At 39.1% G+C, this 57,671-nt stretch carries 61 protein-coding genes and 4 tRNA genes (2 of these 65 only partly in view); 51 read left to right on the top strand and 14 right to left on the bottom strand.

Annotated features, from left to right (window positions below; translation table 11 throughout):
* The 6 genes from AAC073_RS09705 to AAC073_RS09680 form a co-directional block, all read right to left on the bottom strand.
* A protein-coding gene (locus tag AAC073_RS09705) for a HAMP domain-containing sensor histidine kinase (protein ID WP_339923631.1) crosses the window boundary here: on the bottom strand, positions 1–798 show its 5' portion. It extends 507 nt beyond the left edge of the window; the window shows 798 of its 1,305 coding nt (coding positions 1–798); its start codon is at positions 796–798; its stop codon lies beyond the left edge, outside the window.
* Entirely contained in the window at positions 767–1,444 is a 678-nt protein-coding gene (locus AAC073_RS09700; protein WP_339923630.1) for a response regulator transcription factor, read from the bottom strand. Before AAC073_RS09700 ends, AAC073_RS09705 begins: the two co-directional genes overlap by 32 nt.
* A 267-nt stretch (positions 1,445–1,711) precedes the next feature.
* Positions 1,712–3,019, bottom strand: coding sequence for a UDP-N-acetylglucosamine 1-carboxyvinyltransferase (murA, locus tag AAC073_RS09695; protein WP_339923629.1), 1,308 nt, complete (start codon positions 3,017–3,019; stop codon positions 1,712–1,714).
* Complete coding sequence (locus AAC073_RS09690) at positions 3,019–3,696, bottom strand: DUF4290 domain-containing protein (protein WP_339923628.1); 678 nt, start codon at positions 3,694–3,696, stop codon at positions 3,019–3,021. The genes murA and AAC073_RS09690 overlap by 1 nt, the downstream gene beginning before the upstream one ends.
* 107 nt (positions 3,697–3,803) lie before the next feature.
* A complete protein-coding gene (locus AAC073_RS09685; RefSeq protein WP_339923627.1) occupies positions 3,804–6,050 on the bottom strand; it encodes a UvrD-helicase domain-containing protein in 2,247 nt (748 codons plus the stop codon).
* Between the two features lie 298 nt (positions 6,051–6,348).
* Positions 6,349–7,200, bottom strand: a complete 852-nt coding sequence (locus tag AAC073_RS09680; protein ID WP_339923626.1) for a lysophospholipid acyltransferase family protein — start codon at positions 7,198–7,200, stop codon at positions 6,349–6,351.
* 115 nt (positions 7,201–7,315) lie between these two features.
* Here AAC073_RS09680 and AAC073_RS09675 point away from each other — a divergent pair, with 115 nt between their 5' ends.
* From AAC073_RS09675 to nadD, 4 genes are read left to right on the top strand one after another with little or no spacing between them, the layout of a single operon-like run.
* Positions 7,316–7,906 (top strand): sigma-70 family RNA polymerase sigma factor, encoded by a 591-nt coding sequence (locus tag AAC073_RS09675; protein WP_020888676.1) that lies wholly within the window; start codon positions 7,316–7,318, stop codon positions 7,904–7,906.
* Positions 7,907–7,929: 23 nt separating this feature from the next.
* Entirely contained in the window at positions 7,930–8,202 is a 273-nt protein-coding gene (locus AAC073_RS09670) for an anti-sigma factor (protein WP_339923625.1), read from the top strand.
* A 5-nt stretch (positions 8,203–8,207) separates the two neighbouring features.
* Positions 8,208–8,780, top strand: coding sequence for a guanylate kinase (gmk, locus tag AAC073_RS09665; protein ID WP_339923624.1), 573 nt, complete (start codon positions 8,208–8,210; stop codon positions 8,778–8,780).
* 5 nt (positions 8,781–8,785) lie between these two features.
* Entirely contained in the window at positions 8,786–9,352 is a 567-nt protein-coding gene (gene nadD / locus AAC073_RS09660) for a nicotinate (nicotinamide) nucleotide adenylyltransferase (RefSeq protein ID WP_339923623.1), read from the top strand.
* Between the two features lie 71 nt (positions 9,353–9,423).
* Here the strand turns inward: nadD and AAC073_RS09655 are convergent, their stop codons facing one another.
* The 8 genes from AAC073_RS09655 to AAC073_RS09620 all read right to left on the bottom strand — a co-directional run bounded on the left by AAC073_RS09655 (position 9,424) and on the right by AAC073_RS09620 (position 23,889).
* Positions 9,424–10,779 (bottom strand): vanadium-dependent haloperoxidase, encoded by a 1,356-nt coding sequence (locus AAC073_RS09655; RefSeq protein ID WP_339923622.1) that lies wholly within the window; start codon positions 10,777–10,779, stop codon positions 9,424–9,426.
* A 37-nt stretch (positions 10,780–10,816) separates the two neighbouring features.
* The gene (locus AAC073_RS09650; RefSeq protein WP_339923621.1) at positions 10,817–12,178 is read right to left on the bottom strand and encodes a vanadium-dependent haloperoxidase; all 1,362 of its coding nucleotides are present in this window, start codon (positions 12,176–12,178) and stop codon (positions 10,817–10,819) included.
* Positions 12,175–15,507 (bottom strand): VCBS repeat-containing protein, encoded by a 3,333-nt coding sequence (locus AAC073_RS09645; protein ID WP_339923620.1) that lies wholly within the window; start codon positions 15,505–15,507, stop codon positions 12,175–12,177. Before AAC073_RS09645 ends, AAC073_RS09650 begins: the two co-directional genes overlap by 4 nt.
* A gap of 303 nt (positions 15,508–15,810) precedes the next feature.
* A complete protein-coding gene (locus AAC073_RS09640; protein ID WP_339923708.1) occupies positions 15,811–17,670 on the bottom strand; it encodes a RagB/SusD family nutrient uptake outer membrane protein in 1,860 nt (619 codons plus the stop codon).
* 20 nt (positions 17,671–17,690) lie between these two features.
* A complete protein-coding gene (locus AAC073_RS09635; RefSeq protein ID WP_339923619.1) occupies positions 17,691–20,867 on the bottom strand; it encodes a TonB-dependent receptor in 3,177 nt (1,058 codons plus the stop codon).
* Between the two features lie 939 nt (positions 20,868–21,806).
* Complete coding sequence (gene frr, locus AAC073_RS09630) at positions 21,807–22,367, bottom strand: ribosome recycling factor (protein WP_339923618.1); 561 nt, start codon at positions 22,365–22,367, stop codon at positions 21,807–21,809.
* Positions 22,368–22,375: 8 nt separating this feature from the next.
* Positions 22,376–23,086, bottom strand: a complete 711-nt coding sequence (gene pyrH, locus AAC073_RS09625; protein WP_339923617.1) for a UMP kinase — start codon at positions 23,084–23,086, stop codon at positions 22,376–22,378.
* A 386-nt stretch (positions 23,087–23,472) separates the two neighbouring features.
* Positions 23,473–23,889: a hypothetical protein gene (locus tag AAC073_RS09620; RefSeq protein WP_339923616.1), complete on the bottom strand. Its 417-nt coding sequence runs from the start codon at positions 23,887–23,889 to the stop codon at positions 23,473–23,475.
* Between the two features lie 269 nt (positions 23,890–24,158).
* On the opposite strand from AAC073_RS09620, the gene AAC073_RS09615 reads away from it, so the two are divergent.
* From AAC073_RS09615 to AAC073_RS09385, 47 genes are all read left to right on the top strand, one after another.
* A complete protein-coding gene (locus tag AAC073_RS09615; RefSeq protein WP_339923615.1) occupies positions 24,159–26,768 on the top strand; it encodes a M1 family metallopeptidase in 2,610 nt (869 codons plus the stop codon).
* A gap of 160 nt (positions 26,769–26,928) precedes the next feature.
* Positions 26,929–27,014: transfer RNA gene (locus tag AAC073_RS09610), tRNA-Tyr, on the top strand.
* A gap of 150 nt (positions 27,015–27,164) precedes the next feature.
* Positions 27,165–27,237: transfer RNA gene (locus AAC073_RS09605), tRNA-Gly, on the top strand.
* A gap of 34 nt (positions 27,238–27,271) precedes the next feature.
* A tRNA-Thr gene (locus AAC073_RS09600) sits at positions 27,272–27,343 on the top strand.
* Positions 27,344–27,402: 59 nt separating this feature from the next.
* Positions 27,403–28,590: an elongation factor Tu gene (gene tuf / locus AAC073_RS09595; RefSeq protein WP_339923614.1), complete on the top strand. Its 1,188-nt coding sequence runs from the start codon at positions 27,403–27,405 to the stop codon at positions 28,588–28,590.
* Positions 28,591–28,704: 114 nt separating this feature from the next.
* A tRNA-Trp gene (locus AAC073_RS09590) sits at positions 28,705–28,775 on the top strand.
* 127 nt (positions 28,776–28,902) lie between these two features.
* Positions 28,903–29,091, top strand: coding sequence for a preprotein translocase subunit SecE (gene secE, locus AAC073_RS09585; RefSeq protein WP_020888660.1), 189 nt, complete (start codon positions 28,903–28,905; stop codon positions 29,089–29,091).
* 17 nt (positions 29,092–29,108) lie between these two features.
* Complete coding sequence (gene nusG / locus AAC073_RS09580) at positions 29,109–29,666, top strand: transcription termination/antitermination protein NusG (RefSeq protein ID WP_020888659.1); 558 nt, start codon at positions 29,109–29,111, stop codon at positions 29,664–29,666.
* Positions 29,667–29,669: 3 nt separating this feature from the next.
* Entirely contained in the window at positions 29,670–30,113 is a 444-nt protein-coding gene (gene rplK, locus AAC073_RS09575; protein ID WP_048642214.1) for a 50S ribosomal protein L11, read from the top strand.
* 9 nt (positions 30,114–30,122) lie between these two features.
* Positions 30,123–30,821 (top strand): 50S ribosomal protein L1, encoded by a 699-nt coding sequence (gene rplA / locus AAC073_RS09570; protein WP_339923613.1) that lies wholly within the window; start codon positions 30,123–30,125, stop codon positions 30,819–30,821.
* A 3-nt stretch (positions 30,822–30,824) separates the two neighbouring features.
* Positions 30,825–31,367 carry a 50S ribosomal protein L10 gene (gene rplJ / locus AAC073_RS09565; protein WP_339923612.1) on the top strand — a complete coding sequence of 181 codons (543 nt, stop codon included), beginning with the start codon at positions 30,825–30,827 and terminating at the stop codon, positions 31,365–31,367.
* Positions 31,368–31,416: 49 nt separating this feature from the next.
* Positions 31,417–31,794, top strand: coding sequence for a 50S ribosomal protein L7/L12 (gene rplL / locus AAC073_RS09560; protein WP_020888655.1), 378 nt, complete (start codon positions 31,417–31,419; stop codon positions 31,792–31,794).
* A gap of 157 nt (positions 31,795–31,951) precedes the next feature.
* On the top strand, positions 31,952–35,827 hold the full coding sequence (rpoB, locus tag AAC073_RS09555) for a DNA-directed RNA polymerase subunit beta (protein ID WP_339923611.1): 3,876 nt from the start codon (positions 31,952–31,954) through the stop codon (positions 35,825–35,827).
* A gap of 47 nt (positions 35,828–35,874) precedes the next feature.
* Entirely contained in the window at positions 35,875–40,185 is a 4,311-nt protein-coding gene (rpoC, locus tag AAC073_RS09550; protein WP_339923610.1) for a DNA-directed RNA polymerase subunit beta', read from the top strand.
* A 70-nt stretch (positions 40,186–40,255) separates the two neighbouring features.
* On the top strand, positions 40,256–40,585 hold the full coding sequence (locus AAC073_RS09545) for a DUF3467 domain-containing protein (protein ID WP_020888652.1): 330 nt from the start codon (positions 40,256–40,258) through the stop codon (positions 40,583–40,585).
* 155 nt (positions 40,586–40,740) lie between these two features.
* Positions 40,741–41,124 carry a 30S ribosomal protein S12 gene (rpsL, locus tag AAC073_RS09540; protein WP_009053171.1) on the top strand — a complete coding sequence of 128 codons (384 nt, stop codon included), beginning with the start codon at positions 40,741–40,743 and terminating at the stop codon, positions 41,122–41,124.
* A gap of 23 nt (positions 41,125–41,147) precedes the next feature.
* Entirely contained in the window at positions 41,148–41,615 is a 468-nt protein-coding gene (gene rpsG / locus AAC073_RS09535) for a 30S ribosomal protein S7 (protein ID WP_020888650.1), read from the top strand.
* A gap of 6 nt (positions 41,616–41,621) precedes the next feature.
* Positions 41,622–43,769 (top strand): elongation factor G, encoded by a 2,148-nt coding sequence (fusA, locus tag AAC073_RS09530; protein WP_339923609.1) that lies wholly within the window; start codon positions 41,622–41,624, stop codon positions 43,767–43,769.
* 11 nt (positions 43,770–43,780) lie between these two features.
* On the top strand, positions 43,781–44,086 hold the full coding sequence (gene rpsJ, locus AAC073_RS09525) for a 30S ribosomal protein S10 (RefSeq protein WP_014020620.1): 306 nt from the start codon (positions 43,781–43,783) through the stop codon (positions 44,084–44,086).
* Positions 44,087–44,333: 247 nt separating this feature from the next.
* Positions 44,334–44,966, top strand: coding sequence for a 50S ribosomal protein L3 (rplC, locus tag AAC073_RS09520; protein WP_040415383.1), 633 nt, complete (start codon positions 44,334–44,336; stop codon positions 44,964–44,966).
* Positions 44,967–44,970: 4 nt separating this feature from the next.
* On the top strand, positions 44,971–45,600 hold the full coding sequence (gene rplD / locus AAC073_RS09515) for a 50S ribosomal protein L4 (protein ID WP_339923608.1): 630 nt from the start codon (positions 44,971–44,973) through the stop codon (positions 45,598–45,600).
* 4 nt (positions 45,601–45,604) lie between these two features.
* Positions 45,605–45,892, top strand: a complete 288-nt coding sequence (rplW, locus tag AAC073_RS09510; RefSeq protein ID WP_014020623.1) for a 50S ribosomal protein L23 — start codon at positions 45,605–45,607, stop codon at positions 45,890–45,892.
* A gap of 13 nt (positions 45,893–45,905) precedes the next feature.
* Positions 45,906–46,730: a 50S ribosomal protein L2 gene (gene rplB / locus AAC073_RS09505; RefSeq protein ID WP_339923607.1), complete on the top strand. Its 825-nt coding sequence runs from the start codon at positions 45,906–45,908 to the stop codon at positions 46,728–46,730.
* A gap of 2 nt (positions 46,731–46,732) precedes the next feature.
* Positions 46,733–47,011 carry a 30S ribosomal protein S19 gene (rpsS, locus tag AAC073_RS09500; RefSeq protein WP_014020625.1) on the top strand — a complete coding sequence of 93 codons (279 nt, stop codon included), beginning with the start codon at positions 46,733–46,735 and terminating at the stop codon, positions 47,009–47,011.
* Between the two features lie 2 nt (positions 47,012–47,013).
* Positions 47,014–47,403, top strand: coding sequence for a 50S ribosomal protein L22 (gene rplV / locus AAC073_RS09495; protein ID WP_020888643.1), 390 nt, complete (start codon positions 47,014–47,016; stop codon positions 47,401–47,403).
* 3 nt (positions 47,404–47,406) lie between these two features.
* Positions 47,407–48,144 carry a 30S ribosomal protein S3 gene (gene rpsC / locus AAC073_RS09490; RefSeq protein WP_020888642.1) on the top strand — a complete coding sequence of 246 codons (738 nt, stop codon included), beginning with the start codon at positions 47,407–47,409 and terminating at the stop codon, positions 48,142–48,144.
* Positions 48,145–48,164: 20 nt separating this feature from the next.
* Positions 48,165–48,587, top strand: a complete 423-nt coding sequence (gene rplP / locus AAC073_RS09485) for a 50S ribosomal protein L16 (RefSeq protein WP_040415373.1) — start codon at positions 48,165–48,167, stop codon at positions 48,585–48,587.
* A 4-nt stretch (positions 48,588–48,591) separates the two neighbouring features.
* Positions 48,592–48,786, top strand: coding sequence for a 50S ribosomal protein L29 (gene rpmC / locus AAC073_RS09480; protein WP_040415370.1), 195 nt, complete (start codon positions 48,592–48,594; stop codon positions 48,784–48,786).
* A 9-nt stretch (positions 48,787–48,795) separates the two neighbouring features.
* Positions 48,796–49,059, top strand: coding sequence for a 30S ribosomal protein S17 (gene rpsQ / locus AAC073_RS09475; protein ID WP_020888640.1), 264 nt, complete (start codon positions 48,796–48,798; stop codon positions 49,057–49,059).
* 3 nt (positions 49,060–49,062) lie between these two features.
* On the top strand, positions 49,063–49,431 hold the full coding sequence (gene rplN / locus AAC073_RS09470; protein ID WP_020888639.1) for a 50S ribosomal protein L14: 369 nt from the start codon (positions 49,063–49,065) through the stop codon (positions 49,429–49,431).
* A gap of 2 nt (positions 49,432–49,433) precedes the next feature.
* Entirely contained in the window at positions 49,434–49,778 is a 345-nt protein-coding gene (gene rplX / locus AAC073_RS09465; protein WP_020888638.1) for a 50S ribosomal protein L24, read from the top strand.
* Positions 49,771–50,331, top strand: coding sequence for a 50S ribosomal protein L5 (gene rplE, locus AAC073_RS09460; RefSeq protein ID WP_339923606.1), 561 nt, complete (start codon positions 49,771–49,773; stop codon positions 50,329–50,331). The genes rplX and rplE overlap by 8 nt, the downstream gene beginning before the upstream one ends.
* Before the next feature lie 2 nt (positions 50,332–50,333).
* Positions 50,334–50,603 carry a 30S ribosomal protein S14 gene (gene rpsN / locus AAC073_RS09455; RefSeq protein ID WP_339923605.1) on the top strand — a complete coding sequence of 90 codons (270 nt, stop codon included), beginning with the start codon at positions 50,334–50,336 and terminating at the stop codon, positions 50,601–50,603.
* Between the two features lie 83 nt (positions 50,604–50,686).
* A complete protein-coding gene (gene rpsH / locus AAC073_RS09450; protein ID WP_339923604.1) occupies positions 50,687–51,082 on the top strand; it encodes a 30S ribosomal protein S8 in 396 nt (131 codons plus the stop codon).
* Positions 51,083–51,091: 9 nt separating this feature from the next.
* Entirely contained in the window at positions 51,092–51,649 is a 558-nt protein-coding gene (gene rplF / locus AAC073_RS09445) for a 50S ribosomal protein L6 (RefSeq protein ID WP_339923603.1), read from the top strand.
* Between the two features lie 7 nt (positions 51,650–51,656).
* Entirely contained in the window at positions 51,657–52,007 is a 351-nt protein-coding gene (gene rplR, locus AAC073_RS09440; protein ID WP_339923602.1) for a 50S ribosomal protein L18, read from the top strand.
* Between the two features lie 5 nt (positions 52,008–52,012).
* Positions 52,013–52,531 carry a 30S ribosomal protein S5 gene (gene rpsE / locus AAC073_RS09435; RefSeq protein WP_339923601.1) on the top strand — a complete coding sequence of 173 codons (519 nt, stop codon included), beginning with the start codon at positions 52,013–52,015 and terminating at the stop codon, positions 52,529–52,531.
* A 3-nt stretch (positions 52,532–52,534) separates the two neighbouring features.
* On the top strand, positions 52,535–52,714 hold the full coding sequence (gene rpmD / locus AAC073_RS09430; RefSeq protein ID WP_339923600.1) for a 50S ribosomal protein L30: 180 nt from the start codon (positions 52,535–52,537) through the stop codon (positions 52,712–52,714).
* Between the two features lie 55 nt (positions 52,715–52,769).
* Positions 52,770–53,216: a 50S ribosomal protein L15 gene (gene rplO, locus AAC073_RS09425; RefSeq protein WP_020888630.1), complete on the top strand. Its 447-nt coding sequence runs from the start codon at positions 52,770–52,772 to the stop codon at positions 53,214–53,216.
* A gap of 3 nt (positions 53,217–53,219) precedes the next feature.
* Entirely contained in the window at positions 53,220–54,536 is a 1,317-nt protein-coding gene (gene secY / locus AAC073_RS09420) for a preprotein translocase subunit SecY (RefSeq protein ID WP_339923599.1), read from the top strand.
* Between the two features lie 2 nt (positions 54,537–54,538).
* Complete coding sequence (map, locus tag AAC073_RS09415; protein ID WP_339923598.1) at positions 54,539–55,312, top strand: type I methionyl aminopeptidase; 774 nt, start codon at positions 54,539–54,541, stop codon at positions 55,310–55,312.
* A gap of 2 nt (positions 55,313–55,314) precedes the next feature.
* Entirely contained in the window at positions 55,315–55,533 is a 219-nt protein-coding gene (infA, locus tag AAC073_RS09410; protein ID WP_014020643.1) for a translation initiation factor IF-1, read from the top strand.
* Positions 55,534–55,581: 48 nt separating this feature from the next.
* The gene (rpmJ, locus tag AAC073_RS09405; RefSeq protein WP_009034194.1) at positions 55,582–55,698 is read left to right on the top strand and encodes a 50S ribosomal protein L36; all 117 of its coding nucleotides are present in this window, start codon (positions 55,582–55,584) and stop codon (positions 55,696–55,698) included.
* Between the two features lie 5 nt (positions 55,699–55,703).
* On the top strand, positions 55,704–56,081 hold the full coding sequence (rpsM, locus tag AAC073_RS09400; RefSeq protein WP_339923597.1) for a 30S ribosomal protein S13: 378 nt from the start codon (positions 55,704–55,706) through the stop codon (positions 56,079–56,081).
* A gap of 15 nt (positions 56,082–56,096) precedes the next feature.
* Positions 56,097–56,495 (top strand): 30S ribosomal protein S11, encoded by a 399-nt coding sequence (gene rpsK, locus AAC073_RS09395; RefSeq protein WP_014020645.1) that lies wholly within the window; start codon positions 56,097–56,099, stop codon positions 56,493–56,495.
* A 17-nt stretch (positions 56,496–56,512) separates the two neighbouring features.
* The gene (gene rpsD, locus AAC073_RS09390; protein WP_020888626.1) at positions 56,513–57,118 is read left to right on the top strand and encodes a 30S ribosomal protein S4; all 606 of its coding nucleotides are present in this window, start codon (positions 56,513–56,515) and stop codon (positions 57,116–57,118) included.
* Between the two features lie 32 nt (positions 57,119–57,150).
* Positions 57,151–57,671: the 5' portion of a DNA-directed RNA polymerase subunit alpha gene (locus AAC073_RS09385; protein ID WP_020888625.1), read on the top strand. It continues 469 nt past the right edge of the window; 521 of the gene's 990 nt are visible here — the first part of the coding sequence; its start codon is at positions 57,151–57,153; its stop codon lies beyond the right edge, outside the window.

Here is a 57,671-nt window from a genome sequence, read left to right as displayed (position 1 = left end):
TAAATCAGCATGTTTCTGGGATAGGTTTTCCTGCTGGAGGAGAATATCGAGCTTTGATTTTAACAAAGCAATTGGTGTCTGCAGTTCATGAGAAGCATTGGCTACAAAGGATTTTTGCTGGTTATAAGCACTAATACTTTGATTGATAAGGGCACTTATGGTTTGGTTCAACTCATTGAATTCTTCAATCTCACTTTCCTCAAAAACTACTTTCTCTCCCTCATTAATATCAAAAGACCTCAACTTTGAGAGTGTGAGGTAAAAAGGTTTCCAAACTTTTATTGAAATGCTTTTATTTAATCTAATAAAGCCAAACACAAGGAGGCCATACATCAGCAAAGTAATTAAGCCTATAGCAAAAATGGTTTCATAAGACTCCTCAACATTGGTTTCGACGTTAAGTAAATAAAGCTTTTTATTAATTTCTATTACAGATTGCAATCCTCGAAAACGATCCCACTCCTTTTCATATTCATTGTATTTGGTGATTTCATAGATGCTATCCGGCTTCGCTTCTAAGTGACTTAAACTCCTAATGGATGAACTGGGTTGTAGAATATTCCAGGTGTTTAATATGGTTTCTAAATCCTTTTCAGATACATGCACCTGATCAAACCGGTTTTCGATCCGCTCCATAATTATCTCATGGTTGTCATCGATTTCAGTAACCCAAATCCAATCAACCACTAGAAAATAACTAGGGATACTAAGAATTAAAATAGCCAGAGAATAAAATGAAAATGCCTTAAAGGTATTGTCTAGAAGTTTATGGGGTTTCCCATTTGTATCCCGTTCCATATATGGTTTTAAGGTAGCCTCCATAATTTTGCTCATTTAGCTTTTTCTTAAGATTTTTTACATGTGCGTAAACAAAATCAAAGCTATCGAACATGTCCGCTACATCTCCTGACAAGTGTTCTGCTAATGCGCTTTTGGGTAAAACCCTGTTTTTGTTTCCTATAAAAAACAATAGCAATTGGTATTCCTTTCGGGTAAGTATTATGGGTGTTGAATTTATTGTTACCGCCTTAGAAAGCAGGTCAATTTTCAGCTCGTTAATTACTATTAAATTTGAGGAATCAAATTGCTTTCTACGTATTACTGAGTGTATTCTAGCCGCCAGTTCGGAATGGTGAAATGGTTTTGCCAAGTAATCGTCGGCACCAATATTTAAACCTTTAATTCTGTCTTCCAGTGCATTTTTGGCAGAAATAATGATTACTCCATCTTGCTTGTTTTGCTTGCGTAATTCCTTCAAAATTTGAAACCCATCTCCTCCTGGTAACATGAGGTCAAGCAATATACAATCGTACATGTACAAGCTTATTTTTTCTAATGCAGAATTAAAATCATAAGCCACTTCGCAAAGGTAATTTCCTGAAGTCAAGTAATTGACAATATCAGTAGCAAATTCTTTCTCATCTTCTATTACCAGGATTTTCATGGTTTTAAGATATACATTTATATTGAGGACATAAAGAATTTGCCAAAGAACAGAAAATAAAGCCACTGAATCCCTCTGAATTTATTTTTTCTTGAAAAAGCCAATAAATCAAATGCAATTCTAAATTATAAAGCGATAGTCATTTGAGATAAAAAAATCCGCAATAGTATGAATGATTATTGCGGATTTCATTTTCAAAGTAAAAAATGGGAGAGAAACTTTTATGCGATAGGTTTATCTCTTATTTATGAGTGTAATTTCAATGTTTTAATTAAACCTTACGATATCTGCTCCAAGGGCATTTAAGCGTTGGTCTATATATTGATAGCCTCTGTCTATTTGTTCTACATTGTCTATAATCGATACTCCTTCAGCAGACATGGCAGCAATCAGTAGTGATACTCCTGCTCTAATATCAGGGGAGGTCATCCGAATACCTTTAAGCGGGTATTTCCTGTCTAGCCCTATTACTGTGGCTCTGTGAGGGTCACAAAGGATGATTTGGGCCCCCATGTCGATCAATTTATCAACAAAAAACAACCTGCTTTCGAACATTTTCTGGTGAACCAAGACCGTTCCTTTGGCTTGAGTAGCCACCACCAATACAATACTTAGTAAATCTGGGGTGAACCCTGGCCAGATGGCATCTGAAACTGTTAATATAGATCCATCAATGTAGGTGTCAATTTCAAAATGTTTTTTAGCGGGTATGAAAATATCATCGCCTTTAATTTCAAGCTGTATGCCTAATCTTCTGAAGGTGTCAGGAATAAGCCCCAATTTGTCTACTTGGGCGTTTTTTATGGTAATTTCTGATTGGGTCATGGCCGCCAAGCCAATAAAGGAGCCAATTTCTATCATGTCGGGGAGAAGTCTGTGCGTAGTGCCTTTAAGACTTTTCACCCCTTCAATATCTAAAAGGTTCGAACCTATGCCTGTTATCTTGCCACCCATGCTATTGATCATTAGGCATAGCTGCTGTATATAGGGTTCGCAAGCCGCATTGTATATGGTTGTCTTTCCTTCGGCCATTACAGCAGCCATAAGGATGTTGGCAGTACCTGTTACAGAGGCTTCATCAAGTAACATGTAAGCGCCTTTTAACTTACTGCCATCGATTTTATACAATTCTTTTTTAGCGTCATAATGAAACTTGGCACCAAGGTTTTGGAATCCCGTAAAATGAGTGTCCATTCTTCTCCTACCAATTTTATCTCCTCCTGGTTTGGATATTCTCCCCTTTCCAAATCGGGAAAGCAGTGGTCCCAAAAGCATTACGGACCCTCTTAAGCCTGAGGCTTTTTCGAGGTACTCCTGTGTTTCCAAGTAAGATAGTTTGATATTTTTGGCCGTAAAGGAGTAGCTTTCCGGACCAAGTTTCTTAACGATCACTCCCATGTCAGAGAGCAACTCTATCAATTTATTAACATCCCTTATGTTGGGGAGATTGTTAATAATTACTTCCTCAGGTGTTAATAATACGGCACAGAGGATTTGTAAGGCTTCATTTTTTGCGCCTTGAGGAGTGATTTCGCCTTTCAGTTTTGTCCCTCCGTTTACCCGGAATGATGCCATTAATTTCTTCTTTTTTTGCTATTAGAATTGCTATTTCTTCTTTTCCCTCCAGTATAATTCCTTCTTCCACTGTTGGTATTATTACCTGCAGGGGTAGTTGGAACATTGCTTTTGAAATCCCTACGCATGCTGGTTTCGAAAAGACTATTTTCCCTTACTTTTTCAAGGTCGATGTGGAGTTTCCCTTTGGAGAGGGTCTTGATGTCATCTAAAATGATGGCATCGTCAAAGTTTTCCCTGTTCCAGGTAGAGTGAAAGCTTCTCATCAGCTGCCCTATATAGATCACGGCAATTTCTTGCTCTTCATCATCTTCAATCTCTATGGCTTTTTCAATGAGTTTCTCAATGTTTCTACCATAATGCTTGAATCGAACCTCTCCCTTTGGATAGCCTATTGGCAGAGGCTTTTTACCTAAAAGCTCCTTTTCAGGCATAGGGAAAGGGGCATCGACTTTTAAGGAGAAATCAGACATGATGTACATGTCATCCCAAAGCTTTTGATCACTTTCGGTTTTTAATAATGGATTGAGTTGTTTCATCAATTCCACTAGGGCATATGCATATTCTGTTCTTTTATCTTGCTCTGGAACAGTCTTTACATAATCCACTAATTTTTGGATGTTTTTTCCGTATTCTTTCAAAATAACTTTGTTTTTAGGCTTTTCATTATTTACCATGACACCTGCATTTAAGTTTCCTGAACTCTTCTTAATATACTAATGTCAATATACTAAAAAATATGCATTAGTAAGTTCTTGGCACTCCTGGTGTCTATGGATATTTTCTATTCCACTATGCGAAGCTTTGCAAAGCTAAGTAATAATGTTTTATCTCCAAAATGCTCGAAATGAATATGTGCTTTTCTGTTCGTCCCTTCAGTTTCAATGGCATGAACTTTACCAAAGCCAAACTTCGGATGTTCTATCTTCATGCCCTCTTGCAAAGCGTTGGTATTGGAAGGTTTAAAGTTTGGTCCCGGATCATGTAACTTTATAGTAGTGCTTCTCATGGCCGGCTTTTTCTTTAGCCCTACAAAGCCCTGTTTGCCTTCGCTCTCTCTAAATGAACTGGAGAGTTGTGTACTTATTTTTTTGTTAACCTTTATAAATGTTGGATCAATCTCTTCCAAAAACCTACTCGGCTCACAATTCAATAATCTACCATACCTGTATCGGGTGAGGGCATAGCTGAAGTACAACTTTTCCATGGCCCTGGTGGTGGCTACATAAAACAATCGCCTTTCTTCCTCCAGGTCTTCCCTGCTTTGCATCATCATCTGGGAAGGGAATAAGTCTTCTTCCATTCCTACTACAAATACATACTTGAACTCCAGTCCTTTAGAGGAGTGTATGGTCATCATGGTAACGGTGTCTTGGTTGTTTTTGTTCTGGTCCTCATCTGTTAGTAGGGCAATTTCCTGGAGAAATGCCCCCAATGATTTGTCTTCATTTTCTGAATTGTCTACGTATTCTTTAATAGCATTGAGCAATTCCTGAACGTTTTCGTACCTGTTGAGCCCCTCAATGGTTTTGTCTTCGTACAAATCTCGCAACAACCCAGATTGTTTGGCGATAGATGTAGCCGCTTCAAAAGCATCCTTTCTTTCTATCTCCATTTTAAAACTAGTGATCGTTGTACAAAAATCGGACACCGCATTGGCTCCTCTTCCAGACAAAAAACTCTTGCTGTTTGTGAGTACCTTCCAAAGCGAAATGTCATGCTCATAAGCACCCACCAGCAGTTTCTCTACACTTGTATTACCTATTCCTCTTTTTGGATAATTGATGATTCTCTTAAAAGCTTCCTCATCTTCCTGATTGACAGTGTACCTGAAATAAGCCATGAGATCCTTAATCTCCTTCCTTTGATAGAAAGACAGTCCTCCAATAATCCTGTAAGCGATCCCTGATTTTCTTAGGGCTTCCTCCATTGACCTGGATTGGGAGTTGGTCCGGTACAATATGGCAAAGTCACTGTTGCTTAACTGCTTGTTGTTCTTTTCTTCAAAAATTGTCGCCGCTACCATTCTGCCTTCTTCATTGTCAGAAGTCGCCTTCATCAATTCGATCAGGTCTCCAGAATCATTTTGCGTCCAGACATTTTTTTTAAGTTGTGATTTATTTTTGGCAATGATAGAATTGGCTGTTTCAACAATGTTTTTTGTGGAGCGGTAGTTTTGCTCCAGTTTTACCACAAAAAGATCAGGGTAGTCCTTCTCAAAATTAAGTATGTTTTGAATGTCTGCCCCTCTAAATGCATAAATACTCTGTGCATCGTCGCCTACTACGCAGATATTTTGGTGGACCGCCGCCAGTTTTTTTGTGATTAGGTACTGAGAAAGATTTGTATCCTGAAACTCATCCACCATCACGTATTTGAATCGTTGCTGGTATTTGTACAATACATCTGGGTGATCACGGAACAAAACATTGGTGTTAAAAAGTAAATCGTCAAAATCCATAGCAGATGACCTGAATAATCTGTTCTGATAGGTTTTGTAAATCTCTCCCATTTTTGGTTTCATGGCAGCTTCATCATCTGCTGCAATGTATTGGTCCTTCTGGTAGGCTTCCCACCCAATCAGCCTGTTTTTAGCGCCAGATATCCTTGAAAGTACCGTATTGGCCTTGTAGACTTTGTCGTCCAACTTCATTTCTCTTACGATGGATCGGATGAGCGATTTGCTGTCGTCACTGTCATAAATGGTGAAATTGCTGGGGTAACCTAATTTGGAAGATTCTACTCTCAAAATTTTAGCAAACACAGAGTGAAAAGTCCCCATCCAGGTATTTCTAGCCTCTAGCCCAATAAGTTTTTCGATTCGCTGCTTCATTTCACTGGCAGCTTTATTGGTGAAAGTTAGGGAGAGAATCTGAAATGCGTCAACCTTCTTTTCACGGATTAAATGGGCAATCCTAATGGTAAGTACTCTGGTCTTTCCGGACCCTGCTCCTGCAATAATCATAACTGGTCCTTCTGTTTTTTCAACAGCTTCCAATTGATTAGGGTTAAGGGTGGCTAAATAATCCATATAATATTCAATTTACTGTATTCAGGGAGGCAATTTTAGCAAGCTCAAAGTTATCAATTCTTTTCCAGCTTATCTGCTGATAAAACCTTTATGTCTTTATTTTTAAAAACCGTGAATATAAGTTAATAATTTTTAGGCTTTATCCCATGTTGCCTCTATCGATCAAGAATAGATTTTATTTAGGAAATATTTAAAACTTTCAAATCCTAACCTTGCAAAAATATTGCTAGAAATGCATTTGTTAAGAAATAAGGTTCTAGAAAAAGTGGTTCAATCAAGTAAGAAAAAAAGGTTGAATTTAGTTTTTAGGTTTTTTCTGCTTCCACCTATTGTGAGACCAAAGGTATAGAGAGGGGCAATCTCTAATGTTATTTTCCAAGAGCGCAATAAATTTATCGGTAATGGAATGCGCTAAATCATTTGCATATGGGGGGTGGGCGATTGTCTGGTATTCAAAGATATAATGCCCTCTCTTAGGTTTACTTGTATGCGCGTAAATAACTTTTGTGTTGAATTTTTTAGCTAATTTTTCTCCTCCTTCAAAAAAAGCGGTTTCCCTATTCATGAATGAGGCCCAATACCTGATATCCGCAAGATTTGGTCTCTGGTCTGCAGCTAAAACGATTAGTCGTGGTTGGTGTCGATTTCTCAAAAATGTTCGTTGAAAGGATTTCTTTTCCGTAAGTATGGCGCCAAACCTGCAGCGGATGGATTTCATTAATTTTTCAAAAAATGGTTGATTTAATTTTGTGTATATGGTTTCGCATTTTTCTGAAACTTGTGATGAAGCAGCCACCAAATGTCCTTCCCAGTTAAAAAAATGGCCACACATGCCTATTACTATTTCACCATTGGCCACATTGTCAAAAACCAAATTTGAATTTTTAGTAACGAACCTACGCAGGAGTTCCTTCTCACTCATCGTCAACAGCTTGAGGGTTTCAGCCATTGAATCAGTGAAGTTTCGGTAGAATTTTCGAGCAATGTCGCGAACCTCTTCATCACTTTTTTCAGGAAAAGCATGCTTAATATTACTAAGGACAATTTTTTTCCTATAGCCCAAGACATAGTAGGCCAAAAGGTAAAAAAAGTCCGAAAATACAAACAATACTTCCAGAGGTAGTTTGGAAAACAGCCGAATTAAGCGCATATTACTTTTATACGAGATTTAATAAGAATTTATCTTGGGTCAAAAGAATGAAATAATAGCGACTTTCTTGAGGAAAATTAGTTATAAATAAACCCAATTAGTAATTTTATGGTCTATGTCCGAAGTACAAAGAAAAAAATATTCTGATAAAGATAAAAATAACATTTTTGATCATGAATTCATGCCTCATATTGACTCTATGTACAATTTTGCGTACAGATTGACTTTTGATGAGGATGATGCCAAAGATTTGGTACAGGATACCTATCTTAAGGCGTACAGGTTTATTAATTCTTTTGAGAAAGGAACGAATGCCAAAGCCTGGTTATTCAGGATACTGAAAAATAGTTTTATCAATGAATATCGGAAGAAAAGTAAGCAACCCGCCAAGGTAGATTACCAGGAGGTGGAAACTTATTATAACTCTGATAATGTTGACTATAGTATGACCTCTGATTTGAGAGTGGATGCGGTCAAGGATATGTTGGGAGATGAGATCTCAAATGCTTTGAATAGTCTCGCTGTTGATTTTAGGACAGTGATTATTCTATGTGACCTTGAAGGGTTTACTTATGAAGAGATGGCCAAGATTTTGGACATCCCAATTGGCACTGTACGGTCCAGGCTTCATCGAGCAAGGAACCTTTTAAAGGATAAACTTCGTTCCTATGCTGAAAATATGGGTTATGATACTGAGGAAGAATAAAAATAGCATCGAAAACACTTAAAATGGACAAGAATCTAAACACATCCAGCGAAAGAAAACAAAACTGTAGCGATGAAAATAAATGCTTTGAATTGTTAGAAAGCATTTTGGATGGAGAGGGAACGGTTGATTCAAAGGAGATGCTGAACGAAAAGTTAGCAAAATGTCAACCATGTTTTGAGCATTACCACTTGGAAAAAGTGATCAAAGAGATTTTGCAAAATAAATGTACCAAGCACATGGTACCCTCTGAGTTAGCAGCCACTATCAGGCAAAAAATTCAGGAATTAAAATAAATTTTATGCCTCAAGGAAAAGTCATAATATTTTCAGCTCCATCCGGATCTGGTAAAACCACTATTGTCAAGCATCTTTTAAAACATGAACCACTGCTAGGTTTCTCCATCTCTGCCTGTACCAGAGACAAGAGAGGTAGAGAGGAGCAAAATGGTAAAGATTATTATTTTTTGTCACCTGAGGAATTTCGTGAAAAAATTAATCAGGATGCCTTTATAGAATGGGAAGAAGTATATGAAGGCAACTTTTATGGTACGTTAAAGGAAGAAATCGAAAGAATTTGGTCTGAGGGAAGACATGTGATTTTTGATGTAGATGTAAAAGGTGGGATCAATCTCAAAAATTATTTTGGAGACAAAGCACTTTCTGTATTTGTGAAGGTTCCATCCATGGAGGATTTGGCTCAAAGGTTGCGTGACAGAGGAACAGAATCTGAAGAAAGCCTTTCTAGGAGGATTTATAAAGCAAAATTCGAAATGGGGTTCGAAAAGAAGTTTGATGTAGTCCTTGTCAATGAAGACCTGGATCGTTCTTATAAAGAAGCTGAAAAATTGGTCAAAGGTTTTATTAACAGTTAATCATTTTGAAAATAGGACTTTTTTTTGGGTCGTTTAACCCTATTCACGTAGGTCATTTGATCATTGCTGATACCATGCAGGACCAAACCGATTTGGATGAGGTTTGGTTTATTGTGTCGCCTCAAAATCCGTTAAAATCAAGAAAATCTTTGTTACATGAGTTTGACAGGCTCAAAATGGTGGAGCTCGCCACAGCCGATCATTTTAAATTCAAAGTGAAGGATACGGAATTTCACATGCCAAGGCCCAGTTATACTATCGATACGCTCACCTATCTATCTGAGCAATATCCAGCACATGATTTCTCACTTATTTTAGGAGGAGACAATCTGAATCATTTACACAAGTGGAAAAACAGTGAGGAGTTATTGAATCAATACAAAATATACGTCTACCCCAGGCCAGGGAAAAGCAAAGACCTCAACCATAAAAACATCCATTATGTGGAGGCACCACTTCTTGATATCTCTGCAACCTTTATTCGTAAGACGATCAAGAAAGGGGGCTCGGTGAAATATTTGCTACACCCACATGTGTCGGATTATATTCGGGATAAAAAATTCTTTATTTAACATTAAATTTAAAGGTAAAAGTCCTTCCGTATAATTAGAAACAGAAGGACTTTTAATTGACTCAGCAATTTTTATTCTTTTCTCGTTTTTATTTTTTGATTGATCAACTGGGCAATTTCCTTTCCTTGCTCAACGCCGTTATCAATGGCTGGGAGATAATGGATCCCCCCAAAAAAGCGACTAATGGCAGCTTCTGTTGAAGCGATACGGAAGGAATCAAATTCCCTGACACCTAATCCAAAAGTAACCTCTGTAGAATCAATGAAATGAAAGGGCTCACCAAGTAGTTTCGTAAGTGCCTCTGCTGCAGCGGTAGATACTACACTGTGCCCACTTGTATATTCAGGGAATGGGGGTGTTTGTAGCAATGGCAACCAATTTTCATCCATATATATATTGATATAAGTTTCTGGCCTGATCAAGGCACTTCGGTATTTTTCATCCCAGCAGGAAATAAAACCGTCAAATAGATAAATAGAGGTAGTGGCTAAGGTTTCGGCAGTAGCTTTCCATTCCAGCCCCTTGCTTTTGGCTGCTATACCCGCAATGCCCATCCAGTGTCCTCCCGGGGTTATTTTCTTTTCTGCAAACATGACGTGGCCTTTTACATTCATTTTATAAGGATTGCAGTCCCAGAAGAAGGCTATTTCTTCTTGTTCTCCCTGCATATTATTTCCGGCATCCATTACCGCCTTTGCGTCTTGATAAAAAGTGCTTTCTGGTAGGGTGTCAAATGGAGGTGGAGCTGCAGGAGCAAACTGGCTGGCTGAATCCAAGAAAAAAGGCCTTATCTTGTTCCAGTGCGGCTCTATACTTTCTATATAAGCTGGGGGAGTCGGTTTCCAGCTGCCTAAGTCGTTCTTAACGGTGTATTTACCAAAAGATCTGCTTTGATGGTAATTGTCTTTAGAAGCATAAGCTAGTATTTCATCTGCCACTGCATCTCCCAAGGCCAAGGAAGCTTTGAATTCTTCTTCTGGCATCCCTGCATTTTTAATTTCCTCAAATAAGGCTTCTCTATCCTCTATCAAAAATTGTTCAGTAAATATAAACTGTAATGCTACTTTATAATAAGCAGCAAGGCTGGCCAATTGAAAATTGGCTTGCGGATGAGCTGCAGCATTTATAGATAGGGGACTGGATTCATTCAATTGACCCATAAGAGAATGAAATTCCTCCGGAGCGGCAAGCACGGCCACCTCATAAGCGGCTATGGAAGGGTAAGCATAAATTCTACTCGCAACAGGTGGAGAAAATATGTCGTGAACCATGGTTTCCGTTAATTTTTCGTTGGCTGCTACCAGGTAATGTTTTTCGGCCAAAAGCTTTTTATAGGTATCACTTTTACCACATGAGCCCAATAAAAAAAGTAGAATAAGCCCAAATAGATGAGATTTGAATTGAGATTGTGAATTTCTTAATGTCATAATTGTAAAGATATAAAAATAATATTTTAAGCGCTTCTTAATATTGATCTGAAAGGCTCAGGTGCTTTTTATAATTTTCAATAATCCAATTTGCAACTTTTTTGCCTTGGTCCTGGCCCCTAGTAATGGCATCCATATAATGTATGCCGCCATATAATCTAGAGATGCTTGCCTCTTCCGACGCATGCATAAAAGAGGTGTAACTTCTACTTCCTAAGCCATATTGTTCCTCTACAGTATCTGTATACCTGTAAGTTTCGCCAAAAAAGTAAGTGAGAATGACTGCTGAAGTAGTAGATATGGTCGAGTGTCCGCTAAGGTATTCAGGAAAAGGAGGCGTTTGAAGCATGGGTTGATAGTTTGGGTCTATGTACTTACGGATGGCTGTTTCAGGCCTTATTCTGTCGCTCCTGTATTTTTCATCCCAACAGCTTATAAAACCATCCATTAAACCGATGGCTACCAGGGAATTGATTTTTAATGTTTCATAAAAGTCAAGGTTCGATTGTTGGCAGGCAATGGCAGTAATGCCCATCCAATGGCCTCCAGGAGAAATCTGTTTGATTCCTACCATAAGGTGTCCTGTTTCCTGCAAAGCAAAAGGGTTGCAATCCCAAAAACCTGCGATTTCGCGTTGTTCTTTGTTCATCTCCAGCGTGTAGACTTCTTGCATCAATTTGTAAAATTCTGAATTTGGGTCTGTAGAGAAGGCAACTGGAGGAAGTGGTTTGAATTGGTCTGCGGCTTTTAAAGTAAAAGGCCTAACAGTATTAAAATATGGCTCTACTGGCGCAAAATAGCCAGGAGGTGTAGGGTACCAGTTTCCTTTTCCTTCAGTAGGTTGGTACCTGGGATAATTGCTTATGTCACGGTATTTGTCCTTCTGCGCATAATTTAATACCTGTTCACTAATTTTTGTAGCATATTGCTCTGCAGCAGAAATGTCTTCTTCTGAATAGCCCCATGTCTTAGCCGAATCAAATAAGGATTGATTCAATGAAAGGAGCTCCGGCCCCGAAGGTTGCATAGCGGCAGCAGTTTGAAGCATGGCAAATAGCGCACTAATTTCAATGGAAGGACTTTCTTTTTCAGGAATTGAAACCGGTGGGAATTCGTTTAAAAAACCAGTAAAGGATGGGTAGTCCTTACTCTGACTGGCAAGGGTTTCGTAGCCAGAAAGGCAAGCATATCCATAAAACCTGCCGGCTAAAGGTGGATTGGTGATGTCGTGCACCATTAATTCGGTCATTTTTTCCGTGACCCATCCTATGCTTTTGGCGGGGATTTTCTGCTTGGGTATTGGTGATTGGCAGGAGTTTATCAGCAAGCAAGTTATTAGGACAAAAGCAAAATAAATGGTCTCGGATGGCTTTTGAAGATATATCTTTAAAGTATTCATTTGCTGTTTATTTCGTCCGCTTGATAAGCTTTTATCATTTTTTGGTTAATGCCAAATAGGAGTAAATTGTCAATTGCTATGATACTCCGAACATCTCCTTTTAAATCTAATCCTGAAAAATGCTGAGGAAGGTATTCAAAACCACCTTTGCCATTACCTAAGAATACAAGTCCATGGTTTGCATCATATTTACCAAAGCGGAGTCTGGCATTGGAAATGTTACCTGCTAGTATTAAATCCATATGACCATCCTTGTTAATGTCCAGGCTTTCAATCGCAAATACTGGTGATATTTGAGCTTCCGAAGGTAGGGTGGTTTTTTGAAATCCTTCATTTTTGTTAAGAAAAAGACTTGTTTCCAATAAGGTAGCTTTAAAATACCCTGCATTTTTCAATTCTTCTTGACTGAAAATATTTTCTAATCCCGCTTCTGCATAAGTTTCATAATCTGTAAACCGCGTGCGCATCATGGAGATTTGATCAAGAAGCTCGTCTCTGGTGAGGAAAGGGTGAGATTTTCCTTGAATGTAAAAGCTCAAAATAGGGTCTACTGCTCCATTATTATCAAAATCTTTATAATGCATTTCCGCAGGTTCCTCGGGACTAACTTTCACCTGGCTATTCAAACCTTGGTTGCCGGCAATAATATCTGGCCTGCCGTCTGAATTTACATCAGAGAGGTGAAGACTGTTCCACCAGCCACTGTATTCCTTTTGGAAATAGCTTGAACTAGCGTTTTGGAGGTTTTGTCCTTCATTTTCAAATACAGTAATAGGCAACCATTCTCCAGTTATAACCAATTCTGCATTGCCATCTCCATTCAAGTCTGCCCATTCCGCATCTGTTATCAGGCCAAGCGTACTAAGCTCCTTACACCTTTGTTCTGTTTCATCCCGAAAAAGACCTTCACCGTTGTTTATAAGAAGGTAACTTTTCGGGATTTCAGGGTAGCGACCTGGAATCACCCTACTTCCAACAAATAAATCAGGAAACCCATCTTTGTTAACGTCATTAGCTGCGACTGCTCCGGTACTGGTAAGCATTTTTGGAAGGGAATTGTCATTTCGGCTTAAATTCCCCTTTCCGTCATTTAAATATAGCCTGTCCTGTAGTCGATCGTCTGTGGGAAGGAAATCTCCATACCCACCACTAGCTACATACAAATCAATGGCTCCATCTCCATTAAAATCAGCCCACACTGCATCGGTATCCTGGTGGTCCTTGTCAGTTTCAAAGGCTGGTGTCTTCTTTTCTTTGAATACACCTTGCTGTACTTGCATCCATAAAAGGCTTGATTCGCCAGCTTGCCCTCCGATAAAGATGTCCTCCAACCCATCCTTGTTAATATCGGCTTTAACCATCACCGGCCCCGAGAAAGATATCGGATTTACCATTAATGGCTGTCTTTTGAAATCATTTGTCGATTTCGATATGGGGTTATAATCAATTGGTGATGGGATCCCAGCTAACATAGTTAAGGTCTTTTGGGGAGCATAAAATTTGGCCTCCGCATCTTGCTGATTAAGGGTGAAGGTTTGGTTTGCCTTAAGGCTTTTCAAACGTTGCACCTTGCCACCTGGCCATAGGATTTCCAAAGAATCTATATGGCTAGCTTTCCCCAAACCAAAATGTAGGATTGGAGTTATAGAGGATTGGTAGCCTCTGACAGGCATTTGCTCCTGCTGTTGCAATTCCCCATTTGAATAAATACGTATTCTAGCACCTATACCAAAGCTGTTTTTATGATCCCCTCTCAAGTTTATCTTTAAGTAATTATTACTTGAGAGACTATCTGCATTGTTTCTATAAATAGAGGCGGGGTGATTGATGTTATTAGTTATCAGGTCCAGGTCTCCATCATTGTCCAAGTCCGCATAGGCTGCACCATTGGAATTTACTTTTTGATCTAAGCCCCATGATACCACTTTTTGGTCAAATTTATATCCGTTAAGGTTTTTATAGATGTAGTTATGGAGGTTTGAGGAGGGCATTTGATGAACCAAATCCAAGACATTCTCTCTTCTAAGTCCATTTTTATTGTTTTTCAAGTAATCTGCCATGTATTTCAGGAAATCCTGATTGGTGTAATCTCGGGCATAACCATTGGTAATGAACAAATCCTTTAATCCATCATTGTCAAAATCTGCAAACAATGCAGACCAGCTCCAGTCTGTATTTGAAATTCCTGCCATTTGGCCAATCTCACTAAAACTTCCATTGCTATTGTTAATATGCAGCATGTTGCGCATGTATTGGTGATGAAAACCCATTTTTAGACCGAACTCAAATTTTTCGTAGTTGTCTGGAGCCATTAAAAGCTTTTGTCTTTTATTGTCTTCAGGTAGCATGTCTAAAGTGAAAATGTCCGCTTGTCCATCGTTGTTAATATCAGCAATATCATTTCCCATTGAAAAATGAGAAATATGCCCCAAAGCGTCATCGATGGTATTGGTAAAGGTGCCATCACCATTGTTAAGGTATAAAAAGTCAGGAACGGTATAGTCGTTACTGATATATATGTCTTGCCATCCATCGCCGTTGGTATCTGCTATTCCTGCTCCCAGACCATAGGATAAAGCTACCTTTAAGATGCCCGCCTTTTCCGTGACTTCTGTAAAAGATTCACCATCATTCCTGAATAGTTGAGGTCCTGCTGGATCTGTTATTTTTAAAATTTCAGCGGTATTGGCTTCATCCAATACGGGTAGTGATTTGGGGTTGTGGTTAAGAAGAAAAAGATCTAAATCGCCATCATTGTCATAGTCAAAAAAACTGGCTTGTGTACTGGTGGCCTCGCTGTCTATCCCATATTGGGCAGCCATTTCTTTGAATTTAGGGATGTTATATTCTGTGTTTCCCAGATTGATAAAAAGTTGGTTTTTTCTTTTATCAGGAGGTAAATTTCCTGAATAGCAAACATAGATATCCAAAAGGCCATCTCCATTTACATCAACAATGGTTGTTCCTGTTTTCCAAGGGGCGGCTCTGGTGGCAACACCTGCTTGAGGGGTGATGTCCTCAAATTCCATGTTTCCTTTGTTGAGGTAAAGCCGGTTTTCTACCATATTGCCAGAAAAATACAGGTCTTCCAAACCATCACCATTAAGGTCCCCAACAGCTACTCCTCCGCCATTATAAAAATATTCATACATGAGTATGTTAGTGTTCAATCCCTCAGTAAGCGTATTCTCAAACAATACCCCGGATTCCTGAGGCGTCAAAAGCGTAAATTGCTTTAATTCATTTGTTTCAATTGATTCCTTTTGACAGCCAATCAATACCAATAGGGAGAGAAGAAACTGTATTTTATTGTGTAAAATATTGGACATAGAGATGATTCAATGGAGAGACAAATATAAAGAGTTTTGACTGCTTCTCCATGAAAAGAGAGCGCTTATCTGGCTGATAAAGATTTGATAATTGACGCTTAAATCTTTTTTATTGTGAATAGAGAGTTGTTTTAAGTCCCTATTAATCATGAAGATAATAATTTAATACTAGCATATTATGCCTTTGTTTCATTCTCAAATAGCAGGCAACTATTTCATTTAAGATCATAACCTTTTGTTTTCTATAAATCAAAAAAAGAGCGATCTATTGATCGCTCTTTTATATTGTCTATACGATTCAGATTAATCTTCGTAACCTGGGTTTTGAAGAAGTTCTCTGTTTCGCTGCATTTCATCAAAATTGATTGGCATAAAATACATTTTGTCAAGCCAAAGTCGATTTTCCTTACCCGGATCAATATTGATCACCTCATAAGAATAGTCGTAGTTTTCAGTATTGTAACTATAAATAGTCACGTCCTTACCTGCTTTTAGCGTACCCACGATATTAATTCCATTGGCTTGTCTTCCAAAAGTATCTGGAGCAATCATCCAACGTCTCGCATCATAGTACCGTTGCTCTTCATTGACCATCTCCTTGCGTTTTTCATTGATAAGGACGTCCATTAATTCCTCACCCGAGGCTGTCACGGCTGGAAGACCGGCTCTAAACCTTATTTTATTTAAATAGGTTCTGGCTTCTTCATCATTGCCTAAGCCAATATTCGCTTCTGCATAATTAAAAACAGCTTCAGTATATCGAATATTTGGCCAAGGAATTTCTTGCCATGTATTCTGGTCAACAAAATTCGGATCCGGCTCTACAAATTTTCGGATATAATAGCCAGTATAACTTCCATTCCAATCTTCTATTGGACTATTTCTGGTATCCAGGCCGAAATGAGTAACTTTTTGACCTTCACCATTTAGTACTTCATAAGTACCCGTTTGGATTTGACCCAGAGGATCCCTTGCTTGATTTGCTGAGGAACGTGGCTTCCATGGAGCGCCTTCATAAAGGAAAGTAGCATAGAATCTTGGTTCCCGATCTTCATAAGGTGCACTTGCATGTTCCTCATCGTCCCAATCAAAATCTGATCCATCCATCATTTGATAATCATCAATCAAAAGTTGCACAGGTGTATTTCCTGCCCAGTTATTGTAACCATTCGGTCCATTGTGAAGGCCATGACGTCCACCGGTTTCTGGCTTTTGAGCCAAGAAATACCTTCCGAATATCATTTCCTTTTCTCCACCATTTCTCGAAAGTGAGTTATTCATATAAGTTTGGATGGCTTCTTCACGAGATAAAGGTGCCGATAGATCCAGCATGTTACCACTCGCTTTATCAAGGACAGCCTTGGCTGCTGCTGCGGCTGCCTGGTATCTTTCTGTTTGGCTCCCACTGGTGAAACCAATGAGTTCCTTGTTTTGGTAGCCTGAAATTACGGAAGATTTTGAAGATGCAGTAGGCATATCATGCAAGTCGGAAGCGGCATAAATCAGCACCCTTGACTTTAAAGCAAGAGCAGCAATTTCATTGGCCCTACCTCTGGTGAGGTCTTTTCCTGCCAATAAAGTAGCAGCTTTGTCCAAATCAGCGATGATAAAGTCTACCACTTCCTCATAAGTGTTTCTCGGAAGTTCGTAGGTTTCCTCGTCCAAAGTAAAGGTTTTGTTGGCAATCGGGATGCCGCCAAAATTCCTTAGCAATTGATGGTGAAAGTAGGCCCTCATAAACGTAGCCTCGCCGAGCAAACGATCTGCTATTCCGCCATCATTGGAGAATAACGGCGTTGACAAGTTATCGATTGCTATATTGGTCGCTCTCAAATTACTGTACAAGTCAGGCCAGTTTCTGGTATAATCCATCCATCCTGGTTCTTGAGGATTTGATCTGGCTTCGGTAATTGTAGTGATATTTCTACCTGGGTGAGTAAAGATAGCTTCATCTGTCAATGAAGCCAAAGCCTGCTCACTAAAACCTCCCTGACCTAAACCTCTGTAAAGGTCCGTCACAAAAGCTTCTGCAAGTCCTGCATCTGTCCATACGGCAGATTCAGATACTTCTCCTTGGGGTGGTGCATTTAAAAACTCTTCATCGCAAGAAAAATTGAGAAAAGAGATTGTTAATGCCAACCCTAGATATTTTATATTTTTCATCATATTCAATTTTTTAGGATTTAGAATGTTACGGACAGACCAGCGTTGATTACCCTAGCTTGTGGGTAATATTGTCCTGTAGCGTTGTCAGATTCAGGATCATAGACTTTTAATTTATCCCAAGTGACAAGATTAAGTCCGTTGGCATAAAACCTTAAATTGCTGATGCCAAACCTTTCGCCAAATTGCTGGGGAACAGTATAGCCCACCTCAAAGTTTTTTAACCTTATATAGTCCGAACTCCTAAACCAAAAGTCATTTCCATTGGAATAATATTGATCACTTCTGTTGGCAATTCTAGGATATACTGAACTTTCATTGTCGACAGTCCACCTGTTTTCGTAAAATTCCAAAAGATAGTTTCCTATGTTTCCAGATTCTCCTAAACTTACCTGCGCAATGGCTCCGGCAGCTCCCTGAAACAATATCGCTAAGTCAAAGTTTCTATAGGAAGCATTAAGATTGACACCGCCTTGAAACCTTGGGATATTGTTTTTATCTAGTCTTACCCTGTCCAGCGGTGTGATAGCGCCATCACCATCATAATCTTTAAATTTCATGTCGCCAGGACGAAGGTTATTGGTAATGTCTGAATAATCCAGGTTTTCTGAATCAATCGCAGCCTGGTTAGGGAATACACCGTCATATAAGTATACTGGGGATGGAGTATTCATAGGCTTTCCCGTAGACAGTTGCCATTCAGGTGCTCCAGGCGGCTCATCCCAGAAAAGAATATTGTTCTTGGCATAGCCACCATTCGCACTGACGCTGTAGGAAATATCTCCTTTTTGCCCTCTGTAACCAATATTGATATCAAAACCTTTGTTTTCTACTTCTCCGATGTTCTCAGCAGGTAGCAAAGAGGCTAATCCACTTGATTGAGGAACGGATGCATTTTTTCTCCAAAGGATATTGGTACGCTTGTTATAGAAGTAATCAAATTCGAAGAAAACTTTACCTTGATACATTTGGCCTTCTATACCAATGTTAGAATTGTTTGCCACCTCCCAGGTAATTGCATTGTTCGGAACCCTTGTTTCATACAAGGTTTTGGCTTCTGTGTTTTCTAATATCTGACTTCTAAAACCATACGTGGCTAGGAATTGGTATTCCTGTAAAGATCCATCGTAATAAATCTGGTCATTTCCCATTTGTCCCCAGGACCCTCTGACTTTAAAGAAGTCCATGGCTGAAATATTGTTTTTCCAGAAGTCTTCTTCTGAAACCACCCAACCGGCCATTACTCCTGGGAAGAACCCAAACCTTGACGCTTCAGGGAAAATGTAAGAGCCATCAAACCTCCAAAGGAATTCGAAAAGGTACTTTTCCTGGTAATTATAGGCAACTCTACCAAAGTAATTGAGACGCCCTCTGGTAAAGGCACCACCACCGTTGTCTTTTTCAGAATCTCCTCCTGCAAACATTTGATCGATGGCCGGAGAGATAAAGTACCTTCTGTAGGCAAAGAAATCATCACCTTCTACCGTTTCCTTATTGACACCTGCCAAGGCATTAAAACCGTGATCTCCAACTTGCTTTTCATAGGTAAGTATACCACCTAACAATATGTTTAACTGATTGATGTTGGTTTGTCTTAATCTTGGTTCAGCAGGTCCTCTTTGGCTTGGAACGAGGATAGGTGTTACCCCATCTGCCTCAAAGCCATTGCCCTTTTGGTATAGGATCCATGGCGTCTCCCATCTTTTTTGGAACCTACTTAGGTTGTCAATTGCCGCTGTTCCTTGAAATTTCAATCCTTCAACGCCTGGTATTTTGATGTTCAACGCACCATTTGTTTGGAAGTAATTTCTAGTATCTCTGTCGTACCCTGTAGCATTCGTTGTGATCACCACAGGATTTTCTCCATTTTCAATATCTGGTCCAGGTCTGCCATCAGGCCAGTAAGCAGGCTCATGTGGCTTACCTCTCATCTGCATTCTGAAAATAGCACCTGCTCCTCTGGTAGGGAAAAAGCGGTATTCTTGTCTTGCCAATACGCCCAATTGAAGATCTATGTATTCATTGATCTTTGCATCCAGGTTTATTCGCATGTCATATTGCTTGAAACCAGTGGCTGAATTTTTGTAATAGGCATCCTGATTTTGGTAACCTAAAGATGCCATGTACCTTAAACTTTCTGATCCGCCATTCAACTGCAAATTATGCCTTGTCTGTGGAGACCAGGTTTTCAAGGTCTCACCATACCAATCCGTATTTGGGTAGTTCCATGGGTCAGTACCTGACCTGTGCAATGCCAATGCTTCAGGACTGAATGGTGCAGTTCTTTCCTGGCCTCCTTGTGTAAGGTAGGTACCAGTAGATCGATAAGCATCTGTAGCTGATCTCCATTCGCTAGAAGGTAGCTCATAAACATTCAGGTCGTTGAGCATTTCACCATACTGGGCTGCATCAGATAATTTTGGTATAGTAGTAGGTTGGGCAAAACCCTGGTTGAACTGATAGGTAAGTTCTGGCTTGCCTTCTTTACCTCTTTTGGTCGTTACCAAAATCACACCGTTGGCAGCCCTTGCGCCATAAATGGCAGCAGAAGCATCCTTTAAAACAGAGATGGTTTCAATGTCATTAGGGTTTAGTCGGTCAATTCCACCTGCTCTAGCGGGAATTCCATCAATTACAATTAAGGCATCATTGTTTCCTAGGGTATTGGATCCACGAATTCTTATGCCTGCACCGTCATAGCCTGGTTCACCGCTTCTATTCACAGCAATTACTCCAGACATTCTTCCTGCGATCGAGTTTGAAAGGTTCATGGCAGGGGATTTTACCAATTCAGCACCTTTAACTGTGGCTACAGAGCCAGTAATGGTTTCCTTTTTCTGTTCTCCATACCCAACCACAATCACCTCGCTTAGGGATTGCATGTCGGGGTTTAAGGTGATGTCTATGGTGCTTTGGTTGTTTACCGCTACCTCTTGACTTTCGAATCCCACAAAAGAATAGACAATTGTTTGATCAGATGGTTGTAATGTGATTTTATATTTTCCATCTATATCCGATACTGCACCTCTTACAGTGCCTTTTACCAATACCGATACACCTGGTAAGGGTAGGTCGTCCTCTCCGGAAATGACAGTTCCTGTCACTTCCCGGGACTGTGCGTGTAATGTTAGGCTACTTGCTAATAGCAAGGCTAGGCCTAGCAAAAACAATTTTATTTTGGGTAAATAGTTTTGCATTCTTTATCTAATTAGGTTAATAATAATTTAGGTTATGTCAAAATAACACTTTAAAGTTGATGGTTATTTTTTATATAAACAATAGCGCCATCTCAGGGTGTGATCCAAGGAGATTCTATAATGTTAATATTGTTTATCTATTCTAATAAAGTGTTAAAAAAACATGTGCTAAAATGTCGAATCGTAAATATTCTTTAAAAAAATATGCTAAAAATGAAAATGTAATTTCTGCGATAAAATGTAATAAAAGTAAGGCCTAGTTGTTGGCTAAGGTGGATATTGGTTTTAAAAGGTAAATAGGGTTTGTCAACAGGGTTTTTGTACGGGTATTTTCGCTCCTTGAATGAGAGGGGCTGCCGTCTGCCCACATTAACTCAAGGACGTGGTCAATATATTGAATAGGGTCAATTGCCTTGGAAATTTTATGCTAGATGCTGTTTGCAAAGTGATGCCTTTATTACTATCTCAATCAAAAATTTAAAGGGGTTAGTGGATACACTTATATATTCAATTGAAGGCTGCTTATTACCTCGGCAGGGCAGTTGGCTTTGTTTTTTATCTCCTGCTATTTGATTATATTTGTGTCTTAAGGTTTAAAACAGAAAAGAATGGTCAGCTTATGGCTGTCTGTTCTTTATTTTTTTACCCAACGATAAGTGCCATTTTTGGCCAATTGAATTTTTGCTATTGCACTAAAATACGCTATTGGTAGTATTTTTTCCAGGCGATCACTTACTTAACTACTCATTATAATGTCAAGCATTGGATAAAAAGGGTACTGGATGGTCAACCATTTAAAATCTTATTGGCCCTCCCCACTATTCGCTATTCACATGAGCGTATAGATAGGCCCATAGCCATTTTGAGAATCAATAATGTAAAAAAAAAGCCCTGACATTTTAAATGCAGGGCCTCGTTATATATTTGACTTTGAAAGCTTTAGACTTTCATAATCTCTACTTCTTTTTTACTGAAAAGTTCATCAATTTTTGTAGAGTGGTTGTCAGTCATTTTTTGAACGACGTCCTCTGCTCTTTTAACCTCATCTTCAGGAGCGCCCTCTTTGAGGAGTTTTTTTAAGCCATCATTGGTGTCTTTTCTTATGGTTCTTATGCTAATTTTGCCATTTTCGCATTCGTTTTTCACCTGCTTTACCAAGTTTTTCCTTCTTTCCTCTGTAAGAGGTGGGATGGTTAATAAAACCATTTCACCATTGTTTTGAGGGTTTAAGCCAAGATCTGAATTGATGATGGCTTTTTCTATTTCTGGGATTAATTTTGGCTCCCATGGTTTGATGGCCAGGGTTCTTGCATCAGGTGTTGTTACTGAAGCTACTTGCTGAAGGGGGGTAGGGTTTCCGTAATAAGAAACCATTATCCCATCAAGAAAATTAGGCATTGCTTTACCTGCCCTGATTTTTACCAATTCAGCTACTGTATGCTGAATTGATTTATCCATTAGCAATTTTGCTTCGTCTAAGTATAGCTGGATCTCTTCCATGAGTTAAGTTATTTAGATGTAATCAAAGTTCCGACTTCTTTGCCGTTGATCAGGTCCAATAGATTATCCGTTTTGTTCATATCAAAAACAATTATCGGTAGATTGTTTTCCTGACAAAGTGTAAATGCTGTCATGTCCATTACATTCAGGTTTTTTTCGTAAACCTCTTGGAAAGTAATGTTGGAATATCTAGTAGCAGTAGGGTCCTTTTCCGGATCTGCGGTATAAACACCGTCCACTCGGGTACCTTTTAATACTACCTCTGCTTCAATCTCAATTGCTCTAAGACTAGCTGTGGAATCGGTTGTGAAGTATGGATTACCAATTCCGGCACCAAAAATGACAACTCTACCCTTTTCTAAGTGGCGTATCGCCCTTCTTCTTATAAATGGCTCGCAGACACTTTCTACTTTAATACCGGACATTAAGCGCGTAAAAATGCCGTTTTGCTCTAGCGAACTCTGAAGGGCCATGGCATTGATAAGTGTTGCCAACATGCCCATATAGTCACCTTGTACCCTGTCTATGCCTACTTTTCCAGCCTGAACACCTCTAAATATATTTCCGCCACCGATTACAATGGCTATTTCAACGCCCATGTCGTGAACGTTTTTAATTTGAGAAGCATATTCCTGGAGTCTTTTGGAGTCAATGCCATAGCTATTGTCTCCCATCAGGGCTTCTCCGCTAAGCTTAAGGAGTATTCGTTTGTATTTCATCTTCCGAATTATTTTCAGTTTTACTAGTGAAAGGCCTTGATTAGGACTATTAAAAATTTTTTGATCTCAATAAGCCCGACAAATATAAATCCTTGTTTTTAGAATACTAAATCTTAAGGGTAAAAATGGTGCAATTCCTGTGATTTTTGTACTTTTCTCTAAAGTTTTGGCTTCTGAATAGCTTAGTTGTTAATAAGGCTAATTTTTTGAGAATGTGGATTAAAAGAATTTGTATCAACAATTGATTGCTGGTCTTGATAAGGAATGCAGCTTGAATTATACGCTGTTTAGAATAATTCCAAAAATCATATTCTTCCGATCTCGGCACAAATAAGTACTCAAAAATGCTGAAATCTTGAATATTTAAAGTGTCCTTTGATTTAAATTTAATATTGGCTCAGCCTTGAAGTTGGCAAATGATTTTCTGTTACGGCCTTATTTTTGACACCCTTAATTTCATATTTAATCCGCTCGTTGACATTGATTCTTGCGTTTTTAAAAATGAAAATCATTGTTTTGAATTCTCTTGCATAAGGATTTGTGATGGAATCTGATAATTCTCCGAATAAAAAATAAGGACCGGTTTCTTCCAGTTCGTCACCGTCTTCATCAAAAGTTGAAACCCTTATTTGGTGCTTATAGGGATGGTCAAACACAAACCTATTGATATAGTCGGCATGGAAAGAAACGACTTTTATGGATTTTTTGCTATAAAAATTTATGGCGCCTGCCTGCCCGTAGTTGCCACCTAGAACCAGTCCTAACAATACCCTTGGTTCTGTGCTATTTGAAGAGAGATGCATTTTATAATATTAACATAATATGGCTGCAAATATCAAAATGTAGCAATGGCTTTATTGGTATTGTTCTTGAGATACTTCTTTTAGAGTTTTAGCGTTAGCCAAAGGTATTAGTAGGAAGGAAAAGATTATAAAACGATTTGTTTGGTTTAGATTCAATCGTTTCTTTAAATTTGACAAGCTGCTAATAATTACTGGCCTATTTGTATATAGCTATAGTGTCGCAAGGAATTGGTAAATCCTTATTTATAACATCAAATAATAAATCATAAATGCCATACCTATTTAGAATCACAGGTTGTTTTCTTGCCCTATCGCTCTTCTTTATTTCATGCAAAACATCCACGCCTGGGAACGCATCCCTGGACATCTCTCAAGATACTTCAATTGATACTTCAAATACAACTGTCAATACAGCGCATAAAATGATTGTTGACGAGAAGGAGGCAAAGATTAGGGAATACCAGTCCAGCAAAGACAGGGATTGGGATTTGTTGCATACAGCACTTAAAGTTAATTTTGATTACGCTACTCAAACTGTAAATGGAAAAGCCATATTGACTTTAAAACCCTTAATTTATGCGCAACAAACATTGGTATTGGATGCCAAGGATTTTGATGTGCACAGTACCAGTATGCTCAAGGGGGGAGAAGATATTCACTTAACCTTTAATTATAACCGGGAAAAATTGACTTTGTTTTTGCCTGAAACGGTGGATAGGACAGATACCCTTCAAATCGCTATTGTCTATACCGCTTTTCCTGAGGAGGAAGGCAAGGAGGGTAGTGCGGCCATTACAGACACCAAAGGATTGTACTTCATTAATTCAGATGGAGCAATTAAAGACAAACCTGTGCAAATCTGGACGCAAGGAGAAACAACACATAGTTCAAAGTGGTTTCCTACTATAGACAGTCCTAATGAGCGGCAAACACATGATTTTTACCTGACCGTACCAGATCAATTCATGAGCCTTAGCAATGGAGAGATGGTCAATAGTCAGAAGAATGCTGATGGTACCAGAACCGACCATTGGCAAATGAATTTGCCGCATGCCCCTTATTTATCAGCAGTGGTCGTAGGTGAATTCGCTACAATTGAAGAAAACATTGGAGGTTTAGCATTGCGTTATTTTGTAGAACCAAAATACAAAGAGGGAGCGAAACTGGTGTTTGGAAATACGCCTGAAATGATACGCTTTTTCTCTTCCCTGCTTGAGATGCCATTTCCCTGGCAAAAATATGACCAGGTGGTTGTAAGGGATTTTGTTTCTGGGGCCATGGAAAACACCACTTTGTCCCTATTTATGGAAGCCCTGAATTTGAACGAAAGAGAAGCATTAGACAGTGAATGGGATTATATCATCGCTCATGAGTTGTTTCACCAGTGGTTTGGTAATTATGTCACAACGGAGTCTTGGGCTAATTTAACCATGAACGAGGGCTTTGCAGATTATGCTGAATACTTGTGGCTAGCGCATAAGGAAGGCAGGGATGAGGCAGACATGCACCATTTCAACGCCATAGAGCAATACATGGGGGAAGCGGAAGAAAAGCAGCTAAATTTAGTTCGTTTTTATCATGATGAAAGTGAAGACATGTTTGATAGTCATACCTACGCCAAAGGAGGTAGGGTGTTGCACATGCTAAGGAAGTACCTGGGGGATGATGTGTTTTTTGAAGGGCTTAGATTTTATTTAAAGCAAAATGCTTTTAACAGTGTAGAGGTGCACCAACTTAGGCTGGCCTTGGAAGAAGTGTCAGGAAAAGATTTGAACTGGTTTTTTAATCAATGGTTTCTTTCTGCAGGACATCCGGAATTGAAAATCACTTGGGATTATTCTCAACCTGAGAATATACTATTGACGCTTGAGCAACAACAAGATATTACCAAGTTTCCAATCTTTAAAATTCCATTTAAAGTAAGCCTTTACAAGGATGGAGCACGTATAGAGCAAACCTATACCATGGATCAGGCCCGCCAGCAATTTGCTTTAGAAAATGGCTCAGGTACGGAGTTGGCTCTTTTTGATGAGTACTATGAAATTTTGAGTGTAAGAGAGCAAACTAGAGGTGGTGAGTTTCTGGCCAAACAGTTTTTTCGATCCCAATCAGGACTGGCAAGAGTGGAAGCCCTTGATAGTCTAACGAGTAATTATATTGAGTTCTTGGATTTTTTACCGACAATGCGGGTTGCATTGGAGGATTCTTTTCATGTGGTAAGGGAATTGGCATTGCATCGTATGAATCGCTTAGAAGCAACCACAGGCGCCATTCATCAATTGGAGGAAAAAGTCCTTCAGATGGCCGAAGGAGATCCAAATAATGCAGTGAGAGCAGCAGCCATCGAGGCATTGGCAGGAATTGACAATGGAAAGTATGAGCAATTGTTTTACAGGTTAATCAATGCACCTTCCTACCAGGTTTCGGGAGCTGCCTTAACGGCGTATATGGATTTGGAGGGGAATGAAACGAGAAAGGAAGCGTTATTTAACCGCTTAAAGCAGGAAGGCAATATTCGGATCCTAGCCCCATTGGCAGATTACTTAACTGTTCAAAAAAACAAAGATCAAGCAGGATGGATGCAGGAGAAATTGGAACACTTGGAGGGGGAATCTCTGTATTATTTTTTAGGGTATTATGGAGATTTTTTCGCAAGTGTAGAAGGAGTACCTACGGAGGAGGCGATTTCCTCCCTAGCGGAGCTTGCCAGGGTCAATAAATTGAATTATGTAAGGCTGGCAGCATTTCAGTCTCTTTTTGGATTTATAGATGAGCCAGGTGTGTTGGAGCTTGTAAGGTCGATTCAAGGGGGAGAAAAGGATGAAATGATTCGGGAGTACCAAGAGTATTATCTTTCACCATATTTAAATGATAATTAAAATGCTGATGATTAGTGAGATACTTTTCTTTTTGAAAAAAACCTGACTTTTTTTTTTAGATTATTTTGAATGTTTGCCAAAAGGGTATAATTTTGCCATCCGTTACGACAACAAAGAAATCCAAAAGAGGTTTTCAGGAGTAACATTTTATCAAGTTTTTGGGGGAATACCAAAGCGGCCAACTGGGACGGACTGTAAATCCGTTGACTTATGTCTTCACAGGTTCGAATCCTGTTTCCCCCACCATTTTTTGTTATCTTTGGAAAATAGCAAGAGAAAGAATCGAAATATTCCAGCAACGAACAATTTTATGTTATAAAGCTGGAAATTTTTGGATTCTAAATATTAAATAAAGAATTTGTGAGCCAATTGAAAAATTGGAAAGCAATTTAATAAGCGGGAGTAGCTCAGTTGGTAGAGCGACAGCCTTCCAAGCTGTAGGTCGCGGGTTCGAGCCTCGTCTCCCGCTCTATGCTTTTTGAAAGCATAACTGGATGTAAAAAGCCGACGTAGCTCAGGGGTAGAGTGCTTCCTTGGTAAGGAAGAGGTCATGGGTTCAAATCCCATCGTTGGCTCTGAACATTTAACAATTTTAACGAAATTTAATCTTTAACTAAACAGAGGATTTTCACGCATGGCAAAAGCAACCTTTGACCGTTCCAAACCACACGTAAACATAGGTACGATTGGTCACGTCGATCATGGTAAGACTACTTTGACTGCTGCCATTACTACTGTGTTGGCCAGAAAGGGTCTTTCTGAATTAAGAGACTTTGCTTCCATCGATAACGCGCCGGAAGAAAAGGAAAGAGGTATCACAATTAATACCTCACACGTAGAATATCAAACGGAGGCTAGACATTATGCCCACGTTGATTGTCCAGGTCACGCTGACTACGTTAAAAACATGGTAACTGGTGCTGCTCAGATGGATGGTGCAATTCTTGTAGTTGCAGCCACTGATGGTCCAATGCCTCAAACTAGAGAGCACATTCTTCTTGCCCGTCAGGTAGGTGTACCATCTTTGGTAGTATTCATGAACAAAGTTGATTTGGTGGATGACCCCGAATTACTTGAATTAGTAGAGATGGAAGTTAGAGAACTTCTTTCATTCTATGATTTTGATGGAGACAATATCCCTGTAATTGCAGGTTCTGCTCTTGGAGCGCTTAACGGTGAAGCCAAATGGGAAGATACTGTAATGGAATTGATGAAAGCTGTGGATGATCACATTCCGCTTCCAGAAAGAGCTATTGACAAGGATTTCTTGATGCCAGTTGAAGATGTATTCTCTATCACAGGTAGAGGTACTGTAGCAACAGGTAGAATTGAAAGAGGAGTTGTCAATTCAGGTGAAGGTGTTGATATCATTGGTATGGGAGCTGAAGGACTTAAATCTACCGTTACTGGTGTAGAGATGTTCCGTAAGATTCTAGATAGAGGAGAAGCTGGTGACAACGTTGGTTTGTTACTTAGAGGAATTGAAAAGAGCCAGATCAAAAGAGGAATGATCATTTGTAAGCCTGGTTCTGTAAAACCTCACTCCTTGTTTAATGCAGAGGTTTATGTATTGTCCAAAGAAGAAGGTGGAAGACACACTCCTTTCTTTAACAGGTACAGACCTCAGTTTTATTTGAGAACTACTGATGTTACAGGCGAGATCACTCTTCCTGAAAACGTTGAAATGGTTATGCCAGGTGATAACATCACTATAAAAGTTGAATTGATCAACCCAGTTGCTTTGGAAAAAGGGCTAAGATTTGCTATCAGAGAAGGTGGTAGGACTGTAGGTGCTGGTCAGGTTACTGAAATTTTGGACTAATCGTTTATTAATAGACCATATTACAAATGCGATCTTGAATTTTTCGGGATCGCATTTGTTTCTTATGTATAGATTCACTACTTTTGCGTTCCTTAATAGGGGATCGTAAGACCTACGGGCGTAGTTCAATGGCAGAATAGCGGTCTCCAAAACCGTTGATGGGAGTTCGAATCTCTCCGCCCGTGCAATCTAAGGAAGATAAAACCATGAAGAGGTTAAGGCTTAATAGTTAATCCTTTACATGACATAATCAAGAGTTTGATTAATCTTTAAAGGGGTGAAAGGAGCTTTTGAAAAACAAATTTTACAAGGATGAATGTTAAAAATTTTGTAATTGAGTCCATTGATGAAATGAGGAACAAGGTCACATGGCCTAAATATTCTTCACTTCAAAACAGTGCTGTTTTGGTATTGGTGGCTTCATTAATTTTCGCTTTGGTCATCGGACTTATCGATTTGACTTTCGAAAATATCATGACATGGTTTTATGATTTATTCTAAAAATTTTAAATAACGGGATGGCAGATCACAATTGGTACGTGCTCAGGGTAGTGGCAGGTCAGGAAAAAAAAGCAAAGACTTATTTGGACAATGAAATTGCCCGACAAAAGCTTGAAGATTTTATTCCTGAGGTCTTAATACCGTCTGAGAAAGTATATGAAATGCGTAATGGCAAAAAGCGTGTAAGGGAAAGAAATTTTTTTCCCGGTTATGTTTTGGTCAATGCGGATCTCGGACATGGAGAAGCCAATCACGTAATTACAAGTATACCGGGAGTAATCGGTTTTTTAGGGTCAAACCAAGGGGGGGCTTCCAAAACCCCTGAGCCATTACGTCAATCAGAAATCAACAGGATCCTCGGACGTGTTGAAGAGATTGATGAGTTTGCAGAAAAACTGGATACACCATTTATAGTTGGAGAGACCGTTAAAGTAATGGACGGTCCCTTTAGTGGCTTCTCGGGTATGATTGAGGAAGTATTTGAAGATAAGAAAAAACTTAACGTTATGGTTAAGATTTTCGGACGAAATACTCCCGTAGAATTAAACTTTATTCAAGTAGAAAAACTAGATTAGGAAATGGCTAAAGAAATCTCTGGTTATCTGAAACTACAGGTAAAGGGTGGCCAGGCTAACCCATCTCCTCCAGTTGGTCCAGCCCTTGGTTCAAAAGGGTTGAACATAATGGAGTTCTGTAAGCAATTTAATGCTAGAACTCAGGAAAAAATGGGCCAAGTTCTTCCGGTCCTTGTTACGATTTATTCGGACAAGTCTTTTGATTTTGTCGTTAAGACGCCTCCAGCAGCAGTGATGTTATTGGAAGCAGCAAAATTGAAAAGTGGTTCAGCAGAACCAAACAGGAAGAAAGTAGGCTCAGTATCTTGGGATCAGGTAAAAGAAATTGCAGAAGTGAAAATGCCCGATTTGAATGCTTTTGAAATACCTTCTGCTATGAGAATGGTAGCTGGTACAGCTAGAAGTATGGGGATCACTGTTTCAGGAAAAGCTCCTTGGGAGGAATAATACGTAAATATGGCTAAGTTAACAAAAAAGAAAAAAGAAGCTCTTTCTAAATACGACCCTAGCCAACAATATTCCTTGGCGGAGGCTTCTAGCATTGTTAAGGACATAACAACAACTAAATTTGACGCTTCTATAGACCTAGACATTCGTTTAGGTGTAGATCCACGAAAAGCTGACCAAATGGTTAGAGGTGTAGTGGCCTTGCCTCATGGCATAGGTAAAGAAGTGAAGGTTTTAGTACTTTGTAGTCCTGACAAGGAAGCAGAAGCCAAAGAAGCAGGAGCTGATTTTGTTGGATTGGATGAGTTCATTACAAAAATTGAGGGTGGTTGGACTGACATTGATGTCATCATCACTACGCCCAATGTAATGGCAAAAGTAGGTAGACTAGGTAGAGTATTAGGTCCTCGTGGACTAATGCCTAATCCTAAGTCTGGTACTGTAACCCTGGATGTAGGGAAAGCAGTTAATGAAGTAAAGGCTGGTAAAATTGATTTTAAAGTAGATAAGTTTGGTATTATCCATGCAAGTGTAGGCAAAGCCTCATTCTCTGCTGAAAAAATTCAGGAAAATGCGCAAGAATTAATTCTTACCATTTCCAAATTGAAGCCATCCGCTGCTAAGGGTACTTATTTTAAAAGTATTCATTTATCCAGCACTATGTCTTCGGGTATCGTTATTGATAAGAGTAGTATTCAAGGTTTATAAATTATGACTAGAGAAAACAAAAAAAGCATAATTGACGAACTTACCGAAAAGCTAAAATCTACTCCGCATTTCTATATCGCCGATGCATCAGGATTTAGTGTAGCTCAGGTAAATGGTTTCAGAAAAATGTGCTTCGACAAAGGCTTGGAATATAAAGTGTACAAAAATACACTTATCAAAAAAGCCTTGGAAAATCTCGAAACAGATTATTCTGAATTCGCAGAGAATGCCTTAAAAGGTTTTTCAGGTATTTTGTTCTCATCAGAAGTTGGAAATCTTCCTGCTAAAGTTATTTTAGATTATAGGAAGAAAGTTGCTACCAAAGATAAAAAGCCCTGGTTTAAAGGTGCTTCAATCGAAGGTGCACAGTTTCTAGGAGAAGAAAATCTCGAAACGCTTTCTAAATTGAAATCCAGAGAGGAATTGATAGGCGAGGTAATCTCCCTACTACAATCTCCTGCTACCAACGTGGTTTCAGCGCTTCAAAGCGGAAAAAATATTCTTGCAGGTCTGGTGAAAACACTGGCCGAAAAAGAAGAAGCATAATACAAACATTCAAATTAGTAAATAACAATCAATTTAAATATTTAATACAATGGCAGATCTTAAAGCATTCGCTGAGCAGTTAGTTAACTTAACTGTAAAAGAGGTAAATGAGTTAGCCGCAATTTTGAAGGATGATTATGGTATCGAACCTGCTGCTGCTGCTGCTACTGTGGTAGCTGCTGGTGGAGCCGGTGAGGGTGCTGCTGAAGAAGAGCAAACTTCTTTTGATGTTGTCTTGAAAGCTGCAGGTGGACAAAAATTAGCAGTCGTAAAACTTGTTAAAGAATTGACAGGTCTTGGACTTAAAGAAGCGAAAGAAGTAGTTGATAGCGCTCCTAAAGCTGTTAAAGAAGGTGTAAGCAAAGAAGAAGCTGAAGCCCTTAAAAAACAACTTGAAGAAGCTGGAGCTGAAGTTGAGCTTAAATAGAATTGAATAGCCAACTCCTCTTAGGATTGGTTAAGCAGCATTAGACCTGACTTTTTAGTCAGGTCTTTTCCTGTTTATGGACATTGAAACAATTGCATTTTTTTAAGTGCGTATTGTATTATAAATATAAAAATTTTCACTAAAACTATATACTGCCTTGGCTATCCAGAATCAAACCGGAAGGAAAAGTTTCTCATCCATTAAGGTAGTCAAAGACTATCCGGATTTCTTAGATATTCAACTGCAATCTTTTAAAGATTTCTTTCAGTTGGATACTCCTGCAGAGAAAAGAAGGCAGGATGGTCTTTTCAAGGTTTTCTCAGAAAATTTTCCCATCAGTGACTCTAGGGAAAATTTCACCCTTGAATTTATCGACTATACCGTAGATCCTCCTAAATACAATGTTTCACAAAGTATTGACCGTGGTCTTACTTATTCTGTCCCGCTTAAAGCAAAATTAAGATTGCTTTGCTCTGACGAGGACAACGAAGATTTTGAAACCATCGAACAGGAAGTTTTCCTAGGAAATCTACCTTACATGACGGAAAAAGGATCCTTCGTAATCAATGGTGCTGAAAGGGTTATTGTTTCTCAATTGCACCGTTCACCTGGCGTATTCTTTGCCCAAAGTAAACATACAAATGGTACCAAGCTTTATTCAGCCAGGATTATACCTTTCAAAGGTTCTTGGATTGAATTTGCTACGGATATCAATAATGTAATGTATGCTTATATTGATAGGAAAAAGAAATTTCCTGTAACTACCCTATTGAGGGCTATAGGTTATGGATCCGACAAACAAATTCTTGATCTTTTCGGCCTTTCAGAAGAAGTAGAATCCAATAAATCCAATCTTAAAAAAATCATTGGTAGAAAACTTGCTGCTAGGGTGCTCCGTACCTGGGTAGAAGATTTTGTTGATGAAGATACAGGAGAGGTAGTTTCTATTGATAGAAACGAAGTATTATTGGAAAGAGACAGCATCTTAACCGATGAGGACATTGAGTTAATTCAGGAGTCAGGTGCAAAAAGTGTCATCCTTCATAGAGAGGATGTCAACATTGCTGATTATTCCATTATTTATAATACGCTTCAAAAAGATAACTCAAACTCTGAAAAAGAAGCAGTTGAGGTAATTTACCGTCAGCTTAGAAATACTGAAGCTCCTGATGAAGCGACAGCTAGAGAAGTTATACACGGTCTATTCTTTTCAGACAAAAGATACGATCTAGGTGAAGTAGGTAGGTACAGGATCAATAAAAAATTAGGATTGGACATCGATTCTGAGAAAATTGTTCTTACTACTCAGGACATCATCTCTATCGTTAAATACCTTATTGGGTTGATCAACTCTAAAGCGGTGGTCGATGATATTGACCACTTGAGCAATAGAAGGGTAAGAACAGTTGGAGAACAACTTTATAGCCAATTTGGAGTTGGTCTGGCCAGAATGGCTAGAACCATCAGAGAAAGAATGAATGTTAGGGACAATGAGGATTTCAAACCTGTTGACCTTATCAATGCAAGAACGCTTTCTTCGGTTATCAACTCTTTCTTCGGAACGAATCAACTAAGTCAATTTATGGATCAAACCAACCCACTTGCGGAGTTGACCCATAAAAGAAGACTTTCTGCTCTTGGACCTGGTGGACTATCCAGAGAACGTGCAGGATTTGAAGTACGAGATGTTCACTACACGCATTATGGACGTCTTTGTACCATTGAAACTCCGGAAGGTCCTAATATTGGACTGATTTCCTCTCTTTGTGTTCATGCCAAAGTAAATGGTATGGGATTCCTTGAGACTCCTTACAGAAAAGTAAGCGAGGGTAAGGTGAGTATGAAATCTGAAGATGTTGTGTTCCTTACCGCAGAAGAAGAGGATGATAACAATATCGCCCAGGCAAATGCACCACTTGATGATAAAGGCGTCTTTATTAACGATAAAGTAAAAGCCAGATTTGAAGGTGATTTCCCTGTTCTTGAGCCTAAGGAGATTTCCTACATGGACGTGGCACCAAACCAAATTGTTTCTGTTGCGGCATCTCTAATTCCTTTCTTGGAACATGATGATGCAAACCGTGCCCTAATGGGTTCAAACATGCAACGTCAGGCTGTTCCTTTACTTAAAGCTGAAGCACCAATTGTTGGTACTGGCCTGGAAGGTAAAGCGGCCATAGATTCAAGGTCACTAATATTGGCTGAAGCCGATGGGGTTATTGACTATGTAGATGCTGAAAAAATTACCGTCAAATATGAATTATCAGATGATGAATTGCTGGTAAATTTCAGTGACGAGTACAAAAGTTATAAACTGATTAAATTCAGAAGAACAAACCAGGACACTACAATTAACCTAACTCCGATTGTTTTACAAGGACAAAAGGTAGTTAAAGGTCAGGTATTGGTAGAAGGTTATTCAACCAATAATGGTGAGTTGGCATTGGGTAAAAACCTTCTTGTGGCTTATATGCCATGGCAAGGGTATAACTTTGAAGATGCAATCGTGATTTCTGAGCGAGTAGTAAGGGAAGATGTATTTACTTCCATACACATCGAAGAATTCCAACTCGAAGTGAGAGATACCAAACGTGGAGAAGAAGAGCTTACCTCTGAAATTCCTAACGTGTCTGAAGATGCAGTTAAGAATCTTGATGAGAATGGTATCATTAGAGTAGGTTCTGAGTTAAAAGAAGGAGATATAATTATAGGTAAGATCACACCAAAGGGTGAGACTGATCCTACTCCGGAAGAGAAATTGCTTCGTGCGATATTTGGGGACAAAGCTGGTGATGTCAAAGATGCTTCATTGAAAGCTTCTCCATCTTTGAATGGTGTAGTTATCAACACTAAACTATTCTCCAGACCTAAAAAAGACAAAGATCTCCGCGCAAAAGCGAAAGCTGATGTAGAGAAACTTAAGCAACAATACAGCAAAGATTTACTTGGTGTAAGGTCTAGGATGATCCAAAAGCTTGTTACTGTTCTTGAGGAAAAAGTTTCAAAAGGTATTCGTCATAAATTCGGTGATGAGATAATTAGCAAAGGGGTTAAATTCAATTATCAGAACATTGAAAATAATCTCTTCCCTGCTAAGAACCCTTATAGAGACGAAAGCAACTACAATGTAGCTGAAGAGGTAAACCTTATATCAGACATCCTTTTGGATGATTGGACTGAGGACGAACACACCAATTCTTTGGTTCAGCAGTTGGTTAAAAATTATACCAATACCAGAAATGAAATTTCAGGTATCTTCAAAAGGAATAAATTCACTTTAGAAGTAGGGGATGAATTACCTGCTGGTATCGTTCAAATGGCCAAAGTATATGTTGCCAAGAAACGTAAGTTGAAGGTAGGAGATAAAATGGCAGGTAGACATGGTAACAAAGGTATTGTGGCTAGGATAGTAAGGGATGAAGACATGCCTTTCCTTGCTGACGGAAAGCCTATGGATATTGTCTTGAATCCTCTTGGTGTGCCTTCAAGGATGAACATTGGTCAGATTTACGAAACAGTTCTTGCCTGGGCAGGAAGAATCTTAGGCAAAACCTATGCGACTCCGATCTTTGACGGTGCTACTACTGAAGAAGTTGCGGAAGAACTCGGCAAAGCTGGTCTACCATCATTCGGGAGAACTTATCTATTTGATGGCCTTACGGGCAAGATGTTTGACCAACCTGTCACTGTTGGTATTTCTTACATGCTTAAGCTTGGTCACCTTGTAGATGATAAGATGCACGCAAGATCAATCGGGCCATACTCTCTAATTACACAACAACCATTGGGTGGTAAAGCCCAGTTTGGTGGACAGCGTTTTGGAGAAATGGAAGTTTGGGCACTTGAGGCATTTGGTGCTTCTCATGTACTAAGAGAAATCTTGACTGTGAAGTCTGATGATGTTATAGGCCGTGCAAAAGCTTATGAAGCCATCGTAAAAGGTGAGAATTTACCAAAAGCTAACATCCCTGAGTCTTTCAACGTACTTGTACATGAGCTCAGAGGACTTGCATTGGAAATTACGCTTGACTAACTTAGAAACCATTAGGCCTTTAAGGCCTTCAATTACACATAAAAACTATGGCGTTCAGAAAAAATAAAAAACTAAACAACGACTTTTCCAGAGTCACCATTAGTTTGGCTTCACCTGAGTCCATCTTGGACAGTTCGCATGGTGAGGTTACACAGCCTGAAACGATCAATTACAGAACGTACAAACCAGAAATGGGCGGATTGTTTTGTGAGAGGATCTTCGGGCCGGTAAAAGACTGGGAATGTCATTGTGGGAAATACAAGCGCATAAGGTATAAAGGTATCATCTGCGACCGTTGTGGTGTAGAAGTTACTGAGAAGAAGGTAAGGAGAGAGCGCATGGGCCATATAGAATTGGTTGTGCCCGTAGCGCATATATGGTACTTCAAATCTCTTCCCAACAAGATTGGTTACTTGTTAGGATTGCCTACAAAAAAGCTGGATCAAATCGTTTATTATGAAAGGTATGTAGTGATCAACGCTGGTATAAAAGCGGATGATGGATTGCAATACCTGGATTTCCTTACGGAGGATGAATATCTTGATATTATGGATAAGCTTCCTAAGGAAAACCATATGATGGATGATGATGATCCGAATAAGTTTATTGCCAAAATGGGTGCAGAAGCACTTGAAATGTTATTGGCTAGACTTGATTTGGATGACCTATCTTACAGCCTTAGACATCAAGCTGCTACTGATACTTCTCAGCAAAGAAAAGCTGAAGCATTAAAGCGACTTAAAGTGGTAGAAGCTTTCAGAGACGCCAGGACGCGAATTGAAAATAGACCTGAATGGATGATCGTACGTATGGTACCGGTTATTCCACCAGAGCTTCGTCCTTTGGTTCCTCTTGACGGGGGTAGATTTGCTACTTCAGATTTAAATGACCTATATAGAAGGGTTATTATCAGAAATAACCGTCTGAAAAGATTAATTGATATTAAAGCACCAGAAGTAATTCTTAGAAATGAGAAAAGAATGCTTCAGGAAGCTGTAGATTCCTTATTTGACAATTCTAGGAAAGTCAATGCAGTAAGATCTGATGGAAATAGGGCTTTAAAATCCTTGTCAGACATGCTGAAAGGAAAGCAAGGTAGATTCCGTCAAAACCTTTTGGGAAAAAGGGTTGATTATTCTGGACGTTCTGTGATTGTAGTTGGGCCTGAGCTAAAACTACATGAATGTGGATTGCCTAAGAATATGGCCGCTGAGCTTTTCAAACCTTTTATTATCAGGAAGCTGATAGAAAGAGGCATTGTGAAAACAGTGAAATCTGCTAAGAAGATAGTAGACAGAAAAGACCCAGTTGTTTGGGATATCTTAGAAAATGTGCTTAAAGGGCACCCTGTTATGCTAAACCGTGCTCCAACTTTGCACAGATTGGGTATTCAGGCATTCCAACCAAAGTTGATCGAAGGAAAAGCAATTCAACTTCATCCACTTGTGTGTACGGCCTTTAATGCGGATTTTGACGGTGACCAAATGGCGGTTCACGTTCCTTTGGGACATGAAGCAATATTGGAAGCCTCTACTTTGATGCTATCCTCTCACAACATTCTTAATCCAGCCAATGGTGCACCGATTACCGTGCCATCTCAGGATATGGTCTTGGGACTATACTATGTGACCAAAGGCATGAAATCTACCCCAGAGAAAAAAGTTGAGGGTGAAGGAATGACTTTTTATGGTCTTGAAGAAGTTTTGATTGCACTGAATGAAGGTGCCATATCTAAACATGCCCATATCAAGTGTAAGGTTAAGGTAAGAAAAGAGGATGGATCTCTGGCTGAAGAATTAATAGAAACTGTAGCCGGTCGATTAATATTCAATCAATTTGTGCCTGATGAAGTGGGCTTTGTAAACGAACTTTTGACCAAGAAAAAACTACAGCAAATTATCGCTGAAGTGGTTAAGATTTGTGGCATTGCACGTTCAGCACAATTCCTTGATGATATCAAGCACTTAGGATTCCAAACAGCCTTTCAAGGAGGCCTGTCTATGGGACTTGATGATGTAATTATTCCTGATGAAAAAGATCCGTTGATAGCGAAAGCTACTACTGATGTTGATCAGGTGTGGAACAACTACTTGATGGGATTGATCACTGATAATGAGAGATACAACCAAGTAATTGATATATGGACCCGAACCAACTCTAACCTGACGAATATCCTTATGCGTCAGATGGAGGAAGACAATCAGGGATTCAATGCCATCTACATGATGATGCACTCAGGAGCCCGTGGTTCCCGTGAGCAGATTAGACAATTGGGTGGAATGCGTGGTTTAATGGCCAAGCCTCAGAAAAATCTTCAAGGTTCTGTAGGGGAGATCATTGAAAATCCTATTTTATCCAACTTTAAAGAAGGATTGGATGTATTGGAGTACTTTATCTCTACTCACGGTGCAAGGAAAGGTCTAGCGGATACAGCACTTAAAACTGCAGATGCTGGATACTTGACAAGAAGACTTGTAGATGTAGCCCAGGACATGATCGTATCTGAAGAAGATTGCGGTACATTAAGAGGGCTAGTTGTACAAGCTTTGAAAGACAATGATGAAATCGTAGAACCATTGTCTGAGCGAATTGTAGGTAGAATTGCAGTTCACGATGTAATTGATCCTTTAACGGACGAATTGATTCTTGAATCTGGTGGAGAAATTTCTGATGAGATCGCTAAGATCATTGATGAATCTGCAGTAGATGAAGTTGAAATTAGGTCTGTATTGACTTGCGAAACCAGAAGAGGTGTTTGTTGTAAATGTTACGGTAGAAACCTTACCACTGGTAACATTGTTCAAGTTGGAGAATCAGTAGGGGTTATTGCTGCCCAGTCTATTGGAGAGCCAGGTACTCAGTTAACGTTGAGAACGTTCCACGTAGGTGGTACAGCTTCCAATATATCCGTTGAGGCAAATATTAACTCCAAGTTTGATGGGATTGTAGAATTTGAAGAAGAACTAAGGTGGATCAAAACCACTAATAAAGATGGCGATGACGTTTCTATCGTAATGGGTAGATCAGGTGAAATTAAAATTAATGACCTGAAATCTGGTAAAACTTTGGTTTCTAATCACGTGCCTTACGGTGCTATTCTTAACGTAGCTGATGGACAAAAGATCGCAAAAGGCGATTCTTTATGTACTTGGGATCCATACAATGCTGTTATTCTCTCTGAGTTTGATGGAAAAGTTGATTTCGAAGCGATCATTGAGGGAGTTACCTACAAAGAGGTAGCTGATGACCAAACTGGTTATAGAGAAAAAGTAATTATCGATACCAAAGATAAGACGAAGAACCCAGCCGTAGTTGTAGCGCATGGAGATGATTCCAAGTCATACAATATACCGGTAGGTGCTCACCTTTCAGTAGAGTTAGGAGAAGATGTTAAATCTGGTCAAATTCTCGTTAAAATTCCTCGTTCTGTAGGTAAAACAAGGGATATTACCGGTGGTCTTCCAAGAGTTACTGAGCTATTTGAAGCCAGAAACCCTTCCAACCCTGCTGTAGTATCTGAAATAGATGGTGTAGTGTTATATGGTGGTATTAAAAGAGGTAACCGTGAGATCTTCATTGAATCTAAAGATGGCGTAAGGAAAAGATACATGGTATCATTGTCCAAGCACATTTTGGTTCAAGAAAATGACTTTATTAGAGCTGGCGAGCCACTTTCTGATGGTGCCATTACTCCAAATGACATATTGGCTATAAAAGGTCCAACAGCTGTTCAGGAGTACTTGGTAAATGAAATCCAGGAAGTATACCGTTTACAAGGTGTAAAAATCAATGACAAGCACATCGAGGTTATTGTAAGCCAGATGATGCAAAAAGTTGAAATCCTAGATGCTGGGGATACAGGATTCCTTCAGAATCAAATTGTAGACAAATGGGCTTTCCGTCAGGAAAATGATATGATTCTTGACAAAAAAGTTGTGGTAGAACCAGGAGACTCCGTAGCCTTGAAGGCTGGAATGATAATCACTGCGCGGAAGCTAAGAGATGAGAATTCTAGCTTGAAGCGTAAGGACCTTAAGGTAGTACAGGTAAGAGATGCACAAACATCTGTTTCCAGACCTACATTGCAAGGTATTACGGCTTCATCTTTAGGTACAGAAAGCTTTATTTCTGCTGCTTCCTTCCAGGAGACTACTAAGGTGCTTAGTGAGGCTGCTATCAGAGGCAAGCGAGATGAGTTACTAGGTCTTAAAGAGAACGTAATTGTTGGACACCTTATTCCAGCGGGTACAGGACAACGAAAATTCAATAATTTGATCGTAGGGTCAAAAGAAGAATATGAGTTGTTGACGGCTGAGAAAGAGGCGGGCTACAAGAAAGTTCGTGAAGTAGTTAAATAAAAAATAATTCCTAGATACAAAAGGTCTGCTTTTTGGAGCAGACCTTTTTTTATCCTATTTGACATACGCTATGGAAGATGATAAAAAAATAGAGGAGCAGAAAAAGCAGCAGATAAACATAGAGCTGACAGATGAGATTGCTGAAGGAATATATTCCAATTTAGCCATGATAGCTCATTCGAATTCAGAATTTGTGGTAGATTTTATTCGGCTGATGCCTGGAATACCTAAGGCAAAGGTGAAATCACGAATAATAATGACGCCAGATCATGCTTTGCGGCTTTTACATGCTTTGAAAGATAACATCGAAAAGTACGAAAAAGCATTTGGGAAAATCCAAGGAGGAAAGGATGCCCCTCAATTCCCAATGAATTTTGGGGGAACATTAGGAGAAGCATAGGAGTAAGGATTAACAAAAAAATCCTATTTACCGTGAAGATAGTTTATTGGACCGTAACAAATTATAACTCCTTAATTTTGTTTGTTTTATTGATTTGTTTACCTTTGCAATCCGAATTTTATAAGTTTAAAGCAGATTAATTAATTTATCTATTAATGCCTACTATACAACAGTTAGTTAGAAAAGGTAGAACCACTCTTGAGAGCAAATCCAAGTCAAGGGCTTTGGATGCATGTCCTCAAAGGAGAGGTGTGTGTACTCGTGTGTACACAACTACGCCAAAGAAGCCTAATTCTGCCATGAGAAAAGTGGCCAGGGTTAGATTGACCAATGGTAAAGAAGTAAACGCTTACATTCCTGGAGAGGGTCACAACCTTCAAGAGCACTCAATTGTGTTGATCCGTGGTGGAAGGGTTAAAGATTTACCAGGAGTTAGATACCATATTATCCGTGGAGCATTGGATACTGCAGGTGTAAAAGACCGTAAGCAGGGCCGTTCTAAATATGGGGCTAAGCGACCTAAGGCCGCTAAAAAATAATATCATATTAATAACAGAATAAAATGAGAAAAGCAAAACCAAAAAAGAGGTATATTCTTCCTGACCCCAAATTCAATGACACTTTGGTTACCAGGTTTGTCAATTGTCTTATGGTAGACGGTAAGAAAAGTATTGCTTACAGAATATTTTACGATGCTATCAGCAAAGTAGAAGAAAAAGTAGGTGAGAATGGTCTTGAGGTTTGGAAAAAAGCGCTTAACACTATCACTCCTGCCGTAGAGGTAAAGAGTCGTAGAGTTGGGGGTGCAACTTTCCAGGTACCTTTGGAAGTTAGGCCTGACCGTAAAATTTCCCTAGGTATTAAATGGATGATTACTTTTGCTAGAAAAAGAGGTGAAAAAACCATGATGGATCGACTGGCTGGAGAAATTATCTCGGCTTCTAAAGGAGAAGGCGCAGCTGTGAAGAAGAAAGACGATACGCATAGGATGGCGGAAGCCAATAAAGCATTCTCGCATTTTAGATTTTAATAAGTAATGGCTAAGAAAGACTTACAATATTTAAGAAACATTGGTATAATGGCTCACATTGACGCCGGAAAAACAACAACTTCCGAGCGTATTTTGTATTACACAGGTTTGTCTCATAAAATCGGTGAAGTACATGATGGAGCAGCTACCATGGACTGGATGGAGCAAGAGCAGGAGAGAGGGATTACCATCACTTCAGCTGCTACCACAACCAAGTGGAAGTACCCAACAACACAGGGTCAACCTTTAGAAAACACAAAAGAGTATCACGTTAACTTGATCGATACACCAGGTCACGTGGATTTTACCGTAGAGGTAGAAAGATCTCTTCGTGTATTGGATGGTGCTGTTGCCTTGTTTTGTGCTGTATCAGGTGTAGAACCTCAGTCTGAAACAGTTTGGAGACAAGCTGATAAATACCACGTTCCAAGAATCTGCTTTGTAAACAAAATGGATCGTGCAGGTGCTGATTTCTTCAATGCGATTATTGAAATCAAAGAGAAATTAGGGGCCAACCCTGTTCCTCTTCAGATTCCAATTGGAGCAGAGGACACCTTTAAAGGAGTTGTTGACCTTATCACTAATCAGGCCATTGTATGGAATGAAGAAGATCAGGGAATGACTTATAAGGTCATTGATATTCCTGAAGATCTTAAGGAGACTGTCGCAGAATACAGACAAAGTCTTATTGAGCAAGTGGCTTCTTATGATGAGGATTTAATGATCAAATTCTTTGAGGATGAGAATTCCATCACCAAAGAAGAAATGATGACAGCTATCAGAAAGGCTGTTATTAACATGGACTTTTCTCCTGTTCTTTGTGGTTCTGCTTTCAAAAACAAAGGAGTTCAGGCGTTATTGGACGCTGTGATGGCCTACTTGCCTTCACCTCTTGATTTGCCTCCTGTAAAAGGAACAGATCCTGATACCGAAGAGGCAGTGTTAAGACATCCTGACAGTGACGAACCATTTGCAGCACTAGCATTTAAAATTGCTACCGATCCATTTGTTGGTCGACTGGCATTTATGCGTGTTTATTCCGGAAACTTGAATTCTGGCTCTTATGTGTTCAATACTAGAACAAATAAAAAAGAAAGAATATCGAGACTACTACAGATGCACTCCAACAAGCAAAACCCGATTGATAGGGTAGAAGCTGGAGACATATGCGCTGGTGTTGGTTTTAAAGATATCAAAACTGGGGATACACTTTGTGATGAAAAGCATAAAGTAATCCTAGAAGAAATGACCTTCCCTGAACCAGTTATTGGTTATGCGATTGAGCCTAAAACGCAAGCGGATGTCGATAAATTAGGTATGGCTATATCTAAGTTGGTAGAGGAAGATCCTACACTACACGTTAACACAGACCATGAAACTGGTCAGGTTATCTTGAGAGGTATGGGTGAACTTCACCTTGAAATTATTATTGACAGGCTTAAGCGTGAGTTTAAGGTGGAAATCACTCAAGGTGCACCTCAGGTAGCTTACAAGGAAGCTCTTTTTGCTGGCGTTGAACACAAAGAAGTGTACAAGAAGCAAACAGGTGGTAAAGGTAAATTTGCAGACATTGTGTTCGAAATTGGGCCGAAAGATCCAGATCCTGAAACCAATGAGATCAAAGCAGGATTGGATTTTGTGAATGGTATTGTAGGAGGTGTTATTCCAAGAGAATTTATTCCTTCAGTTCAGAAAGGCTTTGCGGAGTCTATGAAGAATGGTCCATTGGCAGGATATCCAATCGAATCTATGAAAGTGAGATTGTTCCATGGTTCTTTCCACGATGTGGATTCAGATGCATTGTCATTTGAAATGGCAGCGAGATTAGGATTTAGGGAAGCAGCTAAAAAATGTAAGCCTCAATTATTGGAGCCAATCATGGCTGTGGAAGTAGTTACACCTGAAGAATACACAGGACCTGTAACAGGTGACTTGAACCGTAGAAGAGGTTTGATGAAAGGGATGGATACAAAAGGTGTTGCTTCTGTCATCAAGTCCTCAGTACCATTGTCAGAATTGTTTGGCTATGTGACAGACTTGAGAACCATTTCATCAGGTAGGGCATCTGCCTCACTTACTTTCTCACACTATGACCCTGTTCCTAATAACATTGCCGAAGCTATTATAGCTAAAGTAAAAGGAGAGAAGGCTTAAAATAATCGAACATGAATCAAAAAATCAGAATAAAACTAAAGTCTTACGATCATAGCCTGGTGGACAAGTCATCAGAGAAAATCGTGAAAGCTGTAAAATCTACAGGTGCAGTAGTGGTAGGGCCAATTCCTCTTCCAACTAAAAAAGAGAAATTCACCGTATTGAAATCTCCCCACGTAAACAAAAAAGCCAGAGAGCAATTTCAGCTTTGTACGTACAAGAGACTGGTAGATATCTACTCTAATAGTTCAAAAACTGTAGATGCTTTGATGAAAATCGAACTTCCAAGTGGAGTTGATGTAGAAATTAAAGTTTGATCTTTACTTTTAAAATTTGACAAAAACCTACACCATTCCTGGTGTAGGTTTTTTTTTGAACAAATTTTTTGTATTGGTTTTAGGAGAAAGTAAAATATTACTCTGCTACAGGATGGTTTCTAAGCTAATTGTTTGAAAATATTCATGTTGCAGTTTGTTACCTGAATTTAAATTACTAACTTTGCAATCCTTTAAAGGGGACAGGTGTGTATACACTTGTGAATCATTGTATATCATATATCCAAAGATGTCTGGAATAATAGGTAAAAAAATCGGAATGACTAGTATTTTTAGTGCCGATGGACGAAATGTCGCATGCACGTTAGTAGAAGCTGGTCCTTGTGTAGTTACGCAAGTAAAAAATGTAGAATCAGACGGGTACAACGCTGTACAGTTGTCTTATGGGGAGCGTAAAGAAAAAAATACGCCTAAACCATTAATTGGCCATTTTAAAAAGGCTGGGACAACTCCAAAACAGAAAGTTGTTGAATTTAGGGATTTCAGAGTGGAATTCGAAGGTCAGGTAGACATGGGTAAAACTGTGGTTTCTGACAAGATCTTTGTTGAAGGCGATTTTATAGATGCCATAGGAACTTCCAAAGGGAAAGGTTTCCAAGGTGTTGTTAAGCGTCATGGGTTTGCAGGGGTTGGCGGTGCCACTCACGGCCAGCACAACAGGCTACGTCATCCAGGTTCTATCGGTGCTTGCTCTTGGCCCTCAAGGGTTTTTAAAGGCATGAGAATGGCTGGAAGAACCGGTGGTAACAGGGTCAAAGTACTAAATTTGAAAGTACTTAAAATATATCCTGAAAAGAACCTACTATTAGTTAGTGGTTCAATACCGGGAGCCAAAAATTCTTTTGTGATTCTAGAGAAGTAATAAGATGGAATTAGCGATATTAAAACAAACCGGTGAAGAAACCGGAAAGAAGATCACGCTCTCGGAAGATATATTTTCTATGGAGCCCAATGATCACGCGATTTATCTGGATGTAAAACAGTATTTGGCGAATAGAAGACAGGGTACGCATAAATCTAAAGAAAGAGCGGAAATTTCCGGTTCTACCAGAAAGATTAAAAAGCAAAAAGGTACCGGTAGTGCTCGTGCAGGGTCTATTAAATCTCCAATATTTAGAGGAGGAGGAAGAGTATTTGGGCCAAGGCCGAGAGACTATTCTTTCAAATTAAATAAAAAATTGAAGCAGGTTGCCAGAAAGTCTGCATTAAGTTACAAAGCCAAAGAAAGTGGCATTGTGATTTTAGAAGATTTGGTTTTTGATGCACCTAAAACCAAAGATTTCATCAATCTGTTGTCCAAGTTATCTTTATCAGATAAAAAGACGCTTCTAGTGATTGGTGATAACAATCCAAATGTTTATTTGTCATCCAGGAACGTACCAAAGACGAAAGTTAGAATTTTCAGTGAGTTAAATACTTATGAAATTCTTGATGCTGATAGTCTCGTTCTTTGTGAAGGTGCAGTAAGTAAGTTAGAAACCCTTTTATCGAAGTAAAATCATGGATATACTAAAAAGACCTTTAATTACAGAAAAGATCTCGGCCATGAACGAACGTGGGGTGTACGGTTTTGTAGTTGAAAAAACTGCTAAAAAGCCTCAAATCAAAGATGCCGTAGAAAAAATGTACGGTGTTAAAGTGGTTGAAGTACGCACCATGCGCTATGCTGCAAAGAAAAAGACGAGGTATACGAAAGCAAAGATTGTTTCTGGATATACCAACACTTTCAAAAAGGCAATGGTACAGGTAGCAGAAGGTGAAATCATTGATTTTTACGGAGAAATTTAATTGAATCAGAGCAATGGCAGTTAAAAAATTAAAACCTGTAACTCCCGGTACCCGTTTTAGGGTGGCACCTTCATTTGATGAAGTTACTACCTCTAAGCCGGAAAAGAGCCTCTTGGCTCCTTTGAAGAAAAGCGGTGGCAGGAATCATAGCGGTAAAATGACCACCAGATATCTAGGTGGCGGACATAAAAAGAGACTTAGGATTGTCGATTTCAAAAGAAATAAGGAAGGCATTCCAGCAGTTGTTAAGACCATAGAATACGATCCAAATAGAACAGCAAGGATAGCCTTGTTATATTATGTAGATGGTACTAAAGCTTACATGATTGCTCCTGAAGGACTTGAAGTAGGTCAAACGGTTGTTTCTGGTGAAGGAGCAAGCCCTGAAGTTGGCAATACTTTGTATTTGAGTAAAATTCCTTTGGGTACCATTATTCACAACATTGAATTGAAACCTGGTAAAGGTGGCGCAATGGCAAGAAGTGCAGGTGGATACGCTCAGCTTTTGGCTAGAGAAGGAAAATATGTAACACTCAAATTGCCTTCTGGCGAAATGAGAATTGTTTTGGGTACATGTAAGGCTACTATTGGAACGGTCTCTAATGGAGACCATATGAACGTAGTACTTGGAAAAGCTGGTCGTAAAAGATGGCTTGGAAGAAGACCTCGTACAAGAGGTGTTGCGATGAACCCTGTAGATCACCCAATGGGTGGTGGTGAAGGCCGTTCTTCAGGTGGTCATCCACGTTCGAGAACTGGCTTATTGGCCAAGGGTAAAAAGACTCGTTCGCCCAAAAAGTACTCCAATAAATTTATCATTAGCAGAAGAACTAAGTAAACATGGCACGTTCGTTAAAAAAAGGCCCATATATAGAGCACCACTTGTTAAAGAAAGTGGATGTTATGAACGAATCTGGGAAAAAATCTGTGATCAAAACTTGGTCCAGGAGATCAATGATTTCTCCAGATTTTGTTGGACTGACCTTTGCAGTGCATAATGGAAACAAATTTATTCCTGTTTTTGTGACCGACAATATGGTTGGCCATAAGTTAGGTGAATTTGCACCTACCAGGAATTTCCGTGGACACATTGCCAAAAAAGATAAAGGAAAGAGATAATCATGGAAGCTATAGCAAAATTAAATAATGTTCCTACCTCTCCCAGAAAGATGCGTCTGGTTGCGGATCTAGTAAGGGGAAAGAAAGTTGGTCAGGCATTAAGCATCTTGAAATTTACGCCTAACCATGGATCTATCAGACTTGAAAAATTGGTTTTATCCGCTATTGCCAACTGGCAGGCGAAAAATCCTGATGAAAAGCTTGAAGACGCTGAATTGTATATCAAGACCATCTCTGTAGATGGAGGTAGGATGTTGAAAAGGCTTCGACCTGCACCTCAGGGAAGAGCACATAGAATCCGTAAAAGATCAAATCATGTAACGCTAGTAGTAGACTCCGTTGCCGGAGAAGTTACCGCTGATATTGTTGAATCAAATGAAAAAGTAAACTAAAATATGGGACAAAAAGTTAACCCAATTGGTTTAAGGCTTGGTATCATTAAGGGGTGGGACTCTAACTGGTATGGAGGACGCGATTTCGCTGATAAGCTTTATGAAGACCAGAATATCAGAAAGTACGTCTTTGCCAGGATACCTAAAGGTGGTATTTCTAAAGTGATTATTGAAAGGACTCTTAAAAGGATAACCTTAACCATTCAAACTGCACGACCTGGTGTAGTGATTGGAAAAGGTGGTTCTGAGGTGGATAAGCTAAAAGAAGAACTTAAGAAAATTACAGATAAGGACATTCAAATTAACATATTTGAAATCAAACGTCCTGAATTGGATGCAAAGTTGGTTGGTGAATCTATTGCGCAGCAATTAGAGGCCAGGATTTCTTTTAGGAGAGCCATGAAACAATCCATTGCAGCTACTATGAGAGTAGGCGCTGAAGGGATTAAAGTAAAACTTTCCGGTAGATTAGGTGGTGCTGAAATGGCTAGATCTGAGATGTACAAAGAAGGTAGAATTCCATTGCACACTATTCGTGCAGATGTGGACTATGCGCTTTCTGAAGCACAAACAGTTTATGGTAAAATAGGTATCAAAGTTTGGATTTTCAAAGGTGAAGTTTACGGTAAAAGAGATCTTTCTCCTAACGCTGGGCTAAGCAATGATTCCAAAGGAAACGCGCCTGCTGGTAACAGAAGAAGAAGAGAAGGCGGACCTAAGAGAAGAAAAAGAAACAACTAAAAATCCTTAACTGAGCAATCATGTTACAGCCAAGAAGAACGAAATTTAGAAAAATGCATAAAGGGAGGATCAAAGGAATTGCCCAAAGAGGTCATACTTTGGCCTTTGGTAATTTTGGAATCAAATCCCTGGAGCCTGGATGGATCACTTCGAGACAAATAGAAGCTGCCCGTATTGCTATGACAAGAGCAATGAAAAGGGAAGGACAAGTTTGGATCCGAATATTTCCAGATAAACCTATCACTAAAAAACCTGCTGAGGTAAGGATGGGTAAAGGTAAAGGAGCTCCTGAATACTGGGTAGCAGTTATCAGACCAGGAACGATCCTTTTTGAAGCTACTGGTGTTTCTGAGGAAGTTGCGCAAGAAGCTCTTAGATTAGCACAACAAAAGCTTCCTGTTAGTACAAAATTTATCGTACGTAGAGATTACGTTGGATCATAAGCTGATGAAAAATTCTGAAATAATTGCTCTAACAGAGAGCGAAATACAATCCCGCGTAGAAGCGGAGAGGGAGAACTTGACAAAACTACGTTTTGCTCATGCGATATCCCCTATTGAGAATCCTAATAGAATAAGAGAATCAAGGCGTTTGGTTGCAAGGTTGAATACATTCTTACGAGCCAAACAACTAGCTAAATAATAAACAAAAATGGCTACTACAGATAGAAACCTTCGTAAAGAAAGAATAGGCAAGGTAGTTAGCAACAAAATGGATAAGTCCATAACCGTGGCAATAGAGCGTCGTGTTAAACACCCTATTTACGGTAAATTTGTTGGTAAAACGACCAGATTCATGGCTCATGACGAAAACAATGATTGTAAGCAAGGAGACTTGGTTAAAATCAGTGAAACGCGTCCGCTGAGTAAGAGCAAACGTTGGAGATTGGTGGAAATAATAGAAAGGGCATTATAAAACATGATACAACAAGAATCCAGATTAAGTGTAGCGGATAATTCAGGTGCGAAAGAAGTACTTGTAATCCGTGTTTTGGGAGGAACCAAAAGAAGGTATGCCTCTATTGGAGACAAGGTTGTGGTCACTGTTAAATCAGCCCTATCATCCAGTAATATGAAAAAAGGTACCGTGTCTAGAGCGGTAATAGTGAGGACTAAAAAAGAAGTCCGAAGAAAAGATGGTTCGTATATCCGATTTGAGGATAACGCAGCTGTACTTTTAAATAACAATGACGAACCGAGGGGAACCCGTATTTTTGGCCCAGTAGCCAGGGAACTTAGGGAAAAGCAGTTTATGAAAATTGTATCTTTAGCCCCTGAAGTATTGTAATCATGGAAAGAAAATTTAACAAGCAACCAAAATTGCATATCAAGACTGGAGATACCGTATTGGTAATTGCAGGTGATGATAAAAGCAAAAAAGGTAAGATCCTTTCTGTTGATCGTGCCAAAAGAAGGGCAATAGTCGAAGGTTTAAATATGGTAACCAAACATATTAAACCTACTACTAATTCTCCTCAAGGTGGTATTGAAAAGAAAGAGGCGCCCATTCATATTAGTAACCTTAAATTAGTAGACCCTAAGACAGGTGATGCTACTAGAATAGGTAGGAAAAAGAATGAGGACGGAAAATTAGTAAGATACTCTAAGATAACCGGGGAGGTGATCAATGGCTAAACCTAGATTAAAAGAAAAATTCGACAACGAAATCAAATCTGAATTGAAGGAAAAATTTCAATTCCAGAGTGTGATGCAAGTACCTACGTTGACCAAGATTGTTTTAAACAAAGGTATTGGTGCCGCTGTAGCTGATAAAAAATTAGTAGATCAGGGAGTTGAAGAACTTACCTTGATTACTGGTCAAAGAGCTGTAGCTACTAAAGCAAAGAATTCTATCTCTAACTTCAAATTAAGAGATGGAATGCCGATCGGCGCAAAAGTTACCCTTAGAGGATATAAAATGTTTGAATTCCTGGATCGTTTGGTAAGCATTGCTTTGCCAAGGGTAAGGGATTTCAAAGGTATCTCCGACAAAGGCTTTGATGGCCGAGGCAACTATACTTTAGGTGTAACAGAACAAATTATTTTTCCTGAAATTAGTCTCGAAAAGGTGAATAGAATTTCTGGTATGGACATCACTTTGGTGACTACCGCCAAAACAGACGAAGAAGCACTTGCTTTGTTGAAGTCACTTGGAATGCCTTTCGTAAATAATAATAAAGTAGAATAATTATGGCAAGAGAATCGATTAAAGCCCGCGAAAGAAAAAGAGAGCGTATGGTAGCTAAATATGCCCATAAACGCGCTGAACTTAAAGCAGCTGGTGATTACGAGGGATTGGATAAGCTTCCTAAAAATGCTTCTCCAGTAAGGCTTCATAACCGTTGCAAACTTACCGGCCGTCCGAAAGGATATATGAGAAAATTTGGCATCAATAGGGTGACTTTTAGAGAAATGGCTTCAGCAGGTAAAATACCGGGTGTAACCAAGTCTAGCTGGTAAAAATTATATAATAGTTTTTATTCTTAATTTCATTGTGTAACTTTGCAGGCCCATTAGGGTTTTGCAGTTAGACTAATACAAATATGACTGATCCAATAGCTGATTATCTAACCAGGTTGAGGAATGCCATTAAGGCAACTCACCGGATAGTAGAAATACCTGCTTCAAACATTAAAAAAGAACTTACCAAAGTTCTTCTTGATAAAGGGTACATTCAGAATTATAAATTTGTTGAGGAAGGACCTCAGGGCACTATTAAAATTGCCCTGAAGTACAATCCTCAAACGAAAGTTAATTCTATTGTAAACCTAACAAGAGTAAGTAAGCCAGGTTTAAGAAAATACGTAGACAAAAATTCTCTTCCTAGAGTCATTAATGGTTTAGGAATTGCGATTCTTTCTACGTCTAAAGGTGTAATGACTGACAAAGAAGCCCGCGTTGAAGGTGTGGGTGGCGAAGTACTTTGTTACGTTTACTAATAAATTGATATGTCTAGAATAGGTAAAAAACCGATAAATCTACCTGCGGGTGTGACTGTAGACGTTACTGAGCACAATCAGATAACTGTTAAAGGTCCCAAAGGTACACTGAATCAAGATGTTCATCCTGATTTTACAGTAGAAAATGAAGAAGGTAACCTTGTTATCACAAGGCCAACTGACTCGAAACGTCACAAATCATTACATGGGCTTTATCGTTCATTGTTGAATAACATGGTGATAGGCGTAACGGAAGGTTACAAAAAAGAATTAGAACTGGTAGGTGTGGGTTATAAAGCCACTAATCAAGGTCAAGTTCTTGAACTTTCTCTGGGATACTCTCACAATATCTTTTTGATGATCCCTCAGGAAGTTGCTGTCAAAACAGAAACTCCTAAAGGTAAAAACCCATTGGTTACTTTAGATAGTATCGACAAAGAATTAATAGGTCAGGTAGCTGCTAAAATAAGATCCCTACGTAAAGTTGAACCTTTCAAAGGCAAAGGTATTAAGTTTGTAGGAGAAGTTATTAGACGTAAAGCTGGTAAAACTGCCGCTAAAAAATAATTAGAAGATGGCTTTCAAGAAAAAAACTAGAAGACTGAGAATTAAAAGAGGTATCCGAAGGAAGATTTCAGGTACCGATGCCAGGCCAAGACTTTCTGTATTCAAAAGCAATACGGGAATATATGCTCAATTGATCGACGATTTAAAAGGTCGTACACTTGCAGCAGCCTCATCCAAGGAATTGGGTGCTATTAAGAATGTAAATGTATCTGTTTCTAAAGAAGTTGGTAAGAAATTGGCTGAAAAAGCGGTTTCCAACGGTTTGAATGATGTTGTTTTTGACAGAAGTGGATATCTTTATCATGGTAATGTAAAAGCTTTGGCAGAAGGTGCCAGAGAAGGAGGCCTTAAATTTTAATAACTATGTCCCAAGTAAGTAAAAGACCCGTCAGGGCTACAGATACAGAATTAACCGAAAAAGTTGTTGCCATTAATCGTGTAGCAAAGGTTGTAAAGGGTGGACGTAGATTCTCCTTTTCAGCAATTGTTGTTGTTGGTGACGGTAACGGAGTTGTAGGTTATGGCTTAGGTAAAGCCAATGAGGTAACAGATGCTATTACCAAAGGTATAGAAGACGCTAAAAAGAATTTGATCAAAGTTCCATTGTACAAAGGTACCATACCTCACGAGCAATTAGGAAAATATGGTGGTGGTTTGGTTTTAATTAAACCCGCAGCACCAGGTACTGGTGTTTTGGCTGGTGGTTCTATGCGTGCCGTATTAGAAAGTGCTGGATATACTGATATTCTTGCTAAATCTAAAGGTTCTTCTAACCCACACAATGTGGTAAAGGCGACTATTGAAGCGCTTTTGAAATTGAGAGATGCCATTGCTGTTTCTCAACAAAGAAGGATTAAAATTGCTAAAGTTTTTAACGGTTAAGAAATGGCAAAGATACAAATCACTCAGATAAGGAGTATAATTAATAGACCCAAATCTCAAAAAGCTACTATTTCAGCTTTGGGACTAGGTAAGATCAACAGGACAGTGGAGAAAGAAGATACTCCGCAGTTACAAGGTATGATCAGAAAAGTAGGCCATCTAGTTAAGGTACAGGAAGTTTAAAGTTGGATAACTTAAACGTTATTCAATATTTAAACCAATCGAAAATCTAAGTAAAATGAAATTACATACATTAAAACCTGCGGAAGGCTCCATAAAAACTAGAAAAAGGATCGGTAGAGGTCAAGGTTCTGGTAGAGGAGGTACATCCACTAAAGGACATAAAGGTGCTAAATCCAGATCTGGTTATAAAACCAAGCTAGGTTTTGAAGGTGGTCAAATGCCTCTTCAACGTAGGGTGCCTAAATTTGGATTTACAAATCACAATAGGGTAGCCTATCAGTCGGTAAATCTTGATATCATTCAGGAGTTGGCAAGCAAACTTAACACGGACAGTATAGATTTCGATGTTTTACATCAAAATGGATTAGTTTCCAAAAAAGATCTTGTAAAAGTCCTAGGAAGGGGCGAACTTACTTCAAAATTAAACGTAAGTGCCCACAGTTTCTCTGCTAGTGCCATAGCGGCGATTGAAAAAGTTGGAGGATCTGTAAATAAGATTTAATACATGAAAAAGTTTATTTCAACAGTAAAGAATATCTTTTCGATAGAGGATTTAAGAATCCGAATCCTGAATACCATAGGTTTACTTATCGTTTTCAGAATAGGGTCCTATGTCGTTTTGCCAGGTGTTGATCCAAGTCGACTTGGAGAAGCAGCTTCTGGTATTTTCGGATTGATAGATACCTTTTTAGGTGGTTCTTTCAGTAGGGCGTCCATTTTTGGCTTGGGTATTATGCCTTATATTTCTGCCTCAATTGTTCTTCAATTGTTGACTGTTGGTGTACCCTATTTTCAAAAATTACAAAAGGATGGAGAATCTGGTAGGAAGAGGATCAACCAAATCACCAGAGTTCTCACCATATTAATTACTTTGGCTCAAGGTATTGGCTATATTACAGCCACTATTCCCGATGAAGCGATAGTCATTGATAAGACACTCTTTATGACATCTGCCCTGATACTATTGACCTCCGGAACCATGTTCTGTATGTGGATAGGGGAGAAGATTACCGAAAAAGGCATTGGCAATGGTATTTCCATGTTAATTATGATCGGTATCATCTCAGCTTTGCCAGGTGCCATTATCTCTGAGAGTTTATCCAAAGGCGGAGGAGGTATATTATTATTACTTCTTGAAGCTGTAATTCTGTTCTTTGTAGTTGTTGGAGTGGTTGCTCTGACAGAAGCTGTAAGAAGAATACCTGTACAATACGCCAAACAAGTAGTAGGTGGTAAAGTATATGGTGGACAACGACAGTACATACCTATTAAGGTAAATGCTTCTGGAGTTATGCCTATTATCTTTGCACAATCGTTGATGTTCTTACCAGCATTGATTGCACAAATTTGGGCCGACAACAGTGACATAGCCTCTTATATTGGTACCACCTTTAGTGATTTCACCTCTTGGCAATACAATCTTGTTTTTGCCTTGATGATCATTCTATTTACCTTCTTCTATACTGCGATTACGGTTAATCCTGAGCAAATAGCAGAAGACATGAAAAGAAATGGTGGATTTGTCCCAGGTATCAAACCTGGAGGTCCTACTGGTGATTTCATAGACAATATTATCTCAAGAATAACTTTACCTGGATCTATCTTACTAGCTTTAGTAGCCATTATGCCCGCCTTTGCAATCATTGCAGGTGTAAGCAGTGAGTTTGCTCAGTTTTATGGAGGGACCTCACTATTGATTATGGTAGGGGTTATCTTAGATACTCTTCGTCAGATTGAAAGTTACCTATTAATGAGACACTACGAAGGCATGATGAAAAGTGGAAACATGAAAAATGACCCTTCAAGTTATGCAGTGGCTTAAGTATGATACAGTTTAAGTCTGCAGAAGAAATTGAAATAATAAAAGAAAGTGCGTTAATTTTAGGAAAGGCGCACGGTGAAGTAGCCAAACATGTGAAAGAAGGGGTAAAGACCTCTTTTTTAGATAAAATTGCTGAAGAATTTATCCGGGATAATAAAGCTGTTCCATCCTTTAAAGGGTATAATGGTTTCCCGGCATCTTTGTGTATCTCTGTGAACGAAGTTGTAGTTCACGGATTTCCAAGTCAATATCAATTGAAAGATGGCGATATAATCTCAATAGATTGTGGAGTCTTTCACCAAGGTTTTCATAGCGATTCCGCTTATACTTACCCTGTTGGTGAAGTTTCTCCCAAGACGATTGCACTTTTAAAAGCTACAAAGGAATCCCTTTATTTAGGGATAGAAAAAGCGGTTTGTGGAAACCGTGTTGGTGATATCGGTAATGCAATACAAAAATTTGTAGAAGCAAAAGGATACACTGTTGTTAGAGAATTAGTAGGCCATGGTGTTGGTAAACAACTTCATGAATCTCCGGAAGTTCCCAATTGGGGGAAAAGAGGGGGAGGAGCCAAACTAAAAGCAGGGATGGTAATAGCCATAGAACCAATGGTAAACCTAGGTACCCGCAATGTTGTTCAAGAACGTGATGGCTGGACGATTAGGACTGCTGATAGAAAGCCTTCAGCTCATTATGAACACACGGTTGCCATATTAGAGGATAAAACCGAAATCTTGACAACACATCGTTTTATAGAAGAGAATTTTAAATTTTAATTATGGCTAAACAAGCATCTATTGAGCAGGACGGTACCATCGTTGAAGCATTGTCCAACGCGATGTTTAAGGTGGAACTTGAGAATGGTCACCAATTGATTGCACATATTTCCGGTAAGATGCGAATGAATTACATTAAAATTTTACCAGGGGATAAGGTTAAGTTAGAAATGTCTCCTTATGATCTTACAAAAGGAAGAATCGTCTACCGTTACAAGTAAATTGTAGTAGTAAGTAAGCAGTATCAAATTAGGAAAATTAGTATTGATATGAAAGTTAAAGCATCTATTAAAAAAAGAAGTGTTGACTGTAAAGTGATCCGAAGGAAAGGAAAGCTTTATGTCATCAACAAAAAGAATCCGAAGTTTAAACAAAGACAAGGTTAAATACTATGGCTAGAATTTCAGGTGTCGATATACCGGACAATAAACGTGGTGAAATAGGCCTTACCTATATTTTTGGTATCGGCAGAAGTACGGCTAAAGCCATACTAATAAAAGCAGGTATTTCTTTAGACAAGAAAGCCGGGGAGTGGGATGATGATGAATCTACCGCCATCAGGAACATCATTGCTGAGGAATACAAGACGGAAGGTGTACTTAAATCTGAAGTACAGTTGAGTATCAAAAGGCTGATGGATATTGGTTGTTACAGAGGATTGAGACACAGAAAGGGACTTCCTGTTCGTGGTCAAAAAACCAAAAACAACGCCAGAACCAGAAAAGGTAAGAGAAAAACTGTTGCCAATAAGAAGAAAGCGACTAAATAAATCCTGACATAGATTATGGCTCAGAAAAGAAACGAAAAGACAAAAGCTAAAAAGCGGGTTGTTAAAGTTGAAGCTGTGGGACAGGCCCATATCAAGGCTTCATTTAACAACATCATTATATCCATTACCAATAATTCAGGTCAAGTGATTTCTTGGGCTTCTGCTGGTAAAATGGGATTCAGAGGTTCTAAAAAGAACACTCCTTATGCTGCTCAAATGGCTGCTCAAAACTGTGGGCAGGTTGCGTATGACCTTGGTCTTAGAAAGATCGAAGTATTTGTAAAAGGTCCTGGTGCTGGTAGAGAATCTGCCATCAGAACCTTACAAAATGTTGGGCTGGATGTGACTACCATTACTGATGTCACCCCATTACCACACAACGGTTGTCGTCCTCCAAAACGCAGAAGAGTTTAATTTAAAGAAAATATAGCATGGCTAGATATAGAGGTCCAAAAGCAAAAATTGCCAGGAAATTTGGCGAGCCCATTGAAGGGCAAAGCAAAGTGCTTCAGAAGAAAAATTATCCTCCAGGAATGCATGGCAGAGGAAGACGCAAAAAGCAGTCTGAATTTGCTGTTCAGTTGATGGAGAAACAAAAGGCTAAATACATCTACGGTGTATTGGAAAGACAATTTGCTAAAATGTTTGATCACGCCTCCAGGAAAAAAGGAGTTACGGGTGAAAACTTATTGCAATTGTTGGAAGGTCGTTTGGATAACTCAGTTTATAGACTGGGAATTGCACCAACCAGAAGAGGAGCACGTCAATTGGTTTCGCACAAACATATTCTTGTAAACGGAACTGTTGTAAATATTCCTTCATTTCAGTTGAAGCCTGGTGACGTTGTTGCCGTAAGAGAGAAATCAAAATCTCTTGAGGCCATTACAGAAAGTTTAAGAGGCAAAGGAACAACCAGATACAGTTGGTTGGAATGGGACAATGGTTCCCTGAGCGGTAAGTTTGTAAATGTTCCAATTAGAGAAGATATTCCTGAGAACATAAAAGAACAACTCATCGTAGAATTGTACTCTAAGTAATCATTTACATTCCTAAAAAAAGAATTAAAGATATGTCCATATTAGCATTTCAAATGCCAGAGAAAGTGGTAATGGAGAAAGCAGACGATTTCCACGGACTGTTTACCTTTAAGCCACTTGAAAAAGGGTACGGGGTTACCATCGGAAATGCCCTCAGAAGGATTCTTTTGTCTTCATTGGAAGGATATGCTATTACTGCCGTGAAATTACCGGGAGTAGTACATGAATTTTCAAGTATTGAGGGAGTGGTTGAAGACGTTACAGATATTATCCTTAACCTAAAACAGGTCAGGTTTAAAAAAATCCATGATGCCATTGATAATAAAATTACAGTGGAAGTAAAAAATCAGGATGTTTTTACCGCAGGAGATATTGCCAAATTTACTACCTCTTTTGAAGTGTTGAATCCTGATTTGGTTATATGTCATTTGGATAATTCAAAAAACCTTGAGATAGAACTTACGGTTGACAAAGGTAGAGGGTATCTTCCTGCAGAAGAGTCCAAACCTAAGGAACAGATTTATGGTACGATCTCAGTTGATGCTGTTTTTAC

The organism is uncultured Cyclobacterium sp., assembly GCF_963977555.1.
GTDB lineage: Bacteria > Bacteroidota > Bacteroidia > Cytophagales > Cyclobacteriaceae > Cyclobacterium.
This window is presented reverse-complemented; position numbering and strand designations above follow the sequence as displayed.

Bases quoted from the DNA above. Each gene is read 5' to 3' on its own strand.
- AAC073_RS09700 (WP_339923630.1), bottom strand. From the start codon at position 1,444: ATGAAAATCCTGGTAATAGAAGATGAGAAAGAATTTGCTACTGATATT.
- murA (WP_339923629.1), bottom strand. From the start codon at position 3,019: ATGGCATCATTCCGGGTAAACGGAGGGACAAAACTGAAAGGCGAAATC.
- AAC073_RS09690 (WP_339923628.1), bottom strand. From the start codon at position 3,696: ATGGTAAATAATGAAAAGCCTAAAAACAAAGTTATTTTGAAAGAATAC.
- AAC073_RS09685 (WP_339923627.1), bottom strand. From the start codon at position 6,050: ATGGATTATTTAGCCACCCTTAACCCTAATCAATTGGAAGCTGTTGAA.
- AAC073_RS09680 (WP_339923626.1), bottom strand. From the start codon at position 7,200: ATGCGCTTAATTCGGCTGTTTTCCAAACTACCTCTGGAAGTATTGTTT.
- AAC073_RS09675 (WP_020888676.1), top strand. From the start codon at position 7,316: ATGTCCGAAGTACAAAGAAAAAAATATTCTGATAAAGATAAAAATAAC.
- AAC073_RS09670 (WP_339923625.1), top strand. From the start codon at position 7,930: ATGGACAAGAATCTAAACACATCCAGCGAAAGAAAACAAAACTGTAGC.
- gmk (WP_339923624.1), top strand. From the start codon at position 8,208: ATGCCTCAAGGAAAAGTCATAATATTTTCAGCTCCATCCGGATCTGGT.
- AAC073_RS09655 (WP_339923622.1), bottom strand. From the start codon at position 10,779: ATGACATTAAGAAATTCACAATCTCAATTCAAATCTCATCTATTTGGG.
- AAC073_RS09650 (WP_339923621.1), bottom strand. From the start codon at position 12,178: ATGAATACTTTAAAGATATATCTTCAAAAGCCATCCGAGACCATTTAT.
- AAC073_RS09645 (WP_339923620.1), bottom strand. From the start codon at position 15,507: ATGTCCAATATTTTACACAATAAAATACAGTTTCTTCTCTCCCTATTG.
- AAC073_RS09640 (WP_339923708.1), bottom strand. From the start codon at position 17,670: ATGAAAAATATAAAATATCTAGGGTTGGCATTAACAATCTCTTTTCTC.
- AAC073_RS09635 (WP_339923619.1), bottom strand. From the start codon at position 20,867: ATGCAAAACTATTTACCCAAAATAAAATTGTTTTTGCTAGGCCTAGCC.
- frr (WP_339923618.1), bottom strand. From the start codon at position 22,367: ATGGAAGAGATCCAGCTATACTTAGACGAAGCAAAATTGCTAATGGAT.
- pyrH (WP_339923617.1), bottom strand. From the start codon at position 23,086: ATGAAATACAAACGAATACTCCTTAAGCTTAGCGGAGAAGCCCTGATG.
- AAC073_RS09620 (WP_339923616.1), bottom strand. From the start codon at position 23,889: ATGCATCTCTCTTCAAATAGCACAGAACCAAGGGTATTGTTAGGACTG.
- AAC073_RS09615 (WP_339923615.1), top strand. From the start codon at position 24,159: ATGCCATACCTATTTAGAATCACAGGTTGTTTTCTTGCCCTATCGCTC.
- tuf (WP_339923614.1), top strand. From the start codon at position 27,403: ATGGCAAAAGCAACCTTTGACCGTTCCAAACCACACGTAAACATAGGT.
- secE (WP_020888660.1), top strand. From the start codon at position 28,903: ATGAATGTTAAAAATTTTGTAATTGAGTCCATTGATGAAATGAGGAAC.
- nusG (WP_020888659.1), top strand. From the start codon at position 29,109: ATGGCAGATCACAATTGGTACGTGCTCAGGGTAGTGGCAGGTCAGGAA.
- rplK (WP_048642214.1), top strand. From the start codon at position 29,670: ATGGCTAAAGAAATCTCTGGTTATCTGAAACTACAGGTAAAGGGTGGC.
- rplA (WP_339923613.1), top strand. From the start codon at position 30,123: ATGGCTAAGTTAACAAAAAAGAAAAAAGAAGCTCTTTCTAAATACGAC.
- rplJ (WP_339923612.1), top strand. From the start codon at position 30,825: ATGACTAGAGAAAACAAAAAAAGCATAATTGACGAACTTACCGAAAAG.
- rplL (WP_020888655.1), top strand. From the start codon at position 31,417: ATGGCAGATCTTAAAGCATTCGCTGAGCAGTTAGTTAACTTAACTGTA.
- rpoC (WP_339923610.1), top strand. From the start codon at position 35,875: ATGGCGTTCAGAAAAAATAAAAAACTAAACAACGACTTTTCCAGAGTC.
- AAC073_RS09545 (WP_020888652.1), top strand. From the start codon at position 40,256: ATGGAAGATGATAAAAAAATAGAGGAGCAGAAAAAGCAGCAGATAAAC.
- rpsL (WP_009053171.1), top strand. From the start codon at position 40,741: ATGCCTACTATACAACAGTTAGTTAGAAAAGGTAGAACCACTCTTGAG.
- rpsG (WP_020888650.1), top strand. From the start codon at position 41,148: ATGAGAAAAGCAAAACCAAAAAAGAGGTATATTCTTCCTGACCCCAAA.
- fusA (WP_339923609.1), top strand. From the start codon at position 41,622: ATGGCTAAGAAAGACTTACAATATTTAAGAAACATTGGTATAATGGCT.
- rpsJ (WP_014020620.1), top strand. From the start codon at position 43,781: ATGAATCAAAAAATCAGAATAAAACTAAAGTCTTACGATCATAGCCTG.
- rplC (WP_040415383.1), top strand. From the start codon at position 44,334: ATGTCTGGAATAATAGGTAAAAAAATCGGAATGACTAGTATTTTTAGT.
- rplD (WP_339923608.1), top strand. From the start codon at position 44,971: ATGGAATTAGCGATATTAAAACAAACCGGTGAAGAAACCGGAAAGAAG.
- rplW (WP_014020623.1), top strand. From the start codon at position 45,605: ATGGATATACTAAAAAGACCTTTAATTACAGAAAAGATCTCGGCCATG.
- rplB (WP_339923607.1), top strand. From the start codon at position 45,906: ATGGCAGTTAAAAAATTAAAACCTGTAACTCCCGGTACCCGTTTTAGG.
- rpsS (WP_014020625.1), top strand. From the start codon at position 46,733: ATGGCACGTTCGTTAAAAAAAGGCCCATATATAGAGCACCACTTGTTA.
- rplV (WP_020888643.1), top strand. From the start codon at position 47,014: ATGGAAGCTATAGCAAAATTAAATAATGTTCCTACCTCTCCCAGAAAG.
- rpsC (WP_020888642.1), top strand. From the start codon at position 47,407: ATGGGACAAAAAGTTAACCCAATTGGTTTAAGGCTTGGTATCATTAAG.
- rplP (WP_040415373.1), top strand. From the start codon at position 48,165: ATGTTACAGCCAAGAAGAACGAAATTTAGAAAAATGCATAAAGGGAGG.
- rpmC (WP_040415370.1), top strand. From the start codon at position 48,592: ATGAAAAATTCTGAAATAATTGCTCTAACAGAGAGCGAAATACAATCC.
- rpsQ (WP_020888640.1), top strand. From the start codon at position 48,796: ATGGCTACTACAGATAGAAACCTTCGTAAAGAAAGAATAGGCAAGGTA.
- rplN (WP_020888639.1), top strand. From the start codon at position 49,063: ATGATACAACAAGAATCCAGATTAAGTGTAGCGGATAATTCAGGTGCG.
- rplX (WP_020888638.1), top strand. From the start codon at position 49,434: ATGGAAAGAAAATTTAACAAGCAACCAAAATTGCATATCAAGACTGGA.
- rplE (WP_339923606.1), top strand. From the start codon at position 49,771: ATGGCTAAACCTAGATTAAAAGAAAAATTCGACAACGAAATCAAATCT.
- rpsN (WP_339923605.1), top strand. From the start codon at position 50,334: ATGGCAAGAGAATCGATTAAAGCCCGCGAAAGAAAAAGAGAGCGTATG.
- rpsH (WP_339923604.1), top strand. From the start codon at position 50,687: ATGACTGATCCAATAGCTGATTATCTAACCAGGTTGAGGAATGCCATT.
- rplF (WP_339923603.1), top strand. From the start codon at position 51,092: ATGTCTAGAATAGGTAAAAAACCGATAAATCTACCTGCGGGTGTGACT.
- rplR (WP_339923602.1), top strand. From the start codon at position 51,657: ATGGCTTTCAAGAAAAAAACTAGAAGACTGAGAATTAAAAGAGGTATC.
- rpsE (WP_339923601.1), top strand. From the start codon at position 52,013: ATGTCCCAAGTAAGTAAAAGACCCGTCAGGGCTACAGATACAGAATTA.
- rpmD (WP_339923600.1), top strand. From the start codon at position 52,535: ATGGCAAAGATACAAATCACTCAGATAAGGAGTATAATTAATAGACCC.
- rplO (WP_020888630.1), top strand. From the start codon at position 52,770: ATGAAATTACATACATTAAAACCTGCGGAAGGCTCCATAAAAACTAGA.
- secY (WP_339923599.1), top strand. From the start codon at position 53,220: ATGAAAAAGTTTATTTCAACAGTAAAGAATATCTTTTCGATAGAGGAT.
- map (WP_339923598.1), top strand. From the start codon at position 54,539: ATGATACAGTTTAAGTCTGCAGAAGAAATTGAAATAATAAAAGAAAGT.
- infA (WP_014020643.1), top strand. From the start codon at position 55,315: ATGGCTAAACAAGCATCTATTGAGCAGGACGGTACCATCGTTGAAGCA.
- rpmJ (WP_009034194.1), top strand. From the start codon at position 55,582: ATGAAAGTTAAAGCATCTATTAAAAAAAGAAGTGTTGACTGTAAAGTG.
- rpsM (WP_339923597.1), top strand. From the start codon at position 55,704: ATGGCTAGAATTTCAGGTGTCGATATACCGGACAATAAACGTGGTGAA.
- rpsK (WP_014020645.1), top strand. From the start codon at position 56,097: ATGGCTCAGAAAAGAAACGAAAAGACAAAAGCTAAAAAGCGGGTTGTT.
- rpsD (WP_020888626.1), top strand. From the start codon at position 56,513: ATGGCTAGATATAGAGGTCCAAAAGCAAAAATTGCCAGGAAATTTGGC.